Source organism: Streptomyces sp. HD (genome assembly GCF_028369295.1).
In the GTDB taxonomy this organism is placed as follows: domain Bacteria; phylum Actinomycetota; class Actinomycetes; order Streptomycetales; family Streptomycetaceae; genus Streptomyces.
In genome coordinates this window covers 1-56765 of the sequence record NZ_JAQMYP010000043.1, presented here as the reverse complement: position 1 = coordinate 56765, position 56765 = coordinate 1, and the positions used below count along the sequence as shown (strand labels likewise).

Genomic DNA, 56765 nt, shown 5'->3' with positions numbered 1-56765 from the left:
GGCGGGCGGGGGCACGAGCTGGTACTCCCGGCCCAGCGCGACGGCCTGGGTGTTTCCGTAGACCGTCACTTCTCCGTCGGACCAGCGGACGAAGAGGTCGTCCTCCCCCACAGGTTGCCGCCGAACTCGCCGGGCACAAGGACACGGGAGTGGGTCCACAGCTGGTTCGCGGGCTTGAGCTTCCGCTCCTTCTTCAGACTGTTGGCGCCGAGGTCCTCGTACACGGTGAGTTCACCGTCGGACCAGCGGACGAGCAGGTCGAAGTCGGAGTTGGTGGTGCCGTCGAAGTCGCCGCCCGCGATGATCGTGGCGTGGTTCTTCCACAGGTCATTGGAGGCCTGGAGCTTCTGCTCGGCGTGGAAGCCCGTGCCGTCGACGTTGGTGTACTTCGTCACCTCGCCGTCGACCCAGCGCACGACCACGTCGTCGGGCCACTTGTTGCCGCCGAACTTGCCGGTCGCCAGGCCCTTGGCGTACTTCCATGTCGAACCGGCAGCGGCGATCTTGATCTCGTTCGCCGGGTGCTGATCGCTGGCGGTGGGCAGTTTCGTCGTCTCGTCGATGTCCTTGTAGATCGTGACTTCGCCGTCGCTCCACTTGACCATCAGGTCGAAGGCGTTGGAACCGGTGTAGTCGCCCGCGGTGATGACCTCGGCGTGGTCCGCCCACAGTTTGTTGGGCTTCGCCAGCCGGGTCTCGCAGGGCTGGCCGGCAGTGCAGCCGGTGTAGAAGCCCTGTGACTGGTCGCCCGGGTACAGGGTGACCTCTCCATCGGACCACTTGACGATCAGGTCGCCGTCCTGCGTCTTCTGCGAGGACGTGTGGAACTGGCCGGTGGCGGCGGCTTCGGCATGGGTCCACAGGCCGGCGTCGCCCATGCCGTCGATCCCGGTCGGTCGATCCGGTGCGGAGTCGTTGACCGCATGGTTGTACAGGCGCACCACATCGGCGTCGAACTGGGAGGAATAGGAGACGTTGTCGAACTTTCCGCCCGTCTTGTATCCGCCGATCACGCCGATGACATCTCCCCGTTTGCCATCGAAGTTCCGCAGGAACGGGCTGCCGGACACACCGGGGGCAAACCCGTCGCAGGCTATCTCCAGGAAGCGACCCTCGAACTCCTTGGTGGTGGTCGAGGGGCAGACGAGCGGCGACTTGGCCCCGCTCGGAAAGCCGATCAGGGAAACATTCTTCTGGTTCAGGTTCCCGGAGGCCGGCAGCGTGGTCAGTTAGTTACCCATCCCCGTGGCGTTCTCCAGGAACTGGCCCTTGGAGTTCGGGCCGGTCTTCAGGAAGGCGAAGTCGAGGTCATCCGCCTTCACCGTGCCCTGGGACAGATAGCGCCCGTCGATCCAGATCTTGCCCTTCTTGATCGGGAAGATTCCGTACGGTGCGATGCCCTTGGCTTTGTTGTTCGGGTCCACCTTCCACCCCGGGGCGAAGGCGAGATTGCGGAACCGGTCGTTGTCGTTGAGGCAGTGCGCGGCACTGAGCACCAGTGACTTGGTGGGCGAGGCCACCGAGGAGGCGGAACAGAACTGGTCGCGCTTGCCCGGATCCGACTGCGGGTCGTCGTCCTGGCTGATCAGGAAGACACCGGCGGTGGCCACACCGTTGTTGTCGACGTGCGAGGGAGACCTCATGAGGCCGCGCAGCGTCGGCGAGCCCTCAACACCCTTGTCCGGATTGGCGGGCACCGCCTCCGCGATGCGCTCCGGCGCCCAGTACGCCTCCGCCCTCTTCGCCTCCGCGATCTCCTCGGGTGTCGCCTTCAACCCGTCATCCGGCGTTGCCGATTCCTTGGGATCCGCGGAGCCTCCCGGCTTCGCCTTCGCGGGACCCTCCGGCTTCGAGGGGCCCGCCTCAGAACTGGGAGCAGGGGATGCCGGAGCAGTGGTTTCCTGCTTCGCCTCATCCGTAGGCCGGAACGTGGACGGGATACCTGACGGCGCGAGGGAGGCATCCTCCCGGGTGCCCGGAACCCCAGAGGAGCCGGACGGCGTCGCAGTCGGCACGGCAGAAGTGGACGTTGCCGATGCCACGCCGGGCGAGGCAAGCAGGATCGCCGCGGCCGCGCCGACCGCGGCAAGACGGACGGACGTTTGTGTTCGGTGGTGCATCAAGTACTTTCTGGACATGCGGCAGTTGTGGTCCGCACAGGTCACCCCCGTGGCCCGCCGCACGGTCGGCGAGGCAGGGCGTTGGGGCCGTAGTGAGTCAGGACTGCTGGGATGTTGTCCTGAATGTCTCTTCGGGATCTCCGTTCGCTGGTGGCACACCAGGGCATCCACTGGTGTTGCGCATCAGGTCAGAGGGACGTTTCCGCTCGATGGTTGCCCGTTGCACACGTTTTCCTTACGTCACCTTCACGGCCGGTGAGTCAACGACTGGGCGAAGGTCTGCTCGACGACGTAGCGGAGTTCGCCCAGGCCCTTGATGTTCGGGGGCCCTTGCGTGAGATCACCGGCAGGATGCGTCGCCTGCGTAGTTCCCGGCGGTTGGGATTGCTGTCGTATCCCTTGTCGCCGAGCAGCGCTTCAGGCCGCCGCCGGGGGCGGCCCGACTTGCCCGCGAGGGGCGGGATGCCGTCGACCAGAGCCAGGGTCTGCGTGACGTCGTTGACATTGGCCGCGGTGGTGATGGACCTTGAACGGGGTGCCGCGGGCCGTCGCAGACCAGGTGGTGCTTACTTTGGCTGCACGACCCAACTGCCCATCAGCCGGGTGGCCTTGAGCACTTCCACATCCTCCTGCACTGCTTCGACCGCATCAACGACTCCGCCCGCAACGACTCCTGGCCCCGGCCGTCTGCTCTGTCGGCAGCCCGACCCGACCCGGCGCGGCGGCGACGCGCGACACCGGCGAGCACGCCCCGATCCCCGGCTGCGTCCGCGCCGCCCATCCCGCCCCTCCCTCATCCTCAACTCCAGCCAGGACATGGGCGAACGGGGGCCGCAACGGGGATGTCAGCGCCCCGACCACGCCGTGCACCCATGGTGACCCGCCCGGACTCGGGTGCGACGTGACGGGTCGCGCAACACCTACCGCAGCGCCCAGCGCAACACGTCGCGCAGCATCCACCGCAACACCCAGCGCACCTCCCGGGGGCCACGTGGCTGCTGCCCGACCGGGCGCGGTTCGAACGACAGTGCCATTCGAGCGGCTATTCTGCGGTCGAGGTGACGGGTGTTCGTCGCCCGGAACAGGACCTCCCGCGATGACTACGCCCCCGCCTCCGCTCTCGGAGCCAGACCCGTCCGCGCTGATCTGCCCCGGCGACCAGGTCGGTCTGTGCGCCGGCTGCCAGCGCAAGACCCACCGCTACGGCAGCGGCGGCAGCCCTCTGTGCAGCTGATGCATGAAAACCGGTGGCGGACATCTGGGGCCCGCGGGTGACCTACGTCAGCACCCGCAAGGCCAAGGCGGCCCAGGCCGGCCCGAGGCGGCATCAGGGAGAGCCGGTCACCACCAGGGCTCCGTCGCTCGCCCGTCGGGTCCCGCGCAGTGTCAGCCGCGGAGACGAGTAGAGCAGCGCACCGCCGCGGTACAGCTCGTCGCGGTACGACTCAGCCCGTTCCAGATCATGCCCTTGCTTTCATGACCGCCGAACGCCTGCGAGCACCACCAGGTCCAGCAGATCCCCCAGTGCGTCCTGCACACAGCTGGCCGGTGAACCTCTCGTGCCGCACTGCGGGCAGTTGCACCTCGGCGAACAGCAGCGCCGTTCCCGCCGCCGCGGTCGCAGCGCCGTCCGAGCGCAGACGGCGGTCTACTGTCTGATCCCTGGAACACCACCAGGACGGCTCCGCCCAGCGAAGAACCCGCAGGGCCTACAGGCCCACGGGGTGGAACACGCTGGTTCCTGTGCTTCCGTCCCCCGACGCTTGAAAATGGCTCTGGCCGCAGTTCCGGATGCTGTTGGTGATCTCTAGAGGTGCGCCGACGTGTGCTGCCTGTCGGGTGGGCCAGGCTTCAGCAGCTTCGCATCAGGTCGGCCAGGAGAAATGCCTCGGCATCTTCGCGAGGGCGTGAAAGGTACAGCGTCGTGTGGAAGCAGCCGTGTGTCTCCTTCCCGTGGGGCTCTTCGCCGGCCGCAGTCACGGCATCTATGGCGTATTGCTGCTCGTCCGCGCCGGCGAAGCGGCGTTGTGGGAATGTTCGCGTGGCGTCCCTTTCCGTGACCAGTCCGTGTGAGGCCAGGCATGCGGCAATGGACTGGTAGGAGCCGGTACGCAGCACGAAGGCGGCAACCCACACCGGATCGTGGGCACAGGTCAGGAGCCGTTGGAAAGTACGAGGGGACAGGAAGCTCGTCCCGCCGGTGATCGTGATCAGCCGGGCGCGTTTCGCGGCGCGGCGCAGAGCCGCAGAGGCAGTCGCGGTTTCGAGGTTCTCGGCGAACCCTTCCTCCAACAGGCCGACTGCGCAGGCGTAGGAGATGGCGTTCGCGGCCGCGTCGAGTCCGATCACCCGGACCGGGTCAGGGCGCCGTCGAGCCGCGTAATAGGCGCGGTCCCACTCGATCAGCTCGGCGGTGGTGAGCGCAGTGGCCTGCGGCGATGTGTAGTGGGCATACAGGTCATCCAACGTCACTCGATGATTGAGAAGGGCGGCGTTGATGCCGTATGAACAGCAGATGTCCAGCATCGTTGCCGGTTCTGCCGGGTGGGCTTCCAGATCGCAAGCCGCGAGCACGCGACGGAAGATGCCCTGCGCATGGTGGGGTGTTTGGTACTCCAGCGGGCCCAACACGCGGAAATAGGCCCGAGGGTCCGGCTGATCATAGATGTCATCGAACTGTGTCATGCCTGTGGTGATGGGAACAGCCCTCGCCTGCGAGGCGCTGACCTCGGATGTTGTTCCGCTGTTCCGCGCGTTGGTCATCGCACTCATGCTCCTCGCTCTGGCTGGGCCCGCAATACCGCAAGGCTGAATGACCACCGTGCGGAGTGGGAACAGGGCAGAGATGAAACCGGCCATGCACCGCTGCAGTGCACAGGCGAAGATCACCAACGGCATCAGTTCCGTGACGGCCTACGTCCTCATGCCGAGTGCTGATGCTTGTACAGCCTTGGCATGGCGGGATCAGACACAGGCACTGACGCCGAACTGTCCAACCGCAGCTACCGGCTACACGGCCGGTGGGTCTAGCTCAGGAAGCGCGACCCCCGTGTGCTTCAGAAGGAGAGGCCGACGCACTCGGCAGGCGCGCTACGGCAGGCGTGACGCGGGCCAGGCCGGCTTCCACCGCCAGGACGTCCACGCGTCGGCGTCCGCGAACGGACCGGAGCGTTCTTCGACCATCGCGAGGACCCGGGCGCGGGCGTCGTCGACGGCCTGGTGCTCTGTGTCGCTGATGACGCCGAGCCGTCGCACCAGGTCCACGGTGAGGTCGAAGGAGCGAACCCGTCCGTCGAACGGCGGGTGGGTGTTCGAAGTTCACTTACCAGTTGCGCATCCCGGCCTCCGCGTAGAAGGCGTTGATGCTGAACCGCGCGGCCGGCGGCTTCCACAGCAACAGCTCGGTCTCGTGCCACACCGTCGGCGCCAGCTCCCACTCCCCCGCGGCCATCGCGTCGAACGCCTCGGTGCGCACCGCCCGGTCACCGTCGGCGCGGGCCCTGGCATACAGGACCGGCCAGCGGGCTTCGGCGCCGGGCGCGCAGGCCGTCACCAGAGCCTCGCTCGTGTCGATGACGACCCGAAGGGCCTGTTCGCCCCACACGCGGCCACTGCGGTACACATCGCGCCGTACGACCGTCTGCCCCGTCTCGAAACCCTGCACCTGTGCCTCCTCCGTCCCCGGGCCGGGTGTCTGGCTTGCGGTGTCCAGCCCAGTGCCGACCAGGGGGCTGGGTGACTCTGTCGGTGAGTCGCGATGTCGTTTGTCGTTGAGTGCGGATGGCACCACCCTCTCGGCGAAGGCGAAGTCGCCGAATTTTAGAGGCACTTGGGTCCTTGTGGTGGGACGGTGGTTGTACTTCTCCCGCTGGGGGCGCCAATGCGTCTGTCGAAATCCAAGGCCGATCTGTATGCGGCGATCCGCCGTGACCACCGTGCCGGTATGTCGATGCGTGCGCTGGAGCGCAAGTACAGGGCGACCTGGCAGACGGTCCGCAAGGCACTGGATCTGGTCTGGCCCGAGCCGCGCAGGAAGCTGCCCCCTCGCCCGACCAGGCTGGATCCCTACATGCCGGTGATCGACGGGATGCTGCGCAAGGATCTGGACGCTCAGCCGAAGCAGCGGCACACCGCGAAGCGGGTCTTCGAGCGGTTGCTGGACGAGTACGCGGCGACGGAGATCTCGTATCAGCTGGTTCCGCGGCTACGTTGCGACGCGTCGTGGGGAGATCCGCCCGGGAAGCGAGGCGGGGGCCGTCGGAGGTGTCCGTGCCATCACCATATGACCGACAACAACGTCCGCCCAGCCCCTGCTTCGGGCGGACCGCCCCCCACGCGGGCCCGCCGCATGCGAGCGTTTGTTGAAGAAGAGGCCCAGATCCCCGACGCGCCGGGGCGCCTGTGCTCGGATGTGGTCATGGAGCCGATATGGACGAGCGTTGTGGCAGTGGCAGGCACGCTGTTGGGTGCCGTTGTGACCTATCCATTTCAGCGACTCGCGGCGAAGCAACAGAGGTTGCGCGACGAGCGGATCGCCGCGTATACCTCCTTCGCGACTGCGGTGGAGGACTTCCGGCATGGCCAGGCCGAGCGCTTCTTCCGCAAGCAGGAGGATCCTGATGGGGAGGCGTACCAGAGGGCTTACCACGAGGGCCACCGTCTGCGGAAAGTCGCATGCCAGGCGTTCTACCGCGTCAAGCTGGTCACCGAGGACGACACCCTGGTGGCCCGGGCACCAGGCGGCTCTGAACTATACGCGCGACATATCGACGGCCGAGGGCACGGGAGCACGGAACCGACTGAACAGGACGGCCAAGGAGGCCATCGAGGCCTTCGTCGACTACGCGTCGAGGCATGTCCGGTGACCGAGACCGGCACACCGCTCCGGAGGCCCATTCGCCCCGGTCGCATGAGCATCGAGGCCCCGACCTGCGCCGAAACACCACTCGCCTTGTTATGTGCAGCTTAGGCAAAGCTTCTTACGGCAGAGAGCGAGTAAGCCACACCAGTTCGCCACGGTCATCTGTTGAGACATGATCGCGCTCGAACCTGAGCTTTTCGAGGACGCGAAACGATGGCGCGTTCCAGGGACGCACTGTCGACCAGAGCCGCTTCCGCCCAGTCGTGATCGCGGCGTCGAGCACGGCGGAGGCCGCCTCAGTTGCATAGCCCTGTCCGTGCACGCGCCGGAACAACTCGTACGCGATCTCCGGCTCGTCGACAGAAGCCTGACCGACGGTGAGCCCGCAATACCCGATGAAGTCGCCCACATCGCGGCGGATGACGGCCAGCAGAGCAATTCCTGTCAGTGCCGACGCAGTGCGCTGATCCTCGATCATCCGCTGGTTGTGCTCGATCGAGGGCGTGCCATCGCCCCGTTCGGAGACGAGCGTGCGATGGGCATCGACATCGGACTCGGTCCACGGCCGCAACGTCAGTCGAGCGGTTTCGAGTCGGAGCGGCATCGGCAGATACGGCATGGCAACACCCTATTGACGCTCTGCCCTCGCACCCGAGTGACATCGAAACTCACCGACATTCGGATGTCAGCAAGCCCTCTGGATGACATCCGAACTCATCGACAAACGACACTCATTGAGAGCTATACAGCCAGTCGTAGGTGGTCCGGTCCAAGACGTGAGTGAAGGGACCAGGAGCGGAGGAGGCGCGGCGGGGGGTTTCCACGGCGTCGATGCCCTGGCCGAGTTGCAGGTCCATCAGCACCACGGCCGGGGCGGGTTTGGCGGTCGGCGCGAACGCCTCCTCGCGCGGGTAGTGGTCATGGGAGCGCCTCCAGGGGGACGGCGGCGGACAGGAGGGTGCCCTCGCCGGGCGCGGACTCTACGGTCAGGGCGCCACCGAGGGCACGTAGCCGGGGTCCGCATCGCGACGGTCCGTGGCCACGTTCCGCGCCTGAGGAATCGGGCGGTGCGGCCAGGGCGAAACCGTGGCCGTCGACCGTGACGTCGAGGACGACCGTGTCGTCGAGGACGGGGAGAGCGAGGGCGGCGGCGTCGACGGCGGTATGTCCGCTGACGTCGGCCAAAGCTCCCTGGCCGATGCGTATCAGGACGGACTGGACCCGGTCGGTGGGGCGGGGATGCGGCCGTCGTCGTCCGCGTGGACGCGTACGGAGAGATGCACCTGGGTCAGCCGATGCCGAGCGCCACGAGGAGGCGGGCGCAACGGGCCACCATCTCGGAGGTGTTCTGGTCCGGGTGCCCGAGCCACCAGCGCATGACGGCTGTGACGGTGTGCTGCCAGACGTGGTTGAGCAGGTCGTGGTCGAGTGGGTCCTCGTGGCCGGCGCGGGCCAGCAGCTGCGCGGCGCCGGCGGCGCCCATGGCGGCGAGGCGCTCGCGGTAGAGGCTGACGGCGTTGTGCATCTCCCCGGCCGACGGCACGGCGGGGTCGTAGAGGACCGACCAGGCGTACCGGCAGTGCTCGACGGCGGTGAAGATCGCCGTGAGGGTGTCGATGGCGTGACCGGTCGATCCGCTGCGGGACCGGGCGGCGGCCACCGAATCCACCAGGAGTGCGCCGACGTGGTGGACGCAGGCGAGGTACAGGCCGTCCTTGGAGTCGAAGTAGCTGTAGATCAGCGGCTTGGAGATCCCCGCACGTCGGGCCACGGTGGCGACGGACACGCTTGCGTAGCCGTGCCTGCCGAACTCCTCCACGGCCACGTCGATGATCTGCCGCTCCCGATCGACGCGGGAGACACCCTTGGTTCCGGCCTTGCCCATGAGCTCATCCTAGCCAACGATATGACTGAACGGTAATTTACCTCAGGGTCAATTCCAGGCAGTTCGAAGGCAGGGAGAGCGGGGAGACATGACGCGATCGTGGTGGGGCTGGGGCAACGTCGAGGACGCCGTGGGTGGTGCGGAACTCAATACGCTGCTGAGGCGGGTGCAGGCCCTGATGCCGGGCGAGCTGACAGATCACGAGCCGCCGAGCATCGCCTCGCTCGGTCTGCCCGGGCCGCGCGTGACCCCACCGGCCTCGCTCGCCGGCCTGTGCTCCGCCGACCCGGCCGACCGGGCGGCGCACGCGCACGGCAAGTCGTTCCGGGACGTGGTGCGCAATCTGCACGGTGATCTGGGCCATGTACCGGATCTCGTCGCCCGGCCCCGCGATGAACGCGACGTCACCGACTTGCTCGACTGGTGCACACGTGAGGGCCTCGCGGTGGTTCCGTTCGGGGGTGGCAGTTCGGTGGTCGGCGGAGTCGAGCCGCGGTGCGACGATCACCCCGCCGCCGTCACCATCGATCTCGAACGTCTGAACAGGGTCCTGGAGATCGACACCACGAGCCGGGCCGCGAGGATCCAGGCGGGCGTGTTCGGCCCGCGACTGGAGGACCAGCTGAGGCCACACGGCCTGACCCTGCGTCACTTCCCGCAGTCCTTCGAGTTCTCCACGCTGGGCGGCTGGCTCGCCACCCGTGCGGGCGGGCATTACGCGACGCTGTACACGCACATCGACGACCTCGTCGAGTCGATGCGCGTGGTGACGCCCGTCGGGATCAGCGAGTCGCGGCGGCTGCCGGGCTCGGGCGCGGGACCGTCGCCGGACCGGCTGTTCCTGGGCAGCGAGGGAACACTGGGGATCATCACCGAGGCATGGATGCGCCTACAGGAGCGCCCGCGTTGGCGTGCCGGTGCCTCCGTGCGCTTCAGCGATTACGACTCGGCCGTGGCGGCGACCCGGGCCGTCGCGCAGAGCGGGCTGAACCCGGCGAACTGCCGCCTGCTCGACGCGACCGAGGCACTGATCAACGCAGGCGTGAGCGTCGGCGGCGGCGTACTCGTTCTCGCCTTCGAATCGGCGGACCACCCCGTGCGTGCCTGCTTGGAGCGAGCCGTGGAACTGTGCCGGGACCACGGAGGAGAGCCGTCCGCCGACACCGCGGGACGGTCCGGCGGCAGCGCGCCAAGCGAGTCCGATGGCAACGCGCATGGTGAGTCCGCCGCCGGTACATGGCGCTCGTCGTTCCTGCGCATGCCCTACCAACGGGACGCGTTGGCCCGCCACTCGGTGATCGCCGAGACCTTCGAGACGGCCTGCACCTGGGACACGTTCGGCGCACTGCATGACGCAGTCACCGAGGCGGCCCGGCGGGCCATCGCCGAGGTCGCCGGGACGGGAGTGCTCACATGCCGGTTCACCCATGTCTACCCGGACGGCCCGGCGCCGTACTTCAGCGTGTACGCGCCCGGGCGCTGGGGCGGCATGGTCAGTCAGTGGGACCACGTCAAGGCAGCGGTGTCCGAGGCGATCGCGGCAAGCGGCGGCACGATCACCCATCACCATGCGGTCGGCCGCGATCACCGGCCCTGGTACGACCGCCAGCGTCCCGGCCCCTTCGCCGCCGCACTCAACGCTGCCAAGTCCGCTCTGGACCCCGCCGGCGTCCTCAATCCCGGGGTGCTACTACCGGCGCGGTGACCACAGGGCTCACCGGCCTGTCCCCCGGTGCGCCCCGAAAATCGGGTGCCTGCCGACGAACCCCTGGACTACGGTGATCCTCGTTCAGGTGCGCAGGCTGCGGCTACTTCGCCTCTCAAGCGGGTAACGCGGGTTCGAATCCCGCCATCGGCACGTGCCGGTGTCGTCCAGCGGCCCAGGACGCCTACAGTGCGCCGCCGCCGACCTCGATCTCTGAACGCCGACAGCACGAGCCGCTCGCCACGGGACCGGCGGGCGGCTTCGTCGTTCATGCCGTTGGGGCTTGCCCCAGCCTGGAGGCCACCCGGTGCGGAAGCCGTTCGACCGCTGATCCTCGCCGGTCGCTGTGAAGGGGAAGCCCTCACTGGTCGGGGATCGACCGGGGCGGGCACTTCGCCGCGATGGAGCAGCCGGAATCGTACGTCGGCGGCGTGCGGAACTTCGTGGGTGCACCGGATGGCCGGGGGTCTCCGGTAGCGGACGGAACGGACGCCGACAGATGCTCACAACGAGCAGCATCGCGGGCGTCCGATTCTTCGAACGTCCGGTCCTTCCGCCTATTCCTTGATCTCGTATCGCGGAATTGAGGCTCCCCCACAGTCAGATGTCCTTGCCGCTCTGCTCCTTGAGAGGCAACGAACTTGGTGAGGTTGTTGAACCTCTTGCCGTACTCGCCCCGGCCGTCGGCGTACGGCCGGTAGCCCTTGGACTGGTTGTAGGTTGCAGAGCGCCGGCTGGACGTCCGGGGAGCCGGCGGTCTTTGCGCCGTATGCGATCGTCGGACCCGCCAAGTCGCTGACCTCCTTCGTCATCGAGGGCTCTGGCGGCGCGGACCTGGCCGTTCTCACCGAGCTGGCCGCTGAAGTGGACCTCACCGTCGAGATCGGCCGGCAAGGCTCCTGGAACCGCAAACGCGATCGCCGAACCGCAGCGGCGGGAGATCCTGGTGCTGCTGCGTGGCGGCGAGCGGCCGGTGACCGAACTGGCGCGGGACCTGGGGATGACCCAGCCGCAGGCGTCCAAGCACCTGCGGGTGCTCCGCGAGGTCGGGCTGGTTCGAGTGCGCGGGGCGGGCAAGCAGCGGCTGTACGGCCTGAACGCCCACGGGCTGCAGCAGGTCCACGAGTGGGTGGGCGGCTTCGAACGGTTCTGGAACGAGACCTTCGACCGCCTGGACGAATACGTGCGAGATCTGAAGCAGGCACGGCAGGAGGAACCACCGGATGACGACGACCAGTAGCGGCGGCGAGCCTGACCACACGACCGCGGACCGCGAGATCGTGATCTCCCGGGTGATCGGCGCCCCGCGGGAGCTTGTGTTCGAGGCGTTCAGGCGAGTCCGGCACCTGTCGCGGTGGTGGGGACCGACAGGGTTCACCACCGCGACGCGGTCCTTCGAGTTCCGCATCGGCGGGGAGTGGGACTTCGTGATGCACTGGCCGGACGGGACCGACTACCAGGAGTGGATCACCTGGACCGAGATCGTCCCGCCACAGCGGATCGCGCTGCTGCACGGCGAGTCCCGCGACGACCCGAACGCCTTCGAGTCGGTCCTGACCATCGAGCCGGCCGGCCAGGACACCCGGATCGTGATGCGCACGGTGTTCCCCAAGGAACTGCGCGACGAGGCGGTGGAGAAGTACCACGCGATCGAGGGCGGCGAGCAGACGCTGCGCAACCTGGCGGCCTACCTCGCCGAACTCGCCCGGAACGACACCGGCCGGAACGAGACCGCACCGAAGGGAGCGGAGGGCTGATGGCCGGGAAGGTGTTCTTCAGCGTGACGATGTCCCTCGACGGCTTCATGGCACCCGAGCCCGTGCCGGCCGGGGACGCCTTCTCGCCCGAGAAACAGGACGATCCGGGTGTCAGGCGCTGGAATTCGAAGTGGTCGGAGCTGCAGGCGTGGTTGTTCCCGCAGCGGTTCATCCGGGAGAACCTCAAGCTCGGCGAGGGCGGCGAGGAAGGCATCGACAACGACATCGCTCGGGCGACGTACGAGCGCACCGGCGCGAGCGTCATGGGCAAGCGCATGTTCGACCTCGGCGAGCTGGCATGGCCGCAGGAGGCGCCGTTCCACACCCCGGTCTTCGTCGTCACCCATGAGAAGCGTGACCCGTGGGAGCGGCCTGGCGGCACCACCTTCCACTTCGTCACCGACGGCATCTCCAGCGCCCTCGACCATGCCCGCGAGGCCGCCGGCGAACGCGACGTCCGCATCGCCGGCGGCGCCCAGACGATCCAGGAGTACCTGGACAGCGGCCTGATCGACGAGTTCTCGATCACCCTCGCGCCCGTGCTGTTCGGCACCGGCATCCGCTTGTTCGACCACGTGGACCGCGCCCGCCTCGCCCTCGACCAGACCCGCACGGACGCATCATCCCGGGTGACCCACCTGACCTACGCCGTCGGGAAGCGGTAGCCAGGCGCACCACGCCAGGCCAGCGCCGCCCCACCCCGCGGCCCCGGTCACGCCACATGGGGCGCTGACCCAGCCGAGTACGGGGCACCGCTGCACCCGTGTGGAAAGCCCAGAAGTCAGCCGCCACCTGACCGGAGACCACCACGTCCCGCAGCATTGCTGAAATCCGACATCCCGCAGCATCGCTGAAATCCATCGACATACGCACGCCAGGTGCCGCCGGCCCCGTGGACGCCGAGAACTGGCTCGTCACTCTGCGCGCGGACTTGCAAACCACAGGCGATCTCACGGACCCGCGGGCCCGGGCGATCAACAGGCTGTTCTCGTGGAGGTGGCGGCGGATGATCCGGCCGCCCTCGACGGTGGGGCGCAGACCGAACGGCCCCTCGGGGACCTCCACGTCGTGCGAACGGTTCCCGAGGTGCACCGTAGGACCCCTTCGGTGCCGTCGACCAGGAAGAGACCAACGGCTTTCCCGTCTCACGCCACCGGCTGCACCCGAGCCGGACTGTCACGCGTGATCGGTCTCGCCGGGCGGGGACGTCGGGGTTCCCAGGCGGCGCCTCAGGAAGGGCTCTTGGGAGAGTACGGCGCCGGCGCTGAGGCCGACGGCAACGGCCACGCACACGACGATCAGCCAGGACAGCAGGACGAAGACCGACCCCGCGGAACCGTAATCGGCCAGTGCCCTGTTGAGCGCCCGTGGCATGTAGAGGTGCGCGGTCACGGACAGGACACTGACCGCGATCGCCGTGATGACAGCCCCTGGCAGCAGGGGCGCCCAGCGGACTGCACCGCCCAGCAGAAGGTGCTGGGTCCACCACCACATGGCCGTCTGCATGACCAGGACGACCGGAAATCCCAGCACCGCCCCCAGACCGAACCCGTTGCGCAGCATCCCTTGCACGACCAGCGCGCCGAGCCACAGGCCGATCCACGCCAGCCACCTCCACGGAGCGACCTTCGCCCCTGCCCGGGGCAGCAGCCAGGCCCGTCTGCACAGCCGCTGCACAGCGCGACTCACCGCGGTGGCCGACAGCAGCACCATCAGCACACCCACCAGGCCGGTCGCCTGGCGCAGATCGTCGCTCGGCGGCTGGAACGCCTGCTCAACCTGGGCCATGGCCGGCCCGGTCAGACCGAAGACGGCACGGATCGATGCGGAGACCTGGTCCTGCACGGCCGACGGCGCGTACGCACTCAGCACGAACAGCAACGGAACCGCCGTGAGGAAGCACTGCGCCGCGATGCGGGTGGCGGAGTCGAAGATGTTCACCGACACCATGCGGTCCACCAGCGCTGTGACCACCGGGAAGCGGGTCTCCACCCGCGCGTGGACGGCTTCCAGCCAGGCAGTCAGTTCCCCGATACGGCCACGCCACCATGACGCGCGCAGCAGGGAGCGGGTCCGCCGACGGGGGCCAGGTTCGCATTCCACCCCGCCGGCCCGGCCCGGCGGGGTGCCGGAGTCCTTGCCCGTACCCTCACGTCGCATCAACTGCCGGCGGCGGAGCCTGGGCATGGTGTCCGGATCCCTGTCGGCGACGGCACTGCTGCAAACGTCTCCATAGAGCCGCTCCTTCCCGTCTCCAGAGTGCGTGACGAAGCGGGCCGCGGCACCCCGCCGCACGCGCAGCCGACGGCTCACGGCCGTCACCCGTCAAGAGATGCGACGGGTGACGGCCGTGCATAGGCTCGACCCGTACGGTGCCTGATGGGATCGCCCCATGGTCTTCGACCTGCTGCTCATCGCCCTCGCCATCACGCTCGACCCACTCCCCCTCATGGCGTTCGTGCTGGTGGTGGCACACGCCAGAGGCGTACGGGCAGGGCTCACCTTCATCTCGGGATGGGTGGCGTGTCTCGTCGCGGTGATCGTTCTGGTCCTGACGCTGACCGGCGGGCAGCCACCGGAGCCGAGGTCGCCTCCGTCCACGGCGAGCCTCGTGGCCAAGCTCGTCATCGGGGTGGCGCTGGTCGTGTACGGCGTCCGCCGACACCGCCGCCCCGTCCACGACCACCCGCCGAGCGGGAACACCGCCTCGCCGCCACGCGACAGATCGTCCCTTTCCCTCACCGCCCGGATGGACCGCGGCTCCATCTGGCCCGCTGCAGGACTCGCCGTGCTTCTCCAGCCGTGGGGACTCGTCGCTGCGGGCGCCGTCACCGTGGTTGACGCCGATACCTCCCACCTCTCGACCTGGCTGGTGCTGTGCGCGTTCTGCGTCCTCGCAACCGCCAGTCTGCTCACGGCCGAGCTGTACGTCGCACTCAATCCGGCGGCGGCCCAGCGCCGGCTCCTGGGGCTGCGCACCTGGATGGAGGGCCACTCGCAGCAGGCCATCGTGCTCGGCAGTGTCGTGATCGGCCTGTGGCTGGTGGGGTGGAGCCTCTACGAGCTGGCCGGTTGAAGTCCTGGCTGACAGCACTCACCCGGATGATCCGAGCGGCTGCGTCACGTGCGTGCAGTGGTGTGGTCGCGGTGCGCACCCAAGCGCCGGTGCCGGGACGAGTCACGAAGGGCGGGGCTTTACAGGTCGTCGCTGCGGGCGGTGACCGATCCGGGTGTGGCCGGCCGTAGAACTGCTTGATGATGTTCTTGCGGCACACAGCGGGTCGAAGCCGATCAGCTGAGTGTGCTCGTCCACGCGCCCCTGTGGGCGCGAGTCGAAGCGCACATCCGGGCGGAGGGCACCACGCCCAACCACCTTCCCAAAGAGCACACTTGAGAAGCCGGCACCTACTAACCTGCCGCCAAGGTCGCGGTTTCGGGGGGACAGGTATGCGCATTCAGATCGCCGTGCAGGAAGAGGATCACGACACCCTCACCGACCTGTACCGCTGGCTACGGCAGGACCCGGACCTCAGGCAGCACGCGAAGATCGAACTGAACCCCGCCGTTGCCGCGGGCGCCATGGGCACGGTCGACGTGATCGACCTGATTCTGAGCCAGGGCTTCTCCGCTCTCAATCTCGCCCTGTCCTACTCCGCCTGGCGGCATGCACGCCGGGCACCCGCACCCGTCACCCTGATCGTCACGGGCGAGCCCCTCACCCTCGCGGACGGCTCCGAGGAGACGGTTCAACGCATTGCCGAGGCACTCCGGGCAGCCCAAAGACGCGTCCCGGAGAATGACTGATGGAACTCGCCGATCCCTCACGGTCCCGCGCCGTGCTGGTGGGCATCGACGACTACCGTCACCTTTCCGCCCTGCCATCGGTGCCGCGCACGGTCACGGCTCTCGCCGATCTGCTGAGCGCCCCAGACCTGTTCGGCCTCCGGCAGCCCGACCACTGCCGCATCCTTTCCGATCTCTCCTCCGATGCCATTCTCGATGCCGTGCACGACGCCGCGACGGAGGCCGAGGACACCTTCGTCTTCTACTTCGCCGGCCACGGCCTGATCTCCCACTCCGGGGATCTGCTCCTGGCATTGCCGAACTCCGATCACGGCCGCCTCTACCGGGCACTGCCCTACGAAGAGGTACGCCGCCTCGTGGTGGAGGAGTGCAACGCCCAGCGCAAGGTGGTCATCCTGGACTGCTGTTACAGCGCACGCGCCCTCACCGGCTACCTGGGCCCCACACCCGATGCGGCCGACCTCACCGATATCGAGGGCGCGTACGTGATGACCTCATCCGGCGCCACGAAGATCTCTCTGGCGCCCGAGGACGAGCCGTATACGTCATTCACCGGCGAACTGATCCGAGCCGTGTCCCAGGGCATTCCCGACGGCCCCGAGCTACTGACCATGGACACCCTCTACCGGCACGTCCGTGCCGAACTCAGGGCCAAGAACTGGCCTGATCCCCATCAACGGATCCGCAACAGCGGTGACTCCATCGCCCTGTTCCGCAACAGGGCACAGATCTCCAGGCCAGAACCTCACATCCCCGCACCAGATCCCGACTCCCCGGGCCCCGTGCACTTCTACTTCCTCGTCGACCGGGCCCTCGCCATGGCCGACCACGGAGTCCTCGCGGCGACCAACTTCGCGATACGGGAGTTGATCCCGGAACTACAGTCGATCAGCAGAAGCAATCCGGGCATCGGTCTGAAGTTCGGCGTCATCTCCTTCGCAGAGGTTGCTTCCTGGCACGTGCGCATGACACCGATCGATCAGTTCGCCTACCAGGACCTGAAGATCGGCAATTCGAGGTTCTCGGATCTCGGCGGGGCCCTGGGCCTGGTCAGCAACGAACTGGCCCACCCGCACTTTCCCGCGTTCTGTCCCCCGCCCGTCATCGCGGTCATGCTGGCCGGAACTCCCAAGTACAACTGGGTGCAAGGACTGCAACGCCTCGACATGACCCCGTGGGGGCCTCATACGGTGCGCCTTGCCATCCCGGTCACCGAGAACGCCGGCAGAGCCGATCTCATCGAGTTCCTGGCCAACTCGGAACATCGGCTGCTCCAAGCGAACAGCCCTCGCCGGGTGGCGGCCGCCATCCGCTGGATGCCACGCACTGTGTTCGACGGACGCCGACTCCCATCAGAGACATGACCAGCCCGTGAACGTGGCCGCACGGCACGGGGGTCAGCCACAGCGGGAACACGCGGATCCCGTCGGCCGGCAAGTGAAGCCTCTGCCGCAGCTCGTGCTCGACGGCGGTGCGTTCGCGGTGGCGCAGGCGCCGGTGATCTTGTTCTGGCGGGCCGCGGTGATCTTGCCCCCGACCCAGTAGTGGGCAGCTGCTCGACGGCGAGGCCGACCTGTGGTCGTCGGCCTCGCCGCGATGCGTTGCCGCGGGACGGGAGTTCGGGGCTGACGGCTCCACATCTCCCGGCCTGCTCCCGGCCCTTCAGCTTGCGTCGGTGCCACTGGCTCTGACGGTGATCCGCGCGTAGTCGTACCCACCGGGCTCAGGCGACGGGTTGTAGGTGATCGTGAACGTTCGCCGTACGTCGCCGAAGCGGTCGGCGTACGTCACCTCGGACGGGCTGGTGCGCTTCGGCTCGGCGGTGATGTCGTACGTGCGAAGGAAGTCCTTGACGCTTGAGTCCTGGCCGTTGCCCACCTCGTACCGGAGCACCGCGGTGCCGTCCTTCTCCACCCTGGCGTACGTCGGTACGTAGTAGCGGCCCGCGGGTTGATGCTGATCGTGGTGCATCCCCGCCTTGCGCTCCACGGCCTCCTGCGAACTGTCACCGGCCGGCGTGAGCAGCGCGACGGCCGCCCAAACGATCACGCCGAGGGTCCACACCACGCACAAGGCCAGGAACCACACCAGCCACCTGCGCCGGCGCGGCCTCGGGGGGCCCACAGGCGTACTCACCCGTTCCATGTGCGCACTTCGCTCTGCCCGCCCATGTCGTACTCCTTGGCCTGACCCGACTGGTGGAGCCTGGCCATCTGGGCGTCCGACACGTTGCCCATCGCGGGTACCGGAGTCCCCTTGTTCGCGTCCCAGTTGTAGCGGTCGTACACGTGGGTCTGGTAGCGGATCGTGGTCTTGGGCTCGCCGTCCGGGCCCGGGACGACCTCGACCTGGGCGACCGTGTTGTAGTGGAAGGAGCCGACCGCGTGATACCAGTCGGGGTCCTTCTCGGCGGTCCAGCCCTGCCAGCCTGTCTGCTGGACATACTTCACGGGTTTCCCGGTGCGCTCGTATTCGGCGAGGGCCTGCGCCTCCCAGTTGGGGGCGTTCTCCGCGAGCTGGGCTTCTACGTTGCGATTCATGTCCGGGAGGTCGCCCATCAAAGCGTCCACGTCGATGTCCAGCGGTTCCCCGGTGTTGGAAAGGTAGTGCAGCATGTGCTTGGCCGACTGAGGGCCGCCGAGCACCGCGGGGGAACCCATGGCGAAGAAGCCCATCTTGTTCTTGATGGCACGGTCCTCGTCGGTGGCTTCGCGGGTGTTGTAGTCGCCGGAACCCTTGTCGGGTGGGGGCGGCGGGAGCAGCACTCCGCCCGCACCGGAGAAGACGCGGTTCAGATCCTTGGCGCCCTTGGTGTCGGCATTGACGGCGGTCTCGGTCTGGTCGTCCAGGACGGTGTACGCCACCGCCTTCTTGATGCGTTCGAGTTCGTAGCCGGTGTGCTCGTTGACGTCGGCGGCGTAGCTGAGGGCGGCGGTCGCGCGCGTGAGGAGGCTGTCCGCGTTCTCCTGATCCTGCCGGGCCGCCCCCGCGCTGTCCGGGTCGTTGGGCGGGTAGTCCCGCTCGGGAATGGTGACGCCGCCGCTGTCGTGCAGGGTCAGGTCCTTCGACCGGGCCATCGCCTGGGCCTCGCCAAGCCAGGTGCGGGCGAGCTCGAAGCCGCTCTTCGCCGCTTCGAGGGTGGCTGAAGCAGCCTTTGACTCGCGGTGTGCGATGGTCAATTCGTCATGCAGTACGGACAGTTGGATGCGGGCCATCATGGCAGTCGGGCCCGCCCAGACGAAGGGTAGCTTGAGCAGGACGTTCTGGATGTGGTCCCGGGCCTCGGTGGCCGCCGCGGCCAGGTCGGCCCACTCGCCGGCCGCCCGCGACCAGGCCTGCGGACGTACGTCTTCCAGTTCCCCGACCGTGATGTCCTGCCGCTCGACCGCATCGGGGTGCGCGTGGTCCTGCCCCTCCGGCCGGTCAGTTAGCGTTGCCATTACGCATCCCCCTCGCGAGAAGCCAGGATCGCCTGGAAATCCTGCGCCGTCCGCTCTTCTTGAGCCGTGTAATTCGTGTGCGTCTGGCGCATCTTGTCGGCCATTGAGCGGCATTGCTTGGCGAGGCGGGTGATTTCGTCGTCCCAGTCGCCCGTTGTCGATTTGAGCATGTGTCCGCTGGTGAGCATGTTGTGGCTACGCGCTGTGGCGTCGGATTCCGCCAAGCCCTTGTCCGCCTTCTCAAGGATCTGGGCGGCCAGGTCCAACTCGTCGGCCATTTTGCCGAGTTCGGCGTTGCTCACACCGTAACCGTTGTCGTCCGCGCCGCCGGCCTGGGTAGCGGGGGTGCCGCTCGGGCCGGTGGCGCTTCCCGGGCCGGTGCCGGCCGACATGGCCTGGACGCCGTTGTGGTTGAAGCCGGGGTCAGGATTCGTCCCGGGTGCGGGATTCCGGTCGCGGACGTCGGTGGGGCCGCCCGGGGCGGGCATCTGGTGTGCCTGGTCCGCCGGTTGGGAGTTGCCGGAGTCGGGGCCGGTGCGGACGGCCGGGCCAGCGTCGGGTGCCGGCATGTCCAGGCCGTAGCTGGTCCGGGGATCCGGGCCGGTGTTCGGTGCGGATATGGGTGCCACGGAATCGGGCTCTGTACTCACAACTTCCCCCCGTGTCGACGCGGTCCCGCTGTGGGGCAGCACGCTTCGACGACTGTGCGATCACTCGTGGTCGGACCCTAGCCGCCCGGGGTCACGGCGGGCAATGAGGCCACGTCATCCTGATTCCCTGCTGGTCAGCGGTGTTGGCGTGGCGTCTCGACGGGATTCTCGTGCTGGTCGGAGCGGAGATCGGTAGCACGTGATCGTCCGTCAGGGGGCTTTTGCGCTTCCGGGTGCGGGCTCGGCTTTCCGCGTGGCTTCGGCCGCGGGAGGGATCGCCATCGTGGACGTGCTGACGTGGATTTTCGAACGACGGATGCATCTGGCCGAGCTGGCTGAACTGCTGCGCAGGCAATTGCCGGGGATCGAGGGGGCCCGACTGGAGGCCGCGGAGGTCGTCTTCGGGCAGTGGCGGAGGCGTCCGATGGCGGACGACAGCCATCCGGCATCATCGAGCCGGAGCCGGAGCCGGAGCCGGTGGTGGCTGGTCCGGGTGCGGGTATGGGTGCGGGTGTGGGTGCGGGTGGTGCCGGACCATGCCGCTTCCAGCCGGTCCACCACACGCCGTCGTGGACCGGCCCGGGCCTTCGCAGCCCTGGTGCCACACACAGCGGCACCTTCAGCGCCCAGGTGCCGCCTACGGAACGCCGCGCGTCTCGTTGCCACGGCGCACTCTGAGCACCGCAGGTTCCAGGCCGTGGCGGCGGTTCGGCGGGCAAACTCGACGCAGTTGCCCCGCATCTGGCCGTCTCGACGTCGGGACCCTTTTCTGTTCAGGCCAGGCCGAACTTCTCGGCGTGCACCTGTCGCGAGGGGACCCGCAGTTCTCGCAGGCCGGCGAGCACGGCCCTGGTCATGGCTGGCGGGCCACAGACGTACACGTCGCGTCCGGTGATGTCCGGGACCAGCTGATGCAGGCTGCTCGCGCCGAACGGCGGGGCGCCGCCCTCGCCGGTTCTGCCGGTGAGCAGGTGCAACCGTCCGCCCCGTAGCGCGACCAGGTGGCGTACCTCGTTCAGCAGCACTGCGTCGGCCTCGCTGCGCACCCGGTACAGCACGACGGCGTCGCCGGTCGTCTGTTCCTCAAGCATGGCCCGTATGGGCGTGATCCCCACGCCGCCCGCGATCAGCAGGACGCCACGCCGGGTCCGGTGCAACGAGGTGAACGCCCCGTACGGCCCCTCGACGAAGGCACGGCTGCCGACCGGAACGTATCGCAGGCCGGCGCTCGCGCTGCCCACCGCCTTCGCCGTCAGGCGCAGCCCCTGCCCGTCGGGCGCCGCCGACAGTGAGAAGGGATTTGCCAGCCACCAGTGGTGGTGCCCGGGAAACCGCCAGATACAGAACTGACCCGCCCGGGCAGGAAGTTTGTCTAGGTGCCGGCCGGTGACGTACACAGAGACCACGTTGTCCGACTCCGGCACCACGGCCGCGACGCTGAACTGGTGGTAGGCGTTGCGCCACAGCGGCATGACGACACGACCGGTCATCAGCGCGCCGAAGGTGAACAGCCACAGGATCCACCAATAGGCCGTGGCGAACGCGGAGGACGTGAACGTCGTCGTCTCCTGCAACTGGTGGACGAATGCCAGGCCCAGGGCCACGTAGAGCAGCAGGTGCAGGCCGTGCCAGACCTCGTACCGCAGTCGGCGCCGCAGGGGCCGGGTGGAGATCACGGCGATCACGACGATGACGGCCGCGGCGAGCATGCCCAGCAGGGAGGCCGGCACCCCGCTCAGTGCGACGAACGTCTTCCTCATGGACGTGTCGTCGAGCCTCGCGTAGCCGAGCACCACCAGCGTGGCATGGGTGAGGACGGTCCACAGCAGGGTGAAGCCGACCCAGCGGTGCCACACCGTGAGCCGGTCCATCCCGATGCGGCGGTCCAGCCACGGCAGCCGGGCCACGAGCAGCAGTTGGAACAGCAGCAGCAGGGCCGCGTTGAGTCCGAAGAACTTGGCGACTGTGAGTACGTCGTTCTTGCCCGAACCGGCGTCGAGGAACAACACCTCCACGATCACCACGTTGACGAGGACGAAGGTCCACATCGCCCAGCGCGCCGCGTCCACCGGAAGCACGCTGCCTGTCCGCACCGTGTTACTCGCCGTCACCATGGTTGCCCCTCATCCCCCGCGGCCGCAGTACTCACGACCCGTAAGCACAAACCCCACAAGACCGAGGAATTCGGCGGGATACCCACCTCGATCGGGTAAGAATACGGCCCGCAGACCCGGTCCGTTCATGCCGGAACCACCCAATCTGAGGTCTATTTGACGCGTTGGGGGCCTGGCAGTGCCGTAGTGGTACGGCACTGCACGGGAGTTGCGCACTGCAGAGTTGACGGACGAAGCGTCGGGCTGCCGGGAAGCAGCCGGGTACCTCATAGGAGGATGCGATGACTGTGGCCAGGCCAGTACCGCGCTGCGCTCGCCCCGGGCGGAGTCGCTCTCCCCAACTCCTGCCGCTAGGTTGCTCCTTGACCCCTGAATCGGGCTGATCTGGAGGACATCGCGTGACCGAGATTTCCGCTGCCGCGACCGAGGCGCGCAAGCGAATCAAGACCGACCAGCCGCACACGGCCCGAATCTGGAACTACTGGCTGGGCGGCAAGGACAACTACAAGGTCGACCAGGCCGCCGGAGACCAGATCCGCGCGTTGCATCCGGGCATCGGCGACTACGCCCTCGCCGATCGGCAGTTCCTCGGGCGCGCCGTTCAGTACCTCGCCGGAGAGCGCGGGATACGGCAGTTCCTCGACATCGGCACCGGCCTGCCCACGGCCGACAACACCCACGAGGTCGCTCAGCGGATCGCTCCGGACGCCCGCATCGTCTACGTCGACAACGACCCCATCGTGCTGGCCCACGCCGAAGCCCTGCTGACCAGCACGCGAGAGGGCCGCACCGACTATCTCGACGAGGATCTGCGCAACGTCGACACCATCCTGGAGCAGGCGGGGCGAACCCTGGACTTCAGTGAGCCCGTGGCGCTGATGCTGCTCGGTGTCGTCATCTTCATCGAGGACGACGATGAGGCGTCGGGGATCGTGCGTCGTCTGACGGACCGGCTGCCTGCAGGCAGCCACCTCGTCCTCTCACATACGATCACGCGGCCAGACATGCCGGACGTCGACGCCGCGGTGGCGTTCTGGAACGAGCACGGCACACCGAAGCTGACCCAGCGCACGCCATCCGACATCGCCGGGTTCTTCAACGGGCTGGAGCTCCTCGATCCGGGCGTCGTGTCCTGCAACCGCTGGCGACCGGATGGCATCGAGACCGATCTGCCCGCCGAGGTAGCCATGTTCGGTGGCGTGGGGCTCAAGGCCTGATCGTCTTAGATCCGCATTCCGCAGGCCTCGTACGTATGTGCCCGTGGCGGGGCGCCGCTTCCGCGATCTGCTGCCGCTGGGCGGACTGCCGGCGCCCGCATGCGAGGGCTGAAGAATGACCCGGCCTCGATCAATGACTCCTGCACGGGCTCACGAAAATACGGAAGCCAGGCCTGTCCCTGCACTTTCATAGGCACAGGTCGATGACCGCGGCGGCACTTGGCGCTGCCGCCAGGGGCGGCTGTGTGGCGGACCCCTGGCGCGCAGGCCTGTCCGCGGTCTGCGGGCGTGCCCGACCGCGAAGCGACGTCGGCAGCCGTGGTCATCCCTTGGCGGGGGTGATGGGTGCCCCTTCCGTCGGGGCTTCCGCAGCGGACGACGTGATCACTTCGGAGCTCTCGGAGCGCCGGCCGCCCCGGTCCATCAGGCCGCCCGTGAAGGCCAGGCCGAGTCCTGCTACGGCGAGCGCGGCGCCGACGAGGTTCGGTGAGGCCCAGCCCCACCCGCGGAGATGGCCAGTCCGCCGAGCCAGGCGCCGCCCGCGTTGGCCAGGTTGAAGGCGGAGTGGTTGGAGGCCGCGGCCATCGTCGGAGCGTTCTTGGCCTTCGCCATCAGCAGCATCTGGACGGGGGTGGTGATGAAGGCACCCATCGCACCGATGAAGGTGATGGTGACCAGGGCCGCAACGGTGCTGTGGACGGTGAAGTAGAACGTCACCAGCCCGGCCGCGAGAAGGGCGAGCCCCGCACAGAGTCGGGCGCAGGGCGCGGTCTGTGAGAGGGCCCGCGATCAGCGTTCCGACCGTCATGCCTGCGCCGTACAGCGCGAGGACCAGGGTGGTCGAGGTGTCCGAGATGCCCGTCAGGTGTGTCAGCATCGGCACGAGGTAGCTGTAGACGGCGAAGAAGCCGCCGAACCCGACCACCGCCGTGGCCAGTCCGATCGCGACGTGCCGGTTGCCCATGGCCCGCACCTCGTGCCGGATGCCAGCCTTCTGACCGCGTGGCTGGTGAGGGACGAATGCGGCCAGTGCGGCGAGCGCGACAAGCCCGATGACGGCGACGGCGCAGTATGCGGACCGCCAGCCCAGCTGCTGGCCGAGCGCGGTGCCGGCCGGGACGTCGATGATGTTGGCGACCGTCAGGCCGAGGAACATCCTCGACACGGCGCGTGCAGCCCGTTCGGGGGCGACCAGCCGGGAGGCTACGACGGCGCCGACGCCGAACAGCGCCCCGTGCGGCAGCCCGGCCAGGAAACGCGCGGCGAACAGCAGGCCGAAGTTCGGGGCGAGTGCGGAGGCGATGTTGCCGACCACGAACAGTCCCGACAAGAGCAGCAGCCTCTTGTGCGGTACGCGTGCACCGATGCCGGTCAGCACGGGGGCACCGACGACCACGCCGAGCGCGTAGGCCGACACGAGGTTGCCGGCATGGGGACCGACACCCCGACCCCGTCAGCGATCTGGGGCAGCAACCCCATCGTGGCGAACTCGGTCGTGCCGATGCCGAACGCGACGACCGACAGCAAGGGCCGGCAGAGCCAGACCCATGGTGCGGGAGAACCTTTCGAAGACAGCGGTACAGGGACGAGGGAGCAGAGAAGGCCGAGGTCGCGGGACACCCACCTCGGCCGGCCGCGTCGAGCCCCGTTGCCCAGCGCACCCCTACACAGGGCAAGCCGGTCAACAGTGCGGCGACGGCGGGAATCCGCGCATTCCAAGATCAGGCCGCCTCTTGACGTGATCCAGGTCATGCCACCTCGACGGGCGCGGACAGCGCGATTGCGGCCCGCCGCACCCGCCGGCAACCGATCGATCGAGGTTGATGCATCAATCTCATTTGATGTACCTTCGACATATGGGATTCCATCCCCGGAACGTGACAGCCACACCGCCCCAGTTCCTCCGACTGGCAGCGCATCCGCTGCGCTGGCGGCTGCTGACGGCACTCGCCGACGGCGACCATCGGGTCCGTGAACTGGTGGAACGCGTCGGGGAGCCCCAGAACCTGGTGTCGTATCACCTGCGGCTGCTGCGCGACGGCGGCCTGGTTGCGGCCAGACGCAGCAGTTTCGATGGCCGGGACAGCTACTACCACCTCGACCTGGAGCATTGCGCTGAGGCGCTTGCAGCCAGCGGCGCCGCCTTGCACCCGGCGTTGCGCCAGGACCGCGCACTCCCATGCCGTCCGGTCACTGGGGCACGATCCCACCATGTGGCGGTGCTCTTCGTGTGCACCGGCAACAGCGCCCGCTCGCCGATCGCTGAAGCCCTGCTGCGCCACCACACCGGCGGCCGCGTAACGACAGCCAGCGCGGGCACCAGTCCCAAACCGCACCTGCACCCGCATGCGGTCCGGGTGCTGCGCGAGTCGTTCGGCATCGACCTCTCCGGCGGGAGTACCCGCACCCAGCACGTGGACACGCTGGCCGGCCGCCGCTTCGACCACGTGATCACCTTGTGCGACAAGGCTCGCGAGGTCTGCCCGGAGTTCGGCCCGCGGCAAGTCCACTGGAGCATGGCCGACCCGGGCGCAGCGGACGACAGCGGCCAGGCCGGCTACGCGGCCTTCCAGCACGCGGCCGCAGACATAGACACCCGCATCAGGTTCCTGATGCCGGCCCTGAACATCCCCGACACCGTTTCGAGGTCCGAGCCATGACCACTCACGACGAATACGTCAGCGTCCGCTACCTCGTCGATGACGTGCAGGCCGCCACCGACTTCTACACCACCCACCTCGGGTTCACGCTGCACACCAGCGCCGCCCCTGCCTTCGCCGACGTGCTCCGCGGCCGGCTGCGGCTGCTGCTGTCGGGCCCGGCGAGCTCGGGCGCCCGGGCCACCCCCAAGGAGGCAGCCGTCGCGGGCGGCAACCGTATCCACCTCACCTACGACGACCTCGACGCCGAGATCGCTCGGCTGAGCAGTGCCGGTCTCGCTTTCCGCAGTGAGGTCGTCGCCGGCCCCGGAGGACGTCAGATCCTGCTGGCCGACCCGGCAGGCAACCTCATCGAGCTGTTCCAGCCCGCCCGCCAGCCCTGACCAGGCACCTCACTGACCGCTCCGTCACCCACCGGGCGTCGGACTGCTTCCTCACCGCGCCGGGCCGACGGAGCGGTCGGCCATAGTGGCTACGTCCCGTGAGCCGGGATGGGCGCTATGGAACACCGGCAGACCTTGCGCCCCACGGCCGGTGTCCCGAAACCCTCGTCGAGGGGGAAGGACCGGGACTGGGAGCAATGCGACCTGCCCATTCGTGCCGCGCAGCAACTCTCAACACCTGGTCGGAGGTTAAAACTCAAGCTGAGCGGCGTGCCGACCGCTTCCAGCGCGAGCGGGAACTCGGGTCCCCCTGACAGACGCTGCCTGCTTACGGTGTTTGTCGGGTCAGGGGCGCACATCGACGTAGTCACCGGTGGCCTTGGCCGGGCCGGTGGTGGTCGTGCCGGGGAAGTTCCACCGCCAGTAGCCGTCCTTGACCGCCTTGACCGTGGTGCGCAAGGTGCCGGTGTTGCCGGTCCCTACGGTGGCCACCGTGGTGTAGGTGCTGCTGTCCTTCGGGCGGAATTGAAGTTTCACGCTCTGACCCGCGTATCCCGCATACCGATAGGTGTCCCAGTTGGCCCGCACGAGCTCGCCGGTGACGGTGATACGAGCGCCCTTGGTCACCGGCTCCGGTGACGCGTTGACCGTGAGCTGCGCGGCACGCTTGAGGCTGAACGACCCCACGCCGGGGGCGAAGACGGAATCGCCGTCGTTGGCGTCGGCCAGGGCGTCGACCGACCATGCTCCCGCGTTGGCGTTGGTGAGGTCCACCGGATCGTCGCCGCCTGGCGCAAGGTGAGCGTTGACGGTGAACACCGTCGTGCAGGCCGTCGCGCTCTCACAGAATGCGTCGGTGGTGTAGAAGCCGCCGTGCGGCCCTTTCAGATCCACGTCGACGAGGGACAGGCCGGAATCGTCCGATCCGCTGACCGTGACCGGGAACACCACGTCGTGCGTGATACCCACGATGACATCATGTCCGGAGTTGATGGTGGCACCGCTGACCACCGGTCCGCTGGTCGCGGCGTTGGCCGAGGCGCCGCCCCCTGCCAGCAGAACGACGACGGTTCCCAGCACGACACCGCGGCTTGTCGCGCGACCGACGAACTCACTCTGCGGGGCGCGTGCGCCGACGAAGGGCTCGGCGATGTCGCGCCCGCCGCTCGGTCTGTCGCCAGGCGGTGCTGCGAAGCGGCTCATGAACCCTCCCAGGGGTGACAGGCCCTGCTGCCGGCCACCAGACGAGGGGCGGTAGTTGGCAGAGTGCTCCAGAGACGGAAATCCGTCACTCCCTACGACTGCCGAATCGGTCCGATCGTTGCCCCCTGACGTGACGGGCACCTTGTGCCACCTGGCGGGGAGGTACGGTCATCCGTGCCCCGCCCCGACGCGGTCACAGGGCCGGTCGCGTAGCCCGCTTCACTGGCGTGCCGCTGCCGTTACGAGGCGTAGGTAGGGCGGGTTCGTGCCGATGTCGCCGTCGACGGGGCATCGTGATGGCGCGGTTGGAGCCGAACAGGCGGCCGCTGGACCTGGACGTGCCAGTCCCACACGGTCACTCCGTGGCGTCGGTCTCCTCCACCGGCGGCATGAACGCGCGCAGCCACCGCTCCGTCTGGGCGACGTGCGCCTGTGCCGCGCCGGCGGCGGCGACGGGGTCACGGTCGGCGATGGCGGTGGCCAGGACGCGGTGGTCGTCGTCGCTCTTCCGGCGCAGGTCAGGGCCTTCGGGCAGAGTGAAGACCTGGTACTTGCGGGAGCGGGCACGGAAGACCGCCAGGAGGGAAGCGAGGGTGGGGTTGCCGCCGACGCGGGCGATCTCCGCGTGGAAGCGGTGGTCGAGTTCGGAGGCTTTGGTGGGGTCGCTCGTGGCCTCCATGTCCTCGATGAGGGAGAAGAGCGTGCGCACGGCCTCGGGTGTGCAGCGCGCCGCCGCCTGTGCGGCCACGTGAGCCTCCAGGACGCGCCGGATCTCGTAGACCTCCAACAGGCCCGAGAGCGGCAGCAGTTCGAGGGTCAGGGACAGGCTGCCGATCACGTCCTCGGGCCTCAATTGTGAGACGTACGTACCCGAGCCGTGCCGGGGCTCGATGACGCCCAGGGCGGCCAGCATCCGTACGGCCTCGCGCAGCGACCCCCGCGAGACGCCCAGTTCCTCACAGAGCTCGCCCTCGGGCGGAATGCGCTCGCCCGGACCGAGGCGCCCCGTCCCGATCATGTGCCGTAGGCCGTGGAACGCCTTCTCGACTGCGGACATTCGTCCCCTCTTCCTCGCCTGGTGGGCCGGCGATCAGACGCTGTCCCCTCGGAGCACTGTAGCGAGTCTCTGATGTGTCGAATGCATGCCACTCGAAAGTCATCTGATGACTTTCACTGTACGACCCTTGTTTCCGCCGAGAAAGGCGGTGCAGGATACCGAGTCATCAAACGTGTCTGGCGGAGCCTCATCTTCCGTGGTCCCGCCCTGCCCAGATGTGGAGTCCTGTGAGCGAGACCGAGGTGACCACCGCACCGCGCCCTCTGCTGCTGGGGGACGGCCGGCCCGCCGACCGGGCGTGGTCGCTGGATCCTGCCCTCAAGCACCTGAACCACGGCTCCTTCGGGGCGGTTCCGCTGGTGGCTCAGGAACGGCAGGAACTGCTGCGCGTGGAGATGGAACGCTCCCCCGTGGTGTGGTTCCCGGCGCTGCCGCAGCGCCTCGCCGCCACCCGAGTCGAGCTTGCCGACTTCCTGCGCGTCAGCGCCGACGACCTCGCCCTGGTGCCGAACGCCAGCGCCGGCGCGAGTGTCGTCTACTCCGCCCTGACCCTGCGTCCCGGCGGGGAGATCGTCGTCACCGACCACGGCTACGGGGCCGTGACGATGGGTGCCGAGCGGCTGGCACGCCGATGGGGCGGCCAGGTCCGTACCGCCCGGGTGCCACTGGACGCGGACGAGGACCATGCGTACGAAGCCGTGGCCGCCGAACTCGGCGACGCCACCGAACTCGTCGTCGTCGACCAGATCACCTCCGCGACCGCGCGGCGACTACCGGTGGAACGCATCGGGGCGGAGGCCCGCCGGCTCGGCATCCCCGTGCTCGTCGACGGCGCGCACGCGCCCGGACTGCTCGCCGCCCCGCTCGCCGACGCGACGTACGACTTGTGGACCGGCAACCTCCACAAGTGGGGCTGTGCCCCGCGCGGCACCGCGGCGCTGGTCGCCCGCGGCCCGCTGCGCGACCGGCTCCACCCCCTCATCGACTCCTGGGCCGCGGCCGATCCCTATCCGGACCGCTTCGACCAGCAGGGCACCGTCGACGCCACGTCCTACCTGGCCGCGCCGACGTCCCTCGGCTTCATCGAGCGCACCTGGGGCTGGCCCGCCGCCCGCCGCTACATGGACGACCTGGCCGACTACGGCGCTTCTGTCATCGGCACCGCGGTCACCGAACTGACCGGCGCGGACACCGCGGTCGACGTCGGCATGCCCGTCCCCGGCATGCGCCTGGTGCGCCTCCCGGACGGGCTCGCCGCCGACCGCATCGAGGCCGACGCGCTGCGCGACCGGGTGGCTCTCGAACTGGGCGTGGAGGCGGCCTTCACCAGCTTCGACGGCATCGGCTACATGCGCCTGTCCGCCCACGTCTACAACACCGCCGCCGACTACGAGTACTTCGCCGAGGAATGCGTCCCCGTCCTCGGGCAGTGGGCACGAGAAAACTGAAGGAAGAGGTCAGCACAATGAGAAGAAGGACGGCAGCTCTCGCGCTCGGCACCGCCGCCGCGATGGTTGTGACCGGCTGTTCCACCATGAGCCCCGGCGCGAGCGGAACAGTCACCCTCAACATGGTCGAGAGCCTGACGAACCCGACCCGCACCGACCTGCTCAAGGACCTCATAGCCGACTTCGAGCAGCAGAACCCCAAGATCAAGGTCAACCTGGTCTCCCCGCCCACCGAGCAGGCCGACCAGAAGCTCCAGCAGATGCTCCAGTCCGGCAGCGGGGTGGACGTCCTGGAGGTCCGCGACATCACCGTCGGGCCGTGGTCGAACAATGGCTGGCTCTACGACATGAAGAAGGACCTCGCCGGCTGGAAGGGCTGGCAGGCCATGACGGAGAACGCCGTCAACGCCTCGAAGGACGCCAAGGGCAGAACGTACTTCGTCCCGTACGGCTTCTACGGGCTGAGCCTCTTCTACCGCACCGACCTGATCAAGGAGGCGGGCTTCGGTAAACCGCCGGCCACGTGGCAGGAGCTGCTGGAGCAGGCCTCCGCCATCCACGACCCGGCTCAGCGCCGTTACGGCTACGCCTTCCGCGGCGGCGCCAACTCCAACAGCAACGCCACTGCCGCCATCGAGGCCTACCTCGCCGGCCAGGTGGACCCGGCGAACGGCTTCAAGCTCAAGAACGGCCGTACGATCTTCTCCGCCCCCGAGGCGGAAGACGCCATGGAGAACTACCTCAAGCTGTTCAAGCAGGCCTCCCCCAAGTCGTCCGTCGCCTGGGGCTACCCGGAGATGGTCGAGGCCTTCTCCAACGGCTCCACGGCATTCCTGCTCCAGGACCCCGAAGTGATCGCCACGGTCTCCGAGTCCAAGTCCATCTCGAAGGATCAGTGGGGCACCGCGCCGCTCGTGGCCGGACCCGGCGGCAAGACCGTGCAGCCGCTGGCAACCGCCGGGTGGGGTGTCGCCCAAGGCAGCAAGCACAAGGCCGAGGCCGTCAAGCTGGTCGAGTTCCTCTCCCAGGGCGAGGCGTCGACGACGTTCACCAAGAAGAACAGCCTGGTGCCCATCCTCAAGTCGGCGACCAGCGACCCCTTCTACAAGACCGGCCCCTGGTCGAGCTACGTCACGATGACCGAGCAGCCGGACAAGTACCTGGTCGTCACCCAGCCGCGCGGTGTCACCTGGTGGGCCGAGTGGCAGCAGAAGGCGGACGCCGACGTGCAGAAGCTGATCCTCGGCAAGACCACGCCCAAGAAGCTGGTCGCGGGCTGGGACGCGTTCTGGACCGAGAAGTGGCAGCAGGAGCAGTAGACATGTCCGTGACGTCCACAACGGCGACGAAGACGACGGCGCAGGGCAGTGGGGAGGGCTCGCACAAGCGAGGCCTCCCCCGCGGGGGCCGGCGACGGGAGTTCACCACCCGGCGCGGTCTGCGCATCGCCGCTTTCATGGCTCCGGCCGCGGTCTTCGTGGCGGTCTTCACGTACTACCCCATGATCGCGGGCGCCCAGATGGCCTTCCGGAACTGGAAGTTGACCGATCTGACCGACACCTCCTGGGTCGGGATCAAGAACTTCCGCGACGTCTTCGCCGACCCCGCCTGGGGCACCGTACTGGGCAACACCGCGCTCTGGGTGCTCGGCTCGATCGTCCCTCAGCTGGTGATCGGTTTCGCCCTCGCGCTGTGGCTGCGCCGCCGCTTCCGCTTCCGCGGCCTGTACCAGGCGCTGATCTTCTTCCCCTGGGCGATCTCCGGATTTCTGATCGGCGTCCTCTTCCGTTGGCTGTTCAACAGCGAGTTCGGTGTCGTCAACGACCTGCTCCAGAAGGCAGGCCTGATCGACGAGCCGATCGCCTGGCTGGCGGACCCGAAGGCGGCCATGGCGGCGGTCCTCATCGCCAACATCTGGTACGGCGTCACCTTCTTCGCGATCATGATCCTGGCCGCGCTCCAGTCGATCCCCGACGAGCTCTACGAGGCGGCGGCGCTGGACGGCGCGGGCAAGGCACGCACGCTCTTCCAGATCACGATCCCGTACATCCGCACCACGCTGGCGCTGACCGTGCTGCTTCGGGTGATCTGGATCTTCAACTTCCCCGACCTGATCTTCGGCATGACCGGCGGCGGGCCGAACAACGAGACGCACATCGTGACCACCTGGATGATCAAGATCACTCAGCAGGGCGACTACGGCAGAGCCTCCGCGCTCGGCCTCCTCGTGGTGGCCGCGCTGCTGGTGTTCGCGGTGTTCTTCCTGACGGCCACGCGCGAGAAGAAGGGAGTGAGGCCGTGATCGGCAAGGAGTCCACGGCCGGCCGTGCCGTCAAGTTCACCTTCCTCGGCATGTGGCTGCTCTTCACCGTCTTCCCCCTCTACTGGATCACCGTCACCTCGCTCAAGGCGCCCGGCGACATCTTCCAGTTCCCGCTCGCCTACTGGCCCGAGCGGTTCTCCCTGGAGAACTACAGCGGCCTGTTCAGTACGGCCGACTTCGGGACCTACCTCGCCAACAGCCTCATCGTCTCCACCGTGGCCGGCGCGACGGCCACGGCGATCTCGATGCTCTCGGCGTACGTGCTGGCCCGCTTCGAGTTCCGCACCAAGTCCGCTCTGCTGATGGCCGCGCTGGTCACTCAGATGATCCCGTCGTTCATCGCGCTGGGACCGCTGTACCTGCTGATGACCGACCTGCAACTGGTCGACAACCGACTCGGCCTGATCCTCGTCTACATCGCGGTGTGCATCCCGTTCTGCACGGTGATGCTGCGCGGCTTCTTCGAGAACATCCCGGACGCGCTTGAGGAGGCAGCCATGATCGACGGCCTGTCGCGGTTCGCAGCGCTGTTCCGGGTCCTGCTGCCGGTGATGCGCCCGGGCATCATCGCCGCGTTCATCTTCAACTTCGTCAACTGCTGGAACGAGCTCTTCCTGTCGGTGACGCTCATGAACAGCGACAGCAACAAGACCGTCCCCACGGCCCTGAACGGCTTCATCTCCAGCTTCAACATCGACTGGGGCTCGATGTCCGCGGCTGCTGTGCTCACCATCCTGCCCACCATGCTCCTGTTCGCCTTTGCCAGCCGCCACATCGTTCAAGGCCTCACTTCGGGGGCGGTGAAGGGCTGAAGGACGAGCGCCTTTACCAACAGCTCCGGATCACCGTCGCCGCCCATGCTGCAGCGGACGATGCTCCCCTCCAGGCGCCCAGCCAGAACACTCAGGCTCCGCCACTCACGGGCTCCAGTTGAGCCAGGTCCTCGTCAGTGGGGACCAAGTGGCCGGCGGCCGGGTTCTCGGTGAGCTGGTCGGGGCGCTTCGCGCCGACGATCACGCTGGTAACCCCCGGTCGGGCGAGTGCCCGTACGAGGGCGACGCGGAGTCCTCCTACGGGAGCGCCTGCCATGCGGGAGGATCCTGCGACGTTCCTGCGCCCGCCCGGTGAGGCCGCACGGGGAGATGAAACGAGGGAGTGTCGGTGGTTGCGACGACGCCGATCTCAGCCTGGTCAGCGTGGACTCCACCATCGCCGGGGCTTCGACAAGTGACCAACCACCATCATTCCAAGGATCAGTTACGGAACAGCTATTAGGTCACCCACAGAACGCCCCTTAGCCCCTCAAGTACCTCCTGTTCGCGAAACGGTCCGGAATATGTGCCACCTCTGGACACCGCAACATCCAGCAATAGATTGACAATTCATCGGCAGGCCACGTCGTACCCACCGAGTCGATCGCGCGAAAGGCACAGCTATGACAGCAAACTTCAGCGCACAGGGTGAGTGGAGTCTCCACCAAAGCAACGGAATCGGTGTCGGTCTGACCCTTTTCCAGGACAGTAATGGCCTCCTCAAGGGCAGCGCGAACACCGGCAGCATGAAAGGCTCCCTGGAGTCCGGCGGGAAAGTGGACGGTGACTCGATATTTTTCATCGTCAAGTGGGACAGCGGCTCGCGCGGGCGCTATGCCGGGACCCGTAGTCGGTTCGACCGTCGTCTGACCGGCACGACCTCGGATCTGGTGCACCCCGAGAACGTGGCCACCTGGTCGACCGTGAAACAGTTCTGATTGCCGGGCTTCGGTGAAACCCGCCTCACCCACGCACAGTCGGTTGGGCCTCGTCGAGCCTGTTCTTCACGCAATCGCAGCTGCAACCGTTGGTTGGGCTCGGTCATCAAGCCTGTCGCAGGGCGCGCAGCAGTAGCGGCAGGGAGCGGTGCAGTTCACGCTCCCAGTAAGGCCAGTCGTGGGTGCCGGGCCCGTAGAAGTCAGTGGTGAGCCGCACTCCGGCGGCCTTCAGTCGGCCGGCGACAGCGTGGTTCATTTCGTTGAGCACTGCTTCGAGGTCGTCATGGGCCCCGGGCGGGTCGAACGGGCCGGCGGTGCCGTTGCCGCTCGACAGGAAGACGGAGGTCGAGCGCAGCCGGTTCGCGAGGTAGTACGGGTCGTGCGCCTCCCAGATGGTGCGCTGGGCCACCGGGTCGCCCCACAGGGCGAGCGGGTCCTCGCCGAACTCCCTCAACAAGTCCATCAGGCCGTACGGGAAGTCGCCGTAGAGGGGATGCACCACGCCGCTGTAGCTCGCCGCTGCCCGGAACATGCCGGGGTGGTGTGCGGCGTAGAGCAGGGAGCCGAGGCCACCCATGGACAGCCCGGCGATCACCCGGCGGTGACCGGCGCCATAGTCGCGCTCCAGCAACGGGCGCAGCTCACGCAGGTGGAAGGTCTCCCACGCCGGCGGGCCGCCGTTGCCGTGGTTCCACCAGTCGCTGTACCAGCCGGCCGGTCCGCCCTCGGGCATGACGACCAGCGTGCTGCGCAGCTGCGGCAGCGTCGCGACATCGGTTTCGCGGGTCCAACTGTCATGTGTGTCGCAGCAGCCGTGAAGCAGGAACAGCAACGGCCACCGCTGGCCACTCCGCCGCTCGTCCCAGCCGTCCGGGGTCAGCAGCCGTACCTTGGCGGTACGCCCCAGAGCGGGCGACGAAACGGTCAGGTCGAGGAGACGAGGTCCGACCTTCTCCTCTGCCACGACCCGGGCGACACCGCCCTCGCCCCCGCTGCCGACGGCCGCAGTCGCGGTCGCGGTCGCCGGCAGGACCGCCATGAACAGGGCGACCAGGGCTGTCCAGATCATCAGACGGGAATGGCCAGGGTGCACGGTGGGCCTCCATTGCCGGCGAACCGATGGCTACGGATCAGTACCACCTGGGAGCGTACGGATCGTCGGGGTGGGGGGGACCACGCCACACAGCAGAAGTACGGCGGAAGGCTGAGTTCCAGCGGCAGTGAGAGTACGAGCGGCGTGGGTTGTGTCGTCGTAGGGGCTGCCGTGGACTGCATCGGCCTTCCGATGTCACCGGGTTGCTTGCGGCGTAGTGGTTCCGCTCCCGCGCCTAGTCGCGAAATGCCCGACGTCGACGCGGTGACGCCCCTGCTCACGCGCGCATTGTGCTTGTTACGGTCGCTGGGTGAAGAGCTGGGACAAGGACGGCGTACGCACTCGTTTGCGGGAGATGGCGGCCCAGGACCGGAGGTTGGAGCGTTTCGGAGCGAGTACACACCGGTACGAGTCGGCGCCTGCGCTGCCCGAGGCGGAGATCAGGGCTTTCGAGGAATCCCACGGAATCAATCTGCCGCCGGAGTACCGGTCTTTTGTCGCGCAGGTGGGAAACGGTCCCGCTGGTCCCGGTCACGGATTGATGCCGCTCACACTCCCCCGCCCGGACGACGGCGAGGAGTGGGCCGTGGACGACGAGTGGAACGAAGACCGGTTGCCGGGCCGACTTGCCGCGCCGTTCCCCCTCAATGAACCCCTGCCCGGCCGCGTAGCGGCGTCGGCCGATGAGCTGACATTCGGCACGCTCATGCTGGCCGAAGAGGGCTGCGGTAGCTACATCCGGCTGATCCTGAACGGTCCGCGAGCGGGCGAAGTCTGGCGGATCGACCCGGACTGGGGAGGCTTCGTCCCGGCGGCCCCCGGATTTCACACCTGGTACAGCCAGTGGCTGCAGTGCCCGTGAAGCCGCACGCTGTCCGAACCAACCAGCTGCCCCTGGTTGAAGCCACTCATGAACGGGCGACCCGGACCCGGCACACTCGGAAGGCCGCTCTGCCCCACCCGCGGTTCGCCTGCCTGTTGTAGTTGGTGCCCTCCAGCAGGACCGCTTGCCCGAGAGTCGGTGGCGCACGGCGCGTCGGACCGGCTCACGTCCACGGTCGGCACCGGACGCCCGTCGGCGATCTCGGTCTGCGGCGAACTCGACGGCGTCATGGCCATCCCCGTCGCAGACACCTGCATCACCGGACTCGAATACGCCCGCAACCCGGGGAGTAGCCCCACGTGGAAACCGAGCCCCCGCAAACCCTGCGATGAACACGCCCGCCCACCGCCGCCCGGCTGGTTACGACGTGGACCTGAACTCCCGCTCGGGTCCGAAGCGGTCGGCGGTTCGCTCAGTGCGTCGGGAGCGGGCGAGAGCGAGCCGGCCGAGGGCGACGGCGATCAGGCCCAATGGGATGGCGACGATGGCTCCCACCATCCCGTTGCCGGTGCCGGGGCCACCACTGGAGGTGGCCAGATGCAGCGCCGCGAGGGCCACGCCGGCCAGGCCCACCGCCATGGCCGACAGGGCGCCTGTGCGCGCGTTGCCGGTGCTGATGCGCCCGGCGACGCGGGCCAGGGCCAGCCGGCCGAGGGCCACTCCGATGAGGCCTACTCCGAGGGCCAGGTTGGCCCCGGTCCGCCCGTCGCCGACGATTCCGCCCTCGGCGGCCACTGTCAGCACATCTGTTGCGCTCATGCCACTCTCCTCCAATTCGTGCGCCGCGATTCCCTGCGGTTTCCGCTGTGCTCCGAGAGTGCCTGCCGACCGCACTGCTGGTCGTTCGCCGGGCGCAGTCTCTTCGGACTGCCGTCGGCACAGCAGTCGACTGCCTCGCATGCGGCAGGCGGCGAGCAAGTACCGCGGGTGCGGTAGCCGACCGCTCGTCCGTGGGCGGGACTCCCCCGCGGCACTGTCCGGCTAGGGTGCGCGCATGGACACAGGGCGTTTTCATGTCCCGCCCGCTGCCATGGACTGGGCGGTTGCCGTCAGCGTGGCGGCACTGCTGCTGGGAACCGGATTGTCCGGGCAGCCCCCGGCCGGGGGGCGCGAGTGGTTCGGTGCCGTGCTGCTGGCGGCGGGCGGTCTGGCGCTGGTCGCCCGTCGCAGGGCTCCGATGGCCGTGCTGGCTGTCACCGGTCTGTGCGCGGTGGGGTACGAGGCGGCGGGTTTTGAGGTGCTCGCGGTCTCGTATCTGGTTGCCGTGTACGGCGCCGTGCGGACCGGGCGCCACGCCCTGACGGTGACGGCATCCGTGTCCCTCCTCGTCGTCCTCCCTCTCACGGCTCTGGTCTTCCGCGACGGGCCGGCGCGCGAGGCGTTCGCACAGGCCCGGAACGTGCTGGAGATCGCCTGGCTGATCGCCGCCTTCGCCGCCGGGGAGGCGCTGCGGCAGGCCGAGCGGCGGGCGGACGAAGCCGAGCGCACCCGGGAGGAGACCGCTCGGCGCCGCGCCGACGAGGAACGGCTGCGCATCGCGCGGGAGCTGCACGATTCCCTCACCCACCAGATTTCGATCATCAAGGTGCAGTCCGAGGTCGCCGTCCACGTCGCCCGCCGGCGCGGCGAGCAGGTACCCGAGACGCTGCTCGCGATCCAGACGGCCGGGCGGGAGGCGACCCGGGAGCTGCGCGCGACACTGGAGGCCCTGCGCGACGACGACACGAACCCGCCGCAGAGCCTTGAGCACGTGCCGGAACTGGTGGAGCGTGCCCGTTCGATGGGCCTGGACGCGACGCTGACGATCGAAGGGCAACGGCACGATGTGCCGGCCGCCGTGGGCCGGACCGCCTATCGCGTCGTCCAGGAGGCGCTGACCAACACCGCCCGGCACGCCTCTGCCACCACCGCGGCGGTTCGGATCGAATACCGTCCCGACGGGCTGTCCGTCCAAGTGGACGACGACGGCAAGGCCACCCCCGACGACGCTCCGGCCCCCGGCCTCGGGCTGCTCGGCATGCGCGAACGCGTCACCGCCCTCGGCGGCCGACTGCGCGCCGAACCATGCGCCGAGCATGGCTTCACCGTCCAGGCCGAACTCCCCGTGGAACGAGCATCATGATCCATGTCCTGCTGGTCGACGACCAGCCACTCATCCGCAGCGGCTTCCGCGCGCTGCTCGACCTCGAAGACGACATCCAGGTGGTTGCCGAAGCCACCGATGGAGAGGCGGGTTTGGCGCTCGCCCAGGAGCACCTGCCCGACGTCGCTCTCATCGACATCCGGATGCCGGTCATGGACGGCATCGAGGCGACCCGGCGCATCGCCGCGGACCCGGCCCTGGCCGGGGTGCACGTCGTCATCCTGACCAACTACGGCATGGACGAGTACGTCTTCGAAGCACTGCGCGCCGGCGCCGCAGGGTTCCTGGTCAAGGACATCGTGCCGGAGGACCTCCTGCACGCCGTGCGGGTAGCCGCCCGCGGCGACGCCCTGCTCGCCCCGTCCATCACCCGCAAGCTGATCCACCGGTACGTCAGCCAGCCGCCTCCCACCGTCGGTGCCGCGCTGGAGGAGCTGACCGGACGCGAACGCGAAGCAGTCGCCCTGGCCGCACGGGGCCTGTCCAACCAACAGATCGCCGACCACATGGTGATCAGCCCGATGACCGCGAAGACCCACATCAACCGGGCCATGACCAAACTCCATGCCCGCGACCGGGCCCAACTCGTGGTCCTCGCCTACGAATCCGGTCTGGTGGACCCGGGCAACCGCTGACAGCCGAAGAGCGGTTGCGGACACCGGCAGCCGGATTGCCGGTGCGTCCGACGAGGGGTGCGGCCCGGCCCGCGCCGAAGAGCACGCAACCGGCGCGGTCGCACTGCTCGGGGTGACCGCACCGATCAGGGGCGAGCTCGCGAATGCAGCCCCGACCACGAGCGCGTCGCCCGAGTGCCAGAGCCCGTGATTCACAAACGCACGGCACGCGTTCCATCGGAGATTACGCGCGCGGAAAATCGCTGCCAGTCGGCTAAATATGGAGATTGAGTACCCAATTGTCGGCCCTTAAGATCCGGTGGGGCAGCACCGTGCCGTAGCAGTGACGCACTGAGCCGTGACAGGAGCAACCGCCCATGACCACCGACGTGTTCAGTGCCGAATTGAGTTCCCAGGAGGCTGCCGCGCTGGCCGCGATCGACGAGGCCGCCATTGCCCGGTCCCTGCTGGAGTTGATCTCGATCCCGAGTGTCAGTGGGAGTCCGGCCGAGTCGGAGATCCAGCACCATCTGGCCGGGCGTCTGGACCGGCTCGGGCTGAACGTCGACCTGTGGTCCATGGACCTTCCCACGCTGCTGGCGCACCCGGACTTCCCCGGTTCGGAGGCGCCTCGCGACGAGGCGTGGGGGCTTGTGGGAACGACGGAGGACGGCGGTGAGGGACCGACTCTGATCCTCCAGGGGCATGTCGATGTCGTACCGCCCGGTGATCCGGAGCGGTGGAACGGAGACCCGTTCGTGCCAAGGGTCGTCGGGGACACGGTGCACGGCCGGGGTGCCTGTGACATGAAGGCCGGACTGGTGGCACATCTCGCTGCGCTGGAGGCGATCCGGGCCAGCGGGGTCAGGCTGCGCGGCCGGGTGGCGGTGCACTTCGTGGTCGGCGAGGAAGACGGCGGGCTCGGCGCGTTCGGCACGCTTCGGCGCGGCCACAGCGGCGACGCCTGTGTCATCACAGAGCCGACCAGCAGCACCCTGATCACGGCCAATGCCGGCGCGCTGACCTTTCGGATCACGGTTCCGGGCCTGGCCGCTCATGCCAGCTCCCGCGACGCGGGCGTGAGTGCCATCGACGCGTATGTGCCCATCCACCGGGCCCTCGCCGGACTGGAGGCCGAGCGGAACGCCGACCCCGACCCGCTGATGGCCGAGTACGCGATCCCGTACGCCTTGTCCGTCGGCACGGTTCACTCAGGCGACTGGTCCAGCAGCGTGCCCGACCTGCTGGTCGCCGAGGGACGGTTCGGCGTCCGCATCGATGAGAACCCGGCGACGGCCCGAGCCGCCCTGGAACAGTGCGTGGCCAAGGCCTGTGCGGCCGACCCCTGGCTGCGCGACAACCCGGCGACAGTGACTTGGCCGGGCGGCCAGTTCGCCAGTGGTCGTCTGCCCGCCGGACATCCGCTGCGCCAGGTGGTGCGGGAGGCTCACGCCGCGGCGAACCGGGGCGCTGTCGCCGCCGAACGCGGTGCTCCGTACGGCAGCGATCTGCGGCTCTACGCGGCCGCGGGCATCCCGACCCTGCAGTTCGGTCCCGGTGACATCGGTGTCGCCCACAGCTCGCAGGAACAGGTTTCGGTTTCGGAGATCGTCGAGGTGACCCGCGCCCTGGTGCTCACGGTGCTCCGCACCGTCAGCACCAGGTGAGGGGTGGGGACGGCGGGTGTCGATTCACCGCATGTAGGCCAGAACGTACACACCTGCCCCGCCGGTGGTGCACATCAGCTCGCCCTCCGGGTGCCAGCACAGCCCGGTGAGATCGCTCGCGAGGCGCAGCGCGCAGTGGCAGCGGCCGGTGGCCACGTCCCAGAGCCGTATGGTCTGATCGCGACCCGTTGTCGCGATCAGAGCCCCGTCCGGGGAGAAGGAGCAGTTCTCCACCCAGTTGGAGTGTCCGGTGAGCACCTTCCGCGCCGTCCCGTCGGCCACTCTCCACAATCGCACGGTACGGTCGTCGGCGGTCGTCGCGAGGAGCGTGCCGTCGGGCGAGAACGCGCAGCTGGTCACTGCGTCGGTGTGGCCCGCCAGAACCAGATGTGGGCTGCCGTCGTCGGCACGCCACAGCCGTGCGGTCCGGTCGCCGCTGGTCGTGGCGAGGAATGTGCCGTCTGGCGAGAAGGCGCAGCTGGTCACGCCCTCGGTGTGGCCGGTCAGGACGGCCCGGGTACGGGCCTCCCCGATGTGCCACAGGCGTGCGGTCTTGTCCTGGCTCGCAGTGGCGAGCAGGGTGCCGTCCGGGGAGAAGGAGCAGCCGGTCACCCAGTTGCCGTGGCCGGTGAGGACGACGTGTTCGGCGCCATCCGCGGTGTGCCACAGGCGAGTTGTACGGTCGTTGCTCGTGGTCGCCAGCAGTCGGCTGTCCGGGGAGAACGCGCAGCTGTACACCCGGTCCGTATGACCGGTCAGTACGGCCCGGTCGGCACCGTCGGGCAGCTGTCGTAGGTGGGCCGTGTGGTCGTCGCTGGTGGTGGCCAGCAGCATGCCGTCGGGCGAGAACGCGCAGCGGTACACCCGGGTGTGGCCGGCCAGGACGGCGACCTCGTTGCCGTCGGTCACCCGCCACAGCCGCGTGGTCTGATCGTTGCTGGTGGTGGCCAGCAGCGCGCCGTCGGGTGAGAACGCGCAACCCCGTATCCAGCCCGTGTGCCCGGTGAGCTGCGCCTTCACCGTGCCGTCGCACACCCGCCAGAGGCGGATGCCGTCGGCGGCGCTCGCGGTGGCGAGCAGGGTGCCGTCCGGGGAGAAGGCACATTTGTACACGGAGCTGGAATGGCCGGTGAGCACGGCGTGCTGGGTGCCGTCGGAGATCCGCCACAGCCGTGCCGTGTCGTCGTGGCCCGAGGTGGCGAGCAACGTACCGTCCGGAGAGAAGGCGCAGCTGTCCGCCATGCGTGTGTGTCCGGTGAGCACGGCGTGCTCGGTGCCGTCGGAGATCCTCCACAGCCGGGTTGTGTGGTCATTGCTGGTAGTCGCAAGCAGGACGCCGTCCGGGGAGAAGGCACACCCGGTGATACCCCTGCTGTGTCCGGTCAGTACGGCCGTGACGGTGCCGTCGGTTACCTGCCACAGCCGTGCGGTTCCGTCCTCGCTGGTGGTGGCGAGGAGCACGCCGTCGGGCGAAAAGGCGCAGCTGGTCACCCAGTCCCTGTGACCGATCAGCACGGCATGCTCGGTGCCGTCGGAGACCCGCCACAGTCGGGTTGTGTGGTCATTGCTCGTGGTGGCCAGCAGAGTGCCGTCGGGAGAGAACGCGCAGTCCCATACGCCACCGGTGTGCCCGGACAGCACGGCATGCTCGGTTCTGTCCGACACCCGCCACAGCCGGGTTGTGTGGTCATTGCTCGTGGTCGCGAGCAGAGTGCCGTCGGGAGAGAACGCACAGCTCGTCACAGCACCTTTGTGACCGGTACGCCGCGGCTGGTCCGCCTCGGGGTGGTCCGGCAGGGGCCAGTTCGGCTCCAGCCGGGGCCGTGGCAGGGTCTGTCGGTAGCGGTGGAGTTCGGTCTCCAGCGCCGGGACGTCGTGCAGGCGGCTGGCCAGTGTCGCCCCCAGGGCCTCGGGCGGATCGATGGGGCCGAGTAAGTGAGCAGCGTTCTGGAGAACCTGTCGAAGGGCCAGGGCGTCGGGCGTGTCCGACAGCTCCAGATCTGCCACGACACCCACCACGGAACCGAGCCGGCGCGTCTTCGCCTCGACCCAGCGCAGATCGCACACGAGCGTGGCCAGTTCCTCGCGTTGATCGCCGGCGGCCAGGTGATAAGGGAGATAGCGCCAGAGGTAGTTGGCGTCGGCCGGGATGGTCCACCACGGTCTCGGATCATTGTCGTGGTGAGCCAGAAGCGTGGTCGCGGCGGAGATCAGACGCCGGTGCGCCTCGCTGCGTGCGTCACGTCCCTGCCGGGTGCGCAGATAGGCACGGATGACGTCGTGCAGCACCAGCCGGGGCCCGGGGGCATCGAGCCGATAGTCAGCCACGAGTCCCAGGCCGACGAGTTCCTCGCACAGAGCATCCACCCGTACCCGGGGCCACAGCAGCCCGAGCACATCCTGCGGAATGTCGACGTCCTCAGGGAAGACGGCCAGGTCCAGACAGCAGTTCCGGTCGGCCGGCTGAAGCAGCGTCAGGCTCGCTTCCACGGTGGCCGCCACGGCGCGGCTGCGGTCGGCGGGGCGTGCGGGGTCGAAGGCGCCGGGACCGTCGGCGAGCAAGGTCCGCATGACGTGCTCGGCGGCCTCGCGCGTCGACTGGCCCCGCTCAATACGTCGCCGTAAGGCGCCGTTGACGAGATTGAGCAGGACGGGCCAGCGGCCGGCCACCTTGGCCAGCCCCTCGGCGGTCTCGGCGGGGAGCCCGGCCACGCCCTCGGTGAGAAGCAGCCGAGCCTGTTCGGTGGACATGGCGTCCACCACGAGATGCCGGCCTCCGGCGGGCAGCAGGTCGGGGATCCGGGTGGTGATGAGTCGGGTGCACTCCCGCCCCCCGAATCCGAACGGCCGTAGCTGCGACACCTCCCACACGTCGTCGACGACCAGCAGCACCGGCTCCGCCCGCTCGTCGAGCAGTCGCCCCAACTCGGCCCCCGCCGCGTCCGGATCGGACAGCGTGGGCCGTCGCCCGCTCAGCACCCAGGCCAGGTCATTGATCCGCTCGGCCAGATCCGCGCCGCGGATCTCCTGGCCGAGGGTCGCCCACAGCAGACCGCCCGGATAGCGCCCGGGCAACTGGGGCTGGCGGCATGCCCAGGCCGCCAGCGTCGTCTTGCCGAACCCTCCAGCGCCGCGCAGCCCGGTGGTCATCCCCACCTCGGTGGCCTCGGGCGCGAGCAGCGCGGACATCAGCCGACCGGCCAGTTCCGGCCGCTCCACGATCCAGTCCAGCGGCGGTGCCATCCAGGGTCGTCGGTACCTCTCGGACGCTCCAGCCCCGCCGTTCGCCCCGCCCCGCCCGCTCAGGTCGGCTTCGCGGTCCACCCGCCACACCTCGAAGCTCACCCACACCGCGACCAGTACGGACAGGGAGACTCCCACCGTCCACGTCCACTGCGACGTCGCCAGATTGGCCAGCGCGCCTGCCCCGAATGCGAGCAGTGTCGACGCCCCCGTCGCGGTCCCCTGCCTGGAGAGCCTCCGCCGCACCCCACACCACCTTCGCCACGACATCGAGGAACTCCCCTTCCCTCGATGCAACCGCCCGTACCCGGCAAGGTACCTAGAGCGACCCCGCAGTGCCGCCAAGGCTGGGCAACCGATGCGGACGCGACCAGTCCACGGACCTGCGCTCTCCGGGACCCCACTGAAGACCGCTGATGTATTCCACCGAGGCCGGCCCTTCAACCGCCGCCAGTCGGCCAACCTCGACTGCCTTCAACGGGGTGCCCGGCACAGCCATGAACTCCCCAACGGGCTTGGGGCAATGAAGACTTGAGGACAGGCAGGCATGTCGCCGTCCTACCGAACGGCACCGGCACAACGCCGACGCCCGCCACCCCGACGTACTGGTCCCCCAGCGCAAGGAACGCGTCCGCATCCGCGGTGCGAATGGCATCCGCTGGGGCGGGCGCCCTTGAAGACCGAAGCCCGGACACCCTGAACATCCAACTCCGTTACTACAGCTGCAGGTTGCCGCGAATGGAATGCGGGTGCCGGATCCGCGGCGCGTGTGACCGTCCGTCCTACGACGACATGTGAGGCGCCTGCAGCAGTGGCAGCCCGCTGTGTGCCGGGACGAGCACCTCACCTTCGCCGAGGACGCCGGCCATGTGCTGCGCCGCCCCACCCTCGCGCCGTCGTGAGCGCATTGCACGGCGCGGAACCGCTGTGCCGACGGATGGCGCAGCGGGGACTGACGTCATGTGATCGTCCAGTGCTGCCGGGCGGAGTCGGTGTTCGTCTCCTGGGTCACCGGGGAGTGGTCGGAGGTCGAGGCGGTGGTGAGCAGCAGTCCGCTCTTCGCCGAGGCGACGGTGTACGCGCCGTTCGCCAGCCTGGTGACGAGCCAGCGTTGGTTGACGCCTCCGTGACAGGTCCACTGAATCACCTTGGCCCCGGCGGAGGAGGAGGCGCCTGAGACGTCCGCACACAGGCCGGATTCGCTGTTGACGAGCTCGTACGTGCCGTCCGGCTGCTGGGTGAAGCGCCATTTCTGGTTCGCCCCGCCGGTGCTGGTGTACGTGATGAGCGCGGTGCCCGGCTCCTGACTGTGGTTCGGGTTGTCCAGTGCCTTGCCGCCGGTGGTGAGGGTGCGTGTTCCGTTCAGGCTTCCGGTTGTCGACCCGACGGCGGTCATCCTCAGCCTCTGTTCCGCGGCGGTGCGTGATCCGCCGACGGGGCTGCCCGTGATGTTGGTCCAGAAGCGGGCGGGCGTGGTCTCGGCGAGGCGTGCGGAGTCTGCGGACATGCCGATCACCAGGCCGCTGTAGCGGTTGACCAGCCGGTATGTGCCGTCCTGTGCTCCGCCGGTGGAGGTGCCGGGGACGATGAACCACTGCTGGCCGACGGTGGGTCCGCTGGTTCCGGGCGCGGTGACGGTCGGCTCGGTGCCCCAGGCGCGGGTCGCGGTGTGGGTGCCGGCGACTCCCAGGAGCCGGCCGGTGGCCGCGTTGGCGATTCGGTACGAGCCGTCGCCGTTGGCGGCGAAGGACCACGCTTCGCGGTCGGAGCCGGTGGCGGCGGCCAGCGAGGTGGTGGCGGAGCCGTCAGCGACCTGGGCGAGTACGCGGCCGTTCCCGCTGTCGATCCGGTAGGTCTTGGTCGGGTCGAAGGGGGGCTTGGCGGGCGCGCTTGAGTCGACGGTGACGTTGGCGTACTCGCCGCTGGAGCCGGCGCATTCGATCGAGCAGTAGGAGCGGAACGTCTTCCCGACGATCGTGGAGTTGGTCTTGTTCGCGCCGTCGAGGAACCAGCGGTACCAGGAGCTGGAGGTGTAGCTGCCGGAATCGCCCGCCAGGCGCCACTTCTGGGTCGCCAGGTTGTCGGTGACGTAGAACTGTTGCGGGCCCGGCTTCTTCACGACCTCGGGTGTGCCGATGTACAGGCCGAGGTGGGCGTCGTACGTGATGTTCATGACGAACAGCGGGGAGGTCGGGGGAAGTTCACCGTCCGTGATCTGTTCCTCCACGGTGCCGGGGTTGGTCGGGTCGTAGTCGTCTTCGACGGGCGTGTAGCCCTTCGAGTTCGAGGACCTCACCGGCTCCATGTTGCTTTCCCGGCCGCCCACGCCGTGCTGGGACCAGGTGCCGTCGTACCACTTCTCCCAGGAGTCCGACGCCATCTTCTTGGCGATGGGGGCGCGGGCGACGTGTGCTTGGAAGGCCTTCCAGCCGCCGCCCTTCTCGACCACTCGGGAGCCGTAGAAGACGTAGAAGTACCCGGAGGCGGTGTCGGCGAAGAGCCGCTGGTCGCCGTCGCCGTAGTAGTACGTCTTGTGTGGGAACTGCTGGTTGTCGCCTCGTTGGGTGCTGTACGGGGAGGTGATCGCGTGGCCCTTGATGCTCCAGGTCTTGCCCTGGTTCGTCGAGACCGCGTAGTCGATCGCGTCGTAGTGGATGCCATCGCCGAACGGCTGCGGGGTGAACTCGTTGTGCACCAGGCCGTACCAGTCGCCGGTGTCCGGATCGACCCACACTCCGGACAGGTCGCAGTAGTTGCGCTGGGAGTAGCCGGAGCCGGCAGGTGCGTTCGTGGACTTCACGCCGGTGGGGCTGTTGTTGCACCGCCAGGTCGTGTCGTTGTTCTTGTCGTCGGGGTTGGCGGGATTCACCGCGTCACTGATCGCGGCCGATCGTTTGGCGTCGTCGAAGTTCGCGCCGGTGAAGAAGTCCCAGTACCGGGGGTCGTTCTTGCCGTACAGCGCGGCGGACTGCTGGAAGTAGAACGTGCCGTCCTTGTCGATATAGGTACTGGCGGGGGTGTCCGTCGGGTGCGCGTAGGAGCCCGAGGACCCGATGGTGACCGTGAACGTGGCGTCGGGTGCGACCGCCTGTGTTTTCGGGGCCCGCGGGGCGGCTGCCCACGCCAAGGCCGTCGACCCAGTGGTCAGTGCGTTGCCACACGCCAACGCGACCGCCATGGCGACGGCGGCGACTGCGAGTCTTCGAAGAGGTTCCATGGCTGCTCCGTCTTCGTAGCGGTAGGTGCCTGGTAGGTGCCTGGCCCGTGACCGCGCGGCCCGGGGCCAGGCCGTTTCACCGGTTCGGTGAGCGGTTCCGGCAGTGATCGGTTACGGCAGGTGCCATCGCTGGTTCGTCCCGCTGTTGCAGTCCCGCGGCTCAAGGCGGGCCTGGTGGCGCCCTATTGCAGCCTCGAATTGGTCGCCGGATGTCGGCCACACGAGCCTGCGACCGCTGAGCAGATGTAGATCCCGCTGATATGGGCAGTTGCGCAGTTGACGCTGTTGAAAAGGTGACGCTGGTCAGCCCGAATGCAGGGAATGCCGGGCATCTGCCGACTCACGGAGACGTTGCCACCTCCAACGTCGGCGAAAGCCCGGGCTGGACATGTGCTGTTCCTCTCTTGCTGGCCGGTCGTGTTTCGGCAATACCGGTTGTACGCACCTCTACGGAGCGCCGCCATGGACAAATGCGCGACCGGACTTGGATTCTGCACGCATGGTCTTTCGTGCCGGCCAGTTGGCGACGCCGGATCCCCGGTGGTGAGGTGAGGTGACCGGCCCGGTCGGCGAGGTGGAGAGATTGCTGCCACCATGCGCTGAGCTGCACGCGCGAGGCGTACGACTACGCGGTGCGGCATATCTGGGCCGGTGCCGAACGAGCGGGCAGGGACTGGCAGTCGCTCGACATCGGCGCCTGGGTCGTCTTCGCCACCGGATTCGACTTCGCGGCCGCGAGGGAGGCGGCCCGCAGCATGGTCGGCATCTATGCCTCCTCGATGCCCGAGGAGCAGCTGCGCCGTAACGGGGTGGCCCCGGCGAGCTCAAACCGGTCATCGACGCCATCGCCGCCGGTGACCTCGTCCGCGGCATCGAGCTGACCAGCCCGGAGCTCGCCGATCGCCTCTCCATTTCCGGCGCGCCCGAGGAGTGCCTGGACAAGATCCAGTGGGAGATCGCCCCGAGCGGCGTCAACCACATGATCTGCGCCCTCACCGACGGCCTTCGGCTGACCTGGCGGTCGGCGGGCTCACTCCTCAGGCCATCGAACTCAATCGGTCCAGTTCACTGCTGATCGCGTCCCGCAGTACGTCGTGCTGCGGGCCGAGCCTGAAGCTCTCGTCACTCCACCGGTCAGGGGGATACAGCCACACGGGCTTGTTCACCAACTCGGGCGGCTCCCACTCGAACCGCGGCCAGACGTGGACGTGCAAGAACGGGTCCGTGTTGCCCAGGATCTCCAAGTTGACCCGGCGGAAATCAGGGTCCAGACGCTGGCCGACCCGCTCAACGGCTTCTCCAAGCCGGTCCATGTCGGACAGAAAAGCCAGCCGCTTGGCTCTCGGCAGGTCAGACAGCCGTTGGACACCGGGTTCATCCACGAGGAGAACCGAGTAGCCCGGCAAGAACTGCACGTCGCCGATCACCGCGAACCCCGCCTCAAGCCGCCGCAGTACCGTGGGGTTCTCACTTCGCAGAGCAGCCCCGATCCGATCCGTCCGCCAGTCGCCGGCCACGGGCACCAATCCATCCGTAAGTGATCAAGCCATTCTCTCTGCTTTCCCCTCTGCCCAACGCGTACGCGTCGACGACAAACCACGTGAAGACAGGAGCCAAGCCGGCCTCATTCAAGCCTCTGGCCTCAGGTCCCTGACCGCCTACGACCTCATGCCGATTGCCGGTACTTGGCGCCGCAGAACCGGCCCGCCCGCACTCGCACCACGCCGTGCAGAGCAGGCTGCACATCGCCTTGCCGTTTCCCCTGGCCCCTCGCACGATGCAAGTCCGACGCGAAGTCTGGGGGCACCATGAGCGCTGCGCGTACGCAGACGAAGGGCACAATCGCCGGCGGGTTCCTCCTCGCCCTGGCCCTGATCGCGCTCGTGGCAGCGACGCCGTTCCTGCTCGCCGGTGCCGTCGGCACCCGCACGGACTGGCCCCAACTGGCCAACGTCAGCCAGGCCTACGCGGCCATCTCCGTCCTCTTCTCCGGCATCGCGCTCGCCGGCGTCGCCGCATCCCTGGCCTACCAAGCCCGGCAGGTCCACAACGACCGGGAGGACGCCCAGCTCGCAGCGCATCGAGAACTGACGTCATGGTTGCTCAACGACCCGGAGCTGTTGGTGTGTTGGGGCCCACCGCCCCGGCCCGTCCCAGCGCTGCGGGCCAAGCAGCACGCCTACGTGAACCTGATCATCAGCTTCTGGCATGCGGACTTCATCGTCCATCGCCTCAGCGCATCGGTCGTGCAGGGCGCCGCAATGCATCTGTTCCGGGGAGAGATCGGCCGCGAATTCTGGGAAATGCAGGGAGGGAACTGGAAGGCTACGGCAACCGCACGTGGGCGGCGCAGTAGGCGATTTGCCGAACTGGTCGACGAGGGGTTCTCCCGAGCCTGCGCAGCCGGGCCACCGATTCCGGCATCCCTGTTCCACCTGCCCAGTCCCCCATCGCCGGGCATCACCTGACCTGAAACGCCCCCGGACCCTGGTCCTGGAACACCATCGCATCCAGGGACAATAGCTGGGCCTCATCGGCTCAGAGCCGCCCCGAAGCCGCTGGCCTCATGCGAGGCAGTTCAGCGCCTGCATGGCCTCGCGCTCTATGCGTGAAAGATCGCAGAGGATGGTGCCTGCCTGTATGAGGCACTGCTCATTGTCTGATTCACCGGCTTTTGCGATCAGTGCTGCGACTTCCGTCCACAGGGCGGCTGCCTCGGTGTACAACTCATGGCCCGTGCGCAGGTGACTCCTGTCGAGGAAGTGGCTGCATTCGGCGAGGAAGTCCCGGTAGAAGTTACGGAACAGGGCGCCGCCCGTGCCTGCTTTCTCCATCAGGAGGGCGGCCTGTGGCAGGTCCCGCTGAGGGTTGTCCGTGCGCTGGAGCCATGTGCGTACCAGCTTGCCGGCCTTCTCGATGCCTCGGTGGCCGAGGTTGGCGATGGGCGGGTTGAGGAAGGCGTGGGCGCAGGCGGTGATGGCGGGGATGATCTGGCTCTGGGGCGAGGGCAGGTTCCTCGGAACGGTGAGGGTGAAGGACCGGTGCTTGGCGGTCATCGGGCCGCGTGCGGCCCTGGCCTGCGCGAGGCTGGTCAGGCTGGTGGACACCGTTCCGCCTTGCTGGTCGGTGTCCACCAGGTAGGCGTTGTGGTCGTCGTAGCCATGCATGGCGACGACATGGCCGCCGAAATGCACCTTTGACCCGAAGTAGTCCAAGTAGTAACTGTCGAGCTGCAGTCCGACGGGGCGACCGGAGTCGATGAGGGGCACCACGTTCTCCCAAGCCCTGCGGGGTGAGGTGGTCTCCTGGACCAGAAGCTCCAGCCCGAGTCTGTTGGCCAGGTTTCTGCTGAGGTCGAACGGCTTGACCCGTCCCCCGAGGAAGGGGAAGCCCATGTTCTTGCTGTCCCAGTAGATGAAGGACAGACCGGCTCCGAGGCCGAAGAGCATGGGCTCGGACAGATCGAGTCCCTGGTGCCGCAGCAGCACACCCAGAGTTGTCGTCTCGCAGTGCTGTGAGCTGCGTGCCTCAATGCCTGTCACCGTGGCCATGCCATGCTTTCCTGGACGGAGATGATCAGCCGCGTCCATGCTCCCACCGCAAGCCCTCTGGTGTTGCCGAAACTCACCGGCATAGCCAGCCCGGGGCCGGTCAGCGCCCGGGAACCTTCCGCTACTTCATCCTGTCTCTCTCCACGGGCCAGCTCGGATGAACCACAAGGAACGGGCCGGGTGACTCACTGACGGCGGCCGGGCCAGGCGCCCCCGCATCCCCGGATCCTGCCCGGAAATCCTGGTTCGGTCGACGCGTCCGTCATTCACCGGGGGCTCGGCCGTCGGCACGATGACCGCTGACAGCCACGGGGCAAGCCTCACTGGCAGTCGTACGTGAACTGGGAGACTGCCTCCGGGTGGCTTGGGGAGAGAACGCGTAGTTCGGCCCGTGCGGTGTGGCGGCCCTTGCCCTGGAAGGTCCAGCGCAGGTGCAGACGTGCCTGCTTCTGATCCCGGGCCACCTCCTCGCGCAGGATGCCCGAGGCGGTGCCGTCGCTGCGGATCCAGCGGTAGGAGAGGGTGCCCGGCCGGCCGTTCGTGGTGACGACGGCGACGATGTCCGCGGTGGCATCGCACGTCAGCACGGTCGGCCGGGCCGTGACTCTCACTGTGCGCACGTCGATGGACGGGCCGAGCCGCTGCCAGGCGAGGAAGGCGAGCACACCGATCAGCACCAGTGCGGGCAGCGCGTGTCTGCGCAGCCGCCGGTGAGTGGCCGGGCGCCCGGCAGGTGGCGGTACGGCGGGCAGCGTCCGGTGGGTGCGGTAGGTGACGGCGGCGGTCACCCCCGGGCCGAACCGCAGCACGGTGCCCTCGACGCGATCCGGCACCGTCGCCGTCGTCGGCGTCGGCGTCGGCGGCTCAAGGAGGGTCGCGTCCGGCTCCGGGCGCTGGATCCAGTGGCTGGCCAGGACGGTGGCGCTGTATTCGCCGTCCTCGCGCTCGGCGTCGTCGTTCCGCGTGGTCATCCGATCTCACACTGCCTGGTCAAGAGCTGCTGTGAGGCGCCGCCGTCCGAGGAGGCCGGCGTGGTCGTGATCTGCACCGCCCAGTAGCAGCTGCGGCTGAGGAAGGTGTGGTCGACGGTCAGGGCGTACTGGGTGGCGCCGCTGCGTTCGAACGTCTGGGAGGCGCCGTCCGGTGTGCCGAGCTGACCCGCGGTGTTGCTCGTGAACCACGCCACCGTGATGGTGACCGGCCCGGTGCCGTCCGTGGTGACGCCCAGGGTCGCCGTGGCGGTGGTCGGTCCCGTCTGACGGAAGTCGGACACGGCGACGTCCTTGACCGCGGTGGGGGCCGGAGCGTCGGTCGTCGGCGGCACCTCGGCGGTCGGGACCGTCGATGTCGTCCCGTCGGGTGGTGTCGTCTCCGGGTCCGGGTCCGTGGTCCCGGGCCCCGCAGTCGCGTCTGCAGTGGTGCTCGCGGAGGGAGAGGACGACTGGCCGGGTGACGCGGTGGACGCCGGGGACGAGGACGGCGATGCGGAAACCGCAGCGGTGGTGGTGGGTCCCGTCGGTACTTCGCCGGGCTGGGCGCTGGTGGTGGCCAGGGCCTGTGCCGCCTGCTGTGGGTCCGCTTGCGGGGTGTGCTCGATGCCGTATGTCAGGAGAATGCCCAGGAGTACGACCGCTGCGGACACGAGAGCCCCCGCCTTGCTGGGCTTCCACGATCCCGCCCAGCCGTGGTCCGGGTCATGGCCTCCCCCACCGCCGGGATCCCGGACCGCGTCCGGCCGCAGAACCGTACGGGCCGTGTCCACGGTCGTGTGCGGAGCGCTGCGTGCCGACGGCAGCAACAGCGGCAGCAGAGCCACCAGCGCGGCGAGCCGGCCACGGCCGCGTTCCTCCCAGTCGGGCCCGTAGGCGGCACCGGCGGCCGCCTCCAGCTCCGCGACGAACTCCTCGGCGTGCGCGGGCCGTTCATCCGGGTCCTTGGCCAGACCGTGCCGCACCAGTTCACGCACCGCCTCGGGGACTTCCTCGGCGGGGACGGGCGCCTCGACGTGCTGCAGCGCGAGTTCGGCGAGATGGTCACCCGTGTACGGCTTGCGGCCGGTCAGGCACTCGAAGAAGGTGGCCGTGGCCGCGTACACGTCGGCGGCGGGTGAGGCGGGTGCGCCGGTCCATTGCTCCGGGGCCATGTAGGCAGGGGTTCCGGCCACACCGACGCTGGCGCCGGCGTCCACCGCGATCCCGAAGTCGACGAGCTTGGACGCTCCGTCCGGCTCGACCAGGACGTTCTCCGGCTTGTAGTCCCGGTGGACGACACCGACACGGTGCGCATCCGCCAGGCCGAGCAGCGACCCCTTGAGGATCACCAGCGCCGACTCCGATTCCAACGGCCCCTCGCTGGCCAGCAGGGCCCGCAGCGAGACGCCGTCCACCAGCTCCATCACGATGGCGGCACCGTCCGGGCTCTCGACGTACTCGTAGAACACGGCGACGTACGGGCTCTCCAGCCCGCCGAGCAGCCGTGCCTCCGCCCTGAAGTCGTGCACGAAGCCGGGCCGGTCGCGCAGTGTCTCGCTGAGGTACTTCACCGCGACCGGCACACCGGTCTCCTCGTGCACGGCCAGGACGACCCGTCCGCTGGCCCCCGCGCCAAGCTCCAGTGTTTCGGTGTACCCGGGCACCGCCCATGTGTTCATGCGTCCCCCCTAGGCCGCCTTGCCCCACGCTCCCCCCGGAGCTCGGGCCACGGGCTGAGAGACACATTTTCGGCCATTGCGGTTGCAGGGGAAGAGGCTTCGCCGAATTTCCGTGGACACGCGAGACCTCAACGACGCACCCCAGGTCGGAGCCCTGGTGTGCGTCGGTACGCCGGTTGATCAGCTGTCGGTCGTGGGAGGCACGTCGATGACCCTCCAGCGCCGGCTGGAGCAGGAGTTCGGCCACCACACGACGATCTCGGCTCCGTCGCTCGTGGACTGGCCGCAGAGGTCAGGGAGCCGGCCGGTGGCGGCGTTGGGGAGGGCCCAGGTGCCCTCGCCGGTCGTCGGCGTGATCCAGTGGGCGGCACTGTCGGCACGGCGCTCGGCGGCCTCGGAGGAAGTCGGCGCCTTCCTCTTCTTGGCCCTGGTAGCCGTCGTCGGCCTGCCGGTTCGCGACGCGTTCGGCGTCATTCTTCGGGTCCGGGAACGGGCAATTGATGCTCGCCATGAAAGGCTCAGAAATTAGTAGTCGAGATCCAGGTAGTCGATGTCATTGATATCCACGTCCGACAGTCCCATGGCGCGGGAACCCCCGTCTTGGAAATAGATGTCTTTGAACCCTTCAGCGATGATCCCGCGCATCTCCTGGTCGCTGGCGCCTGCGTCGCGGGCGTCGAACAGGCGCTGTGCGTAGGCCGGGGGGAGGTGTACGGTCAGGCGCCGGAACCGTCCGTCGTCGGTCGTGCCGACCGGCGCGGTGTAGCCGAACCGGGCCCTCGTCTCCACCGTGATCCCGCCGGTGGCGGCGGCTTGGCGCTGCCGGCGCCTGCGTACCTGCGGCTGCCACCGCCGCCGCACCAGGTCGTCGATTTTCACGGCGACGTCGGCGCGAGCATGCTTGCGGGCGCCGCGCCGGTAGCGGTTGACGGAGTCGGCAGTGACGCCGATCTCCTGGGCTACGGCCTTCGCGCTGCCCAACTGCCGGATCAGGTAGCCGATCTGCCCCTTGAGCGTCTTCGGCGGCTCCCGGGTGAATGACTCCCGGTCGGCCCGCTCGATGGCGTCCTCGATCTCTCCCGCCACAGTCCTACTCTCCCTCGTCCAGGACGGCGTCGCCGCCCTTGATGTGGCGGGCCGGGTTGAAACCCTGCTCCATCAGGTCGACCGCCCAGGCCATCGCCTGGACGCCCTCCAGCTTCGCCAGGCCCGGCGTCGGTCCGAGGCGGAACCCGCCCGGCTGTGCCTTGCCGGACGCCGCGTACGGCAGGAAGTCGAGCGGGGAGGCGCCGGGGCTCGGGTAGACGACGCAGTCGGAAAGCACCGCGAGCGGGTACAGGCCGGTCAGCCGCTGCATGTTGAGCAGCTTGCGGTGCATGTTGACCCGGGCCTTGCTGATGACAGCGGCACGGATGTCGGGGCGCCAGGTCGGCCGCTCCAGGGCCGGCCACCGCTCGCCCTCCTTGTAGGACTTGCCCTGCGGCCGCTCCCTGAGCTTGCCGACGCCGCCCTTCACCGTGGCCTTGATCGCGGACAGCACGGCGGCAAGCGCCGGGTCGACCTGCTTGTGCTTCTCCATCGCCGCCAGGAACTCGGCGTCCGACAGGTCCTTGGTGACGCCGAGGTCGGCGAGGGTGTCGACGTAGGCGTTCTTCAACCGGTCGTGCCACGGGTCCAGATAGGCACCGGTCTCACGGCGCAGGTACGCCTCGATCGGCTCCACGTTGTGGCCGAGCTCCTGGGCGTAGGCGACGGTGTGCGTCTGGTACCAGGCCGGTCCCGTCGGCCTGCTGCCGTCCGGAGTGAACGGGCTGGGCAGGCGCGGGTCCAGCTCGATGTAGGACAGGTCGACCAGCCACGAGCCAGGGATCTTCGGGTTGAACGTCGGAGCGTGGAAGTGGTCCGGTGCGGACAGCCCGACGACCAGTCGGGCTGCCGCGGCGAGGAACGCCGTGTTGAGGTCCAGGCCGACCGCGCACGGCAGCGTGCACTCCTGCGCGGTGAGCAGGTCGACGTCGCGGACCCACTGGTAGGCCTCCTCGTTCAGGAAGCCGCCCTTCCAGCCCGAGTTGACGACCACGGGGTGCTCGGGAGTGGCCTCCGGCGGCGCCGGGTCCATCGGCTCCGTGCCGAGCGAGCCGGGGTTGTGGCCGGACACCCAGTTCCCGCTCGCTTCGTCCCGCACGGCCTTCGTCGGCGGGCGCATCGCCGTCATCAGCTCCAGGCCCGAGACGGCCGTCGATCCGCGCGGGGTGATGACCCGTTGGGCGTACACACCCAGGATGCGGGCGATGTCGGCCGGCTCCATCTCGGAGACGCCGGGCCAGGACCGCTCATCGAGGGCGTCCCAGGACAGGATCGCCAGCTGCACGCACTGCCGCTCGCGCCCCTGCGCCTTGCGGTAGATCCTGGCCCACGGCCCGAACCCACGCTGAGTCAACTGCCAGCGGGCCTTCGCGACTTGCTTGACGACGGGGTGGTCTTCGGGCAGACGCAGGGAACGGCGCTGCTCGTGGCCCTCCAGGCGCTCCGGCAGCCCGAGCTTCACGGCGGCCGCGCCGGTCAGCACGATCAGCGGGTCGCTGTCCTTGCCGTAGCGGTGCAACTTCGCGGCGCCCAGACCGGACTCACGCAGCGTCCACTCCACCAGCTCCGGAATCGTTGACGCCGGACAGTCCAGCACGATCCCGTCGACACCGTAGGCATTCCCGTCGCCGTCCAGCACCGCGAGCGGACCGTGCGGGAAGCGCGGGTCGACGGCGGTCGCAGCGGCCTTCCGCACTACCGGACGTCGCGACGATGCGGCCGTGCGGCGGGCGAGCGGACGCTCCGGCCCGGGTCGGCCGGCGGGCGCCTCCACCGGTGCGGCGCTCTCGGGCCCGCCCGCGGCCGGGCCGGTGAACGTCTGCGGCACCTCCGGCTGGGGCGCGGCCACCGGGGCCGGGGTGGGCGTGGAACCGGGGGCGTCGTGGGCGGGGTACTTCACTGCCCACCCGTTCAGCAGTCGCTGATACGCCTCCAGGCGCGGCGATTTGGGTTCGGAGCGCCCGTTCTCCCAGTTCTTGACGGTCTGCTCGGTCACACCCAAGGCTTTCGCCATGCGGGCCTGAGTGATGCCGGCGGCCTCGCGCAGCCGGGCCCGCTCCGCCGGAGGCGGGAGCTGCGGCTCCTCCTCCAGCAGCGCGTCCACATTCGCGAACAGCTCGTCCTCGGATGCCATGTGCGCCTACCTCCACCGCGAACACTAGCAGCCCTACCCCCTACATTTAGCGCCTTTCTTTAACCCGTGCGGACTAGAATCGGCGGTAAAGAGCTACAGCTTGCGGG

51 protein-coding genes and 2 pseudogenes (1 of these 53 running past the window's edge) are annotated in these 56765 nt (G+C 68.4%); 24 read left to right on the top strand and 29 right to left on the bottom strand.

The annotated features are described in order from the left end of the window. The 4 genes from POF73_RS33385 to POF73_RS33370 all read right to left on the bottom strand — a co-directional run. A protein-coding gene (locus POF73_RS33385; RefSeq protein WP_272122787.1) for a hypothetical protein crosses the window boundary here: on the bottom strand, positions 1-69 show its 5' end (the start). 126 nt of this gene lie to the left of the window's left edge; only the first 69 of its 195 coding nucleotides appear in the window; its start codon is at positions 67-69; its stop codon lies beyond the left edge, outside the window. Beyond that, positions 66-1013 (bottom strand): hypothetical protein, encoded by a 948-nt coding sequence (locus POF73_RS33380; RefSeq protein WP_272122786.1) that lies wholly within the window; start codon positions 1011-1013, stop codon positions 66-68. The genes POF73_RS33385 and POF73_RS33380 overlap by 4 nt, the downstream gene beginning before the upstream one ends. 216 nt (positions 1014-1229) lie before the next feature. Next, a complete protein-coding gene (locus POF73_RS33375) occupies positions 1230-1775 on the bottom strand; it encodes a hypothetical protein (RefSeq protein WP_272122785.1) in 546 nt (181 codons plus the stop codon). A 605-nt stretch (positions 1776-2380) separates the two neighbouring features. Beyond that, positions 2381-2641 (bottom strand): transposase, encoded by a 261-nt coding sequence (locus POF73_RS33370; RefSeq protein WP_272122816.1) that lies wholly within the window; start codon positions 2639-2641, stop codon positions 2381-2383. A gap of 575 nt (positions 2642-3216) precedes the next feature. Here POF73_RS33370 and POF73_RS33365 point away from each other — a divergent pair. Continuing rightward, complete coding sequence (locus tag POF73_RS33365) at positions 3217-3354, top strand: hypothetical protein (protein ID WP_272122784.1); 138 nt, start codon at positions 3217-3219, stop codon at positions 3352-3354. 617 nt (positions 3355-3971) lie between these two features. Here the strand turns inward: POF73_RS33365 and POF73_RS33360 are convergent. The 3 genes from POF73_RS33360 to POF73_RS33350 form a co-directional block, all read right to left on the bottom strand. Next, positions 3972-4883, bottom strand: coding sequence for a hypothetical protein (locus tag POF73_RS33360; protein ID WP_334313639.1), 912 nt, complete (start codon positions 4881-4883; stop codon positions 3972-3974). A 327-nt stretch (positions 4884-5210) separates the two neighbouring features. After that, positions 5211-5384 carry a hypothetical protein gene (locus POF73_RS33355; RefSeq protein WP_272122783.1) on the bottom strand — a complete coding sequence of 58 codons (174 nt, stop codon included), beginning with the start codon at positions 5382-5384 and terminating at the stop codon, positions 5211-5213. Positions 5385-5442: 58 nt separating this feature from the next. After that, positions 5443-5784, bottom strand: coding sequence for a hypothetical protein (locus tag POF73_RS33350; protein WP_272122782.1), 342 nt, complete (start codon positions 5782-5784; stop codon positions 5443-5445). Positions 5785-6000: 216 nt separating this feature from the next. On the opposite strand from POF73_RS33350, the gene POF73_RS46080 reads away from it, so the two are divergent. Beyond that, the gene (locus POF73_RS46080) at positions 6001-7089 is read left to right on the top strand and encodes a hypothetical protein (protein ID WP_334313641.1); all 1089 of its coding nucleotides are present in this window, start codon (positions 6001-6003) and stop codon (positions 7087-7089) included. A gap of 10 nt (positions 7090-7099) precedes the next feature. On the opposite strand, the gene POF73_RS33340 is transcribed toward POF73_RS46080, so the two are convergent. The 3 genes from POF73_RS33340 to POF73_RS33325 form a co-directional block, all read right to left on the bottom strand. Then, complete coding sequence (locus POF73_RS33340) at positions 7100-7600, bottom strand: GNAT family N-acetyltransferase (protein WP_272122781.1); 501 nt, start codon at positions 7598-7600, stop codon at positions 7100-7102. 299 nt (positions 7601-7899) lie between these two features. Then, complete coding sequence (locus POF73_RS33330; protein ID WP_334313638.1) at positions 7900-8166, bottom strand: hypothetical protein; 267 nt, start codon at positions 8164-8166, stop codon at positions 7900-7902. A 103-nt stretch (positions 8167-8269) separates the two neighbouring features. Further along, a complete protein-coding gene (locus POF73_RS33325) occupies positions 8270-8866 on the bottom strand; it encodes a TetR/AcrR family transcriptional regulator (RefSeq protein WP_272122779.1) in 597 nt (198 codons plus the stop codon). Between the two features lie 88 nt (positions 8867-8954). On the opposite strand from POF73_RS33325, the gene POF73_RS33320 reads away from it, so the two are divergent. The 4 genes from POF73_RS33320 (at position 8955) to POF73_RS33305 (ending at position 12993) form a co-directional block, all read left to right on the top strand. Continuing rightward, a complete protein-coding gene (locus POF73_RS33320; RefSeq protein ID WP_272122778.1) occupies positions 8955-10571 on the top strand; it encodes an FAD-binding oxidoreductase in 1617 nt (538 codons plus the stop codon). Positions 10572-11430: 859 nt separating this feature from the next. Next, on the top strand, positions 11431-11811 hold the full coding sequence (locus POF73_RS33315; protein ID WP_272122814.1) for an ArsR/SmtB family transcription factor: 381 nt from the start codon (positions 11431-11433) through the stop codon (positions 11809-11811). Further along, on the top strand, positions 11795-12328 hold the full coding sequence (locus tag POF73_RS33310; protein WP_272122776.1) for an SRPBCC family protein: 534 nt from the start codon (positions 11795-11797) through the stop codon (positions 12326-12328). Before POF73_RS33315 ends, POF73_RS33310 begins: the two co-directional genes overlap by 17 nt. After that, on the top strand, positions 12328-12993 hold the full coding sequence (locus POF73_RS33305) for a dihydrofolate reductase family protein (RefSeq protein WP_272122775.1): 666 nt from the start codon (positions 12328-12330) through the stop codon (positions 12991-12993). Before POF73_RS33310 ends, POF73_RS33305 begins: the two co-directional genes overlap by 1 nt. 511 nt (positions 12994-13504) lie before the next feature. On the opposite strand, the gene POF73_RS33295 is transcribed toward POF73_RS33305, so the two are convergent. Beyond that, complete coding sequence (locus POF73_RS33295; protein WP_272122774.1) at positions 13505-14515, bottom strand: YhjD/YihY/BrkB family envelope integrity protein; 1011 nt, start codon at positions 14513-14515, stop codon at positions 13505-13507. Positions 14516-14720: 205 nt separating this feature from the next. Between POF73_RS33295 and POF73_RS33290 the strand changes: the two genes are divergently transcribed. The 3 genes from POF73_RS33290 (at position 14721) to POF73_RS33280 (ending at position 17496) form a co-directional block, all read left to right on the top strand. Continuing rightward, positions 14721-15404: a GAP family protein gene (locus tag POF73_RS33290; protein WP_272122773.1), complete on the top strand. Its 684-nt coding sequence runs from the start codon at positions 14721-14723 to the stop codon at positions 15402-15404. Between the two features lie 371 nt (positions 15405-15775). Then, a complete protein-coding gene (locus POF73_RS33285) occupies positions 15776-16132 on the top strand; it encodes an effector-associated constant component EACC1 (protein WP_272122772.1) in 357 nt (118 codons plus the stop codon). After that, positions 16132-17496: a caspase family protein gene (locus POF73_RS33280; RefSeq protein ID WP_272122770.1), complete on the top strand. Its 1365-nt coding sequence runs from the start codon at positions 16132-16134 to the stop codon at positions 17494-17496. Before POF73_RS33285 ends, POF73_RS33280 begins: the two co-directional genes overlap by 1 nt. Before the next feature lie 298 nt (positions 17497-17794). Here POF73_RS33280 and POF73_RS33275 read toward each other — a convergent pair whose 3' ends face one another. From POF73_RS33275 to POF73_RS33260, 4 genes are all read right to left on the bottom strand, one after another. After that, a complete protein-coding gene (locus tag POF73_RS33275; protein ID WP_272122769.1) occupies positions 17795-18268 on the bottom strand; it encodes a hypothetical protein in 474 nt (157 codons plus the stop codon). Next, a complete protein-coding gene (locus POF73_RS33270) occupies positions 18265-19572 on the bottom strand; it encodes a hypothetical protein (RefSeq protein ID WP_272122768.1) in 1308 nt (435 codons plus the stop codon). Before POF73_RS33270 ends, POF73_RS33275 begins: the two co-directional genes overlap by 4 nt. Then, entirely contained in the window at positions 19572-20141 is a 570-nt protein-coding gene (locus tag POF73_RS33265) for a hypothetical protein (RefSeq protein ID WP_272122767.1), read from the bottom strand. Before POF73_RS33265 ends, POF73_RS33270 begins: the two co-directional genes overlap by 1 nt. 854 nt (positions 20142-20995) lie before the next feature. Continuing rightward, positions 20996-22336 (bottom strand): ferredoxin reductase family protein, encoded by a 1341-nt coding sequence (locus tag POF73_RS33260; protein ID WP_272122766.1) that lies wholly within the window; start codon positions 22334-22336, stop codon positions 20996-20998. A 398-nt stretch (positions 22337-22734) separates the two neighbouring features. On the opposite strand from POF73_RS33260, the gene POF73_RS33255 reads away from it, so the two are divergent. Further along, positions 22735-23553, top strand: coding sequence for an SAM-dependent methyltransferase (locus POF73_RS33255; RefSeq protein ID WP_272122765.1), 819 nt, complete (start codon positions 22735-22737; stop codon positions 23551-23553). Positions 23554-23875: 322 nt separating this feature from the next. Here POF73_RS33255 and POF73_RS33250 read toward each other — a convergent pair. Beyond that, positions 23876-25032, bottom strand: a pseudogene (locus POF73_RS33250) (MFS transporter). 377 nt (positions 25033-25409) lie between these two features. Between POF73_RS33250 and POF73_RS33245 the strand changes: the two are divergent. Further along, positions 25410-26213, top strand: coding sequence for a metalloregulator ArsR/SmtB family transcription factor (locus tag POF73_RS33245; RefSeq protein WP_272122764.1), 804 nt, complete (start codon positions 25410-25412; stop codon positions 26211-26213). Then, entirely contained in the window at positions 26210-26596 is a 387-nt protein-coding gene (locus tag POF73_RS33240; RefSeq protein ID WP_272122763.1) for a VOC family protein, read from the top strand. The genes POF73_RS33245 and POF73_RS33240 overlap by 4 nt, the downstream gene beginning before the upstream one ends. A gap of 345 nt (positions 26597-26941) precedes the next feature. Here the strand turns inward: POF73_RS33240 and POF73_RS33235 are convergent, their stop codons facing one another. Both POF73_RS33235 and POF73_RS33230 read right to left on the bottom strand, forming a co-directional pair. After that, positions 26942-27799, bottom strand: a complete 858-nt coding sequence (locus POF73_RS33235) for a calcium-binding protein (protein WP_272122762.1) — start codon at positions 27797-27799, stop codon at positions 26942-26944. Between the two features lie 355 nt (positions 27800-28154). Then, positions 28155-28856, bottom strand: a complete 702-nt coding sequence (locus tag POF73_RS33230; RefSeq protein WP_272122761.1) for a FadR/GntR family transcriptional regulator — start codon at positions 28854-28856, stop codon at positions 28155-28157. Positions 28857-29083: 227 nt separating this feature from the next. Here POF73_RS33230 and POF73_RS33225 point away from each other — a divergent pair, with 227 nt between their 5' ends. Genes POF73_RS33225 through POF73_RS33210 form a run of 4 tightly spaced genes read left to right on the top strand, consistent with a single transcriptional unit; the run spans position 29084 to position 33439 of the window. Beyond that, complete coding sequence (locus tag POF73_RS33225; RefSeq protein WP_272122760.1) at positions 29084-30304, top strand: aminotransferase class V-fold PLP-dependent enzyme; 1221 nt, start codon at positions 29084-29086, stop codon at positions 30302-30304. Positions 30305-30321: 17 nt separating this feature from the next. Continuing rightward, on the top strand, positions 30322-31623 hold the full coding sequence (locus tag POF73_RS33220; protein ID WP_272122759.1) for an ABC transporter substrate-binding protein: 1302 nt from the start codon (positions 30322-30324) through the stop codon (positions 31621-31623). Positions 31624-31625: 2 nt separating this feature from the next. Continuing rightward, a complete protein-coding gene (locus POF73_RS33215) occupies positions 31626-32606 on the top strand; it encodes a carbohydrate ABC transporter permease (protein WP_272122758.1) in 981 nt (326 codons plus the stop codon). Continuing rightward, positions 32603-33439: a carbohydrate ABC transporter permease gene (locus tag POF73_RS33210; RefSeq protein ID WP_272122757.1), complete on the top strand. Its 837-nt coding sequence runs from the start codon at positions 32603-32605 to the stop codon at positions 33437-33439. The genes POF73_RS33215 and POF73_RS33210 overlap by 4 nt, the downstream gene beginning before the upstream one ends. Before the next feature lie 91 nt (positions 33440-33530). Here POF73_RS33210 and POF73_RS33205 read toward each other — a convergent pair whose 3' ends face one another. Next, positions 33531-33716, bottom strand: a complete 186-nt coding sequence (locus POF73_RS33205; protein WP_272122756.1) for a hypothetical protein — start codon at positions 33714-33716, stop codon at positions 33531-33533. 346 nt (positions 33717-34062) lie between these two features. On the opposite strand from POF73_RS33205, the gene POF73_RS33200 reads away from it, so the two are divergent. After that, positions 34063-34377, top strand: a complete 315-nt coding sequence (locus POF73_RS33200) for a hypothetical protein (protein WP_272122755.1) — start codon at positions 34063-34065, stop codon at positions 34375-34377. Between the two features lie 106 nt (positions 34378-34483). Here the strand turns inward: POF73_RS33200 and POF73_RS33195 are convergent, their stop codons facing one another. Beyond that, positions 34484-35446 (bottom strand): alpha/beta hydrolase, encoded by a 963-nt coding sequence (locus POF73_RS33195; protein ID WP_272122754.1) that lies wholly within the window; start codon positions 35444-35446, stop codon positions 34484-34486. Positions 35447-35780: 334 nt separating this feature from the next. Between POF73_RS33195 and POF73_RS33190 the strand changes: the two genes are divergently transcribed. Next, positions 35781-36332 carry an SMI1/KNR4 family protein gene (locus POF73_RS33190; protein ID WP_272122752.1) on the top strand — a complete coding sequence of 184 codons (552 nt, stop codon included), beginning with the start codon at positions 35781-35783 and terminating at the stop codon, positions 36330-36332. Positions 36333-36713: 381 nt separating this feature from the next. On the opposite strand, the gene POF73_RS33185 is transcribed toward POF73_RS33190, so the two are convergent. After that, positions 36714-37112, bottom strand: coding sequence for a DUF6223 family protein (locus POF73_RS33185; RefSeq protein WP_272122751.1), 399 nt, complete (start codon positions 37110-37112; stop codon positions 36714-36716). A gap of 235 nt (positions 37113-37347) precedes the next feature. Here POF73_RS33185 and POF73_RS33180 point away from each other — a divergent pair, with 235 nt between their 5' ends. The 3 genes from POF73_RS33180 to POF73_RS33170 all read left to right on the top strand — a co-directional run bounded on the left by POF73_RS33180 (position 37348) and on the right by POF73_RS33170 (position 40777). Beyond that, positions 37348-38475, top strand: coding sequence for a sensor histidine kinase (locus POF73_RS33180; protein WP_272122750.1), 1128 nt, complete (start codon positions 37348-37350; stop codon positions 38473-38475). Next, entirely contained in the window at positions 38472-39131 is a 660-nt protein-coding gene (locus POF73_RS33175; protein ID WP_272122749.1) for a response regulator, read from the top strand. Before POF73_RS33180 ends, POF73_RS33175 begins: the two co-directional genes overlap by 4 nt. A gap of 356 nt (positions 39132-39487) precedes the next feature. Further along, entirely contained in the window at positions 39488-40777 is a 1290-nt protein-coding gene (locus tag POF73_RS33170; RefSeq protein WP_272122748.1) for an ArgE/DapE family deacylase, read from the top strand. 24 nt (positions 40778-40801) lie between these two features. On the opposite strand, the gene POF73_RS33165 is transcribed toward POF73_RS33170, so the two are convergent. Together POF73_RS33165 and POF73_RS33155 are read right to left on the bottom strand one after the other, a co-directional pair. After that, positions 40802-44266, bottom strand: coding sequence for an NB-ARC domain-containing protein (locus POF73_RS33165; RefSeq protein WP_272122747.1), 3465 nt, complete (start codon positions 44264-44266; stop codon positions 40802-40804). 712 nt (positions 44267-44978) lie between these two features. Beyond that, complete coding sequence (locus POF73_RS33155) at positions 44979-47237, bottom strand: RICIN domain-containing protein (RefSeq protein ID WP_272122746.1); 2259 nt, start codon at positions 47235-47237, stop codon at positions 44979-44981. Positions 47238-47818: 581 nt separating this feature from the next. Between POF73_RS33155 and POF73_RS33150 the strand changes: the two are divergent. Next, positions 47819-48237, top strand: a pseudogene (locus POF73_RS33150) (LLM class flavin-dependent oxidoreductase); the annotation flags it as partial. 37 nt (positions 48238-48274) lie between these two features. On the opposite strand, the gene POF73_RS33145 reads toward POF73_RS33150, so the two are convergent. Beyond that, positions 48275-48754: an HIT family protein gene (locus tag POF73_RS33145; protein ID WP_272122745.1), complete on the bottom strand. Its 480-nt coding sequence runs from the start codon at positions 48752-48754 to the stop codon at positions 48275-48277. Positions 48755-49045: 291 nt separating this feature from the next. Between POF73_RS33145 and POF73_RS33140 the strand changes: the two genes are divergently transcribed. Next, positions 49046-49705 (top strand): DUF6082 family protein, encoded by a 660-nt coding sequence (locus POF73_RS33140; protein ID WP_272122744.1) that lies wholly within the window; start codon positions 49046-49048, stop codon positions 49703-49705. A 96-nt stretch (positions 49706-49801) separates the two neighbouring features. On the opposite strand, the gene POF73_RS33135 is transcribed toward POF73_RS33140, so the two are convergent. The 3 genes from POF73_RS33135 to POF73_RS33125 all read right to left on the bottom strand — a co-directional run bounded on the left by POF73_RS33135 (position 49802) and on the right by POF73_RS33125 (position 53438). Next, entirely contained in the window at positions 49802-50788 is a 987-nt protein-coding gene (locus tag POF73_RS33135) for a BtrH N-terminal domain-containing protein (protein ID WP_272122743.1), read from the bottom strand. 320 nt (positions 50789-51108) lie between these two features. Then, positions 51109-51759 (bottom strand): hypothetical protein, encoded by a 651-nt coding sequence (locus tag POF73_RS33130; RefSeq protein WP_272122742.1) that lies wholly within the window; start codon positions 51757-51759, stop codon positions 51109-51111. Then, complete coding sequence (locus POF73_RS33125; protein WP_272122741.1) at positions 51756-53438, bottom strand: serine/threonine-protein kinase; 1683 nt, start codon at positions 53436-53438, stop codon at positions 51756-51758. Before POF73_RS33125 ends, POF73_RS33130 begins: the two co-directional genes overlap by 4 nt. 208 nt (positions 53439-53646) lie before the next feature. On the opposite strand from POF73_RS33125, the gene POF73_RS46075 reads away from it, so the two are divergent. Next, positions 53647-53967, top strand: coding sequence for a hypothetical protein (locus POF73_RS46075; RefSeq protein ID WP_334313637.1), 321 nt, complete (start codon positions 53647-53649; stop codon positions 53965-53967). On the opposite strand, the gene tpg is transcribed toward POF73_RS46075, so the two are convergent. Both tpg and tap read right to left on the bottom strand, forming a co-directional pair. Continuing rightward, positions 53964-54524, bottom strand: coding sequence for a telomere-protecting terminal protein Tpg (gene tpg, locus POF73_RS33115; RefSeq protein ID WP_272122739.1), 561 nt, complete (start codon positions 54522-54524; stop codon positions 53964-53966). The two genes, POF73_RS46075 and tpg, sit on opposite strands and share 4 nt — an antisense overlap. 4 nt (positions 54525-54528) lie before the next feature. After that, positions 54529-56658: a telomere-associated protein Tap gene (gene tap, locus POF73_RS33110; protein WP_272122738.1), complete on the bottom strand. Its 2130-nt coding sequence runs from the start codon at positions 56656-56658 to the stop codon at positions 54529-54531. Between the last annotated feature and the right edge of the window lie 107 nt (positions 56659-56765).

Excerpts from the sequence above, each read along its gene's own strand:
- POF73_RS33365 (WP_272122784.1), top strand. The coding sequence starts at position 3,217 with ATGACTACGCCCCCGCCTCCGCTCTCGGAGCCAGACCCGTCCGCGCTG.
- POF73_RS33135 (WP_272122743.1), bottom strand. The coding sequence starts at position 50,788 with ATGGCCACGGTGACAGGCATTGAGGCACGCAGCTCACAGCACTGCGAG.
- POF73_RS46075 (WP_334313637.1), top strand. The coding sequence starts at position 53,647 with ATGACCCTCCAGCGCCGGCTGGAGCAGGAGTTCGGCCACCACACGACG.
- POF73_RS33270 (WP_272122768.1), bottom strand. The coding sequence starts at position 19,572 with ATGGCAACGCTAACTGACCGGCCGGAGGGGCAGGACCACGCGCACCCC.
- POF73_RS33340 (WP_272122781.1), bottom strand. The coding sequence starts at position 7,600 with ATGCCGTATCTGCCGATGCCGCTCCGACTCGAAACCGCTCGACTGACG.
- POF73_RS33130 (WP_272122742.1), bottom strand. The coding sequence starts at position 51,759 with ATGACCACGCGGAACGACGACGCCGAGCGCGAGGACGGCGAATACAGC.
- POF73_RS33200 (WP_272122755.1), top strand. The coding sequence starts at position 34,063 with ATGACAGCAAACTTCAGCGCACAGGGTGAGTGGAGTCTCCACCAAAGC.
- POF73_RS33215 (WP_272122758.1), top strand. The coding sequence starts at position 31,626 with ATGTCCGTGACGTCCACAACGGCGACGAAGACGACGGCGCAGGGCAGT.
- POF73_RS33285 (WP_272122772.1), top strand. The coding sequence starts at position 15,776 with ATGCGCATTCAGATCGCCGTGCAGGAAGAGGATCACGACACCCTCACC.
- POF73_RS33230 (WP_272122761.1), bottom strand. The coding sequence starts at position 28,856 with ATGTCCGCAGTCGAGAAGGCGTTCCACGGCCTACGGCACATGATCGGG.
- POF73_RS33260 (WP_272122766.1), bottom strand. The coding sequence starts at position 22,336 with ATGGTGACGGCGAGTAACACGGTGCGGACAGGCAGCGTGCTTCCGGTG.
- POF73_RS33125 (WP_272122741.1), bottom strand. The coding sequence starts at position 53,438 with ATGAACACATGGGCGGTGCCCGGGTACACCGAAACACTGGAGCTTGGC.
- POF73_RS33295 (WP_272122774.1), bottom strand. The coding sequence starts at position 14,515 with ATGCCCAGGCTCCGCCGCCGGCAGTTGATGCGACGTGAGGGTACGGGC.
- POF73_RS33185 (WP_272122751.1), bottom strand. The coding sequence starts at position 37,112 with ATGAGCGCAACAGATGTGCTGACAGTGGCCGCCGAGGGCGGAATCGTC.
- POF73_RS33170 (WP_272122748.1), top strand. The coding sequence starts at position 39,488 with ATGACCACCGACGTGTTCAGTGCCGAATTGAGTTCCCAGGAGGCTGCC.
- POF73_RS33310 (WP_272122776.1), top strand. The coding sequence starts at position 11,795 with ATGACGACGACCAGTAGCGGCGGCGAGCCTGACCACACGACCGCGGAC.
- POF73_RS33320 (WP_272122778.1), top strand. The coding sequence starts at position 8,955 with ATGACGCGATCGTGGTGGGGCTGGGGCAACGTCGAGGACGCCGTGGGT.
- POF73_RS33180 (WP_272122750.1), top strand. The coding sequence starts at position 37,348 with ATGGACACAGGGCGTTTTCATGTCCCGCCCGCTGCCATGGACTGGGCG.
- POF73_RS33205 (WP_272122756.1), bottom strand. The coding sequence starts at position 33,716 with ATGGCAGGCGCTCCCGTAGGAGGACTCCGCGTCGCCCTCGTACGGGCA.
- POF73_RS33265 (WP_272122767.1), bottom strand. The coding sequence starts at position 20,141 with ATGCCGGCACCCGACGCTGGCCCGGCCGTCCGCACCGGCCCCGACTCC.
- POF73_RS33155 (WP_272122746.1), bottom strand. The coding sequence starts at position 47,237 with ATGGAACCTCTTCGAAGACTCGCAGTCGCCGCCGTCGCCATGGCGGTC.
- POF73_RS33175 (WP_272122749.1), top strand. The coding sequence starts at position 38,472 with ATGATCCATGTCCTGCTGGTCGACGACCAGCCACTCATCCGCAGCGGC.
- POF73_RS33290 (WP_272122773.1), top strand. The coding sequence starts at position 14,721 with ATGGTCTTCGACCTGCTGCTCATCGCCCTCGCCATCACGCTCGACCCA.
- POF73_RS33360 (WP_334313639.1), bottom strand. The coding sequence starts at position 4,883 with ATGACCAACGCGCGGAACAGCGGAACAACATCCGAGGTCAGCGCCTCG.
- POF73_RS33140 (WP_272122744.1), top strand. The coding sequence starts at position 49,046 with ATGAGCGCTGCGCGTACGCAGACGAAGGGCACAATCGCCGGCGGGTTC.
- POF73_RS33280 (WP_272122770.1), top strand. The coding sequence starts at position 16,132 with ATGGAACTCGCCGATCCCTCACGGTCCCGCGCCGTGCTGGTGGGCATC.
- POF73_RS33245 (WP_272122764.1), top strand. The coding sequence starts at position 25,410 with ATGGGATTCCATCCCCGGAACGTGACAGCCACACCGCCCCAGTTCCTC.
- POF73_RS33235 (WP_272122762.1), bottom strand. The coding sequence starts at position 27,799 with ATGAGCCGCTTCGCAGCACCGCCTGGCGACAGACCGAGCGGCGGGCGC.
- POF73_RS33305 (WP_272122775.1), top strand. The coding sequence starts at position 12,328 with ATGGCCGGGAAGGTGTTCTTCAGCGTGACGATGTCCCTCGACGGCTTC.
- POF73_RS33220 (WP_272122759.1), top strand. The coding sequence starts at position 30,322 with ATGAGAAGAAGGACGGCAGCTCTCGCGCTCGGCACCGCCGCCGCGATG.
- POF73_RS46080 (WP_334313641.1), top strand. The coding sequence starts at position 6,001 with ATGCGTCTGTCGAAATCCAAGGCCGATCTGTATGCGGCGATCCGCCGT.
- tap (WP_272122738.1), bottom strand. The coding sequence starts at position 56,658 with ATGGCATCCGAGGACGAGCTGTTCGCGAATGTGGACGCGCTGCTGGAG.
- POF73_RS33240 (WP_272122763.1), top strand. The coding sequence starts at position 26,210 with ATGACCACTCACGACGAATACGTCAGCGTCCGCTACCTCGTCGATGAC.
- POF73_RS33195 (WP_272122754.1), bottom strand. The coding sequence starts at position 35,446 with ATGATCTGGACAGCCCTGGTCGCCCTGTTCATGGCGGTCCTGCCGGCG.
- POF73_RS33325 (WP_272122779.1), bottom strand. The coding sequence starts at position 8,866 with ATGGGCAAGGCCGGAACCAAGGGTGTCTCCCGCGTCGATCGGGAGCGG.